The following is a 56,287-nucleotide window of genomic DNA, read 5'->3' as shown; positions in this document are numbered from 1 at the left end:
CTCGGGCTTCGCCGACCCCCAGTCGGGGTGGAACGACCACTCGGAGGCGCAGTACCGCCTCGCCCGCCGCACCTGCGGCTTCGCCGCGCGCAACTTCCTCGCCAACGGCATCTCCTGCATCCTCGACGACGCCGTCTTCCCCGACCGCCCGGTCGTCGGGCTCGGTGGCTGGAAACGGCATGTCGGGCCCGGCCTGCTTCCGGTCGTGCTGCTGCCGGGCCTCGACATCGTGCTGGAGCGCAACGCCGAACGCAGCGGCAACCGCCGCCTCACGGACGAGGAGGTCGCCCGCATCCACGGCCGTATGGCCGGCTGGTACGGCTCGGGCCTGCCGATCATCGACAACTCCCAGCTGGACGTCCCGGAGACGGCGAAGCTCCTGGACGACGTCCTGGCGAGGGCGATAGCGAGCCCGCCGCAGTGGTAGCCGAGGGAAGCGAACCGGCCTGAGGGGTACCCCCGTGCCGCCGTACCCCTTCGGCGCGCCGCCGTCCCCCTTCGGCCCCTCCCAACCGGCACAAAACGCCCACCGCTCCTACGCTCGTGTCATGTCAGAGGTGTACGCGACCCGCCGAGCCAGGCTGAGGGAACGCTGCAGTGTGGGCGGCAGCCCCTCCGCGCTGGTCACCCGTCCAGCCAACATCCGCTACCTGGCGGGCGCGTCCCCGCACGGCGCCGCACTGCTGCTGAGCAGGGACGACGACGTACTGGTGTGCGTGGGCCCGCTCGAGGACCGGCCCACCGAGGGCCGTCCCGACGAGGCCGTGCGCGTCCACACCCTGTCCGGTCCCGGCGGCGACGCCGCCGTCGCGGCGGCGGGCCTGGCGCAGGCCGCGGGCCTGGACTCGCTCGCCCTGGAGGAGCACCACCTCACCGTCGCCCGGCACCGGGCCATCCGCTCGGTGGCGCCCCGGCTGCGCCTGAGCGACCTGGGCGGCGCCGTGGAACAGCTCAGGGTGGTCAAGGACGAGGAGGAGATCTCCTGCCTGCGCATCGGCGCGGAGATCGCCGACCAGGCCCTCGGGGAGCTGCTGGAGTCCATCCTCGTCGGGCGCACCGAACGGCACCTCGCCCTCGAACTGGAGCGCCGCCTGGTGGACCACGGCGCCGACGGGCCCGCCTTCGCCACCTCCGTGGCCACCGGTCCGCACGCGGGGCGGCGCGGGCACCGGCCCACCGACCGCCGCGTCGAGGAGGGCGACTTCCTCTCCGTCTGCCTGGGCGCGACCTACCGCGGCTACCGCTGCGAGATCGGCCGCACCTTCGTCATCGGCACCTCGCCCGCCGACTGGCAGATCGAGCTGTACGACCTGGTCTTCGCCGCACAGCGGGCGGGCCGCGAGAGCCTGACGCCGGGCACCGCGTACCGGGACGTGGACCGCGCGGCGCGCCAGGTGCTGGACTCCGCGGGCCATTCCGAGCGCCTTCTGCCGCTCACCGGGCACGGTGTCGGACTCGAAATCCACGAGGACCCTCAATTGAGTCCCTCAGCCATGGGTAAACTGGACGCTTGCGTGCCGGTCACCGTCGAACCGGGGGTCCACCTCCCCGGCCGGGGCGGTGTCAGGATCGATGACACGCTCGTCGTCCGCCCCGAGGCGGACGGCGGACCCGAGCTACTCACCATCACGACCAAGGAGCTGCTCGCCCTCTAGGCAGGTGCGTGCCCCGGGGTCGTCCACGTCAGTCCAGGAGATTCCGCAACCGTGGCTTCCACGAACGACCTCAAGAACGGCATGGTGCTCAAGCTCGAAGGCGGCCAGCTCTGGTCCGTCGTCGAGTTCCAGCACGTCAAGCCCGGCAAGGGCCCGGCCTTCGTGCGCACCAAGCTCAAGAACGTGCTGTCCGGGAAGGTCGTCGACAAGACCTTCAACGCCGGCGTCAAGGTCGAGACGGCCACTGTCGACAAGCGCGACATGGAGTTCTCGTACATGGACGGCGAGTACTTCGTCTTCATGGACATGGAGACCTACGACCAGCTGATGGTCGACCGCAAGGCCGTCGGCGACGCGGCCAACTTCCTGATCGAGGGCTTCAAGGCCACCGTCGCGCAGCACGAGGGCGAGGTGCTCTTCGTCGAGCTGCCGGCCGCCGTCGAGCTGACCGTCCAGGAGACCGAGCCGGGCGTCCAGGGCGACCGCTCCACCGGTGGCACCAAGCCCGCCACCCTGGAGACCGGCCACCAGATCCAGGTCCCGCTCTTCATCACCACCGGTGAGAAGATCAAGGTCGACACCCGCACCAGCGACTACCTCGGCCGGGTGAACAGCTAACCGTGGCTGCCCGCAACACGGCCCGCAAGCGCGCCTTCCAGATCCTCTTCGAGGGCGACCAGCGCGACGCCGACGTCCTCACGGTCCTCGCGGACTGGGTCCGGCTCTCCCGCTCCGACACCCGGCAGCCGCCGGTGAGCGAGTACACGATGCAGCTGGTCGAGGGCTACGCCGAGCACGCGAAGCGCATCGACGAGCTGATCGCGCAGTACGCGGTGGGCTGGACGCTGGACCGGATGCCGGTCGTCGACCGCAACATCCTCCGTCTCGGCGCCTACGAGCTGATCTGGGTCGACGAGACCCCGGACGCCGTCGTCCTGGACGAGATGGTGCAGCTGGCGAAGGAGTTCTCCACCGACGAGTCGCCGTCGTTCGTCAACGGCCTGCTCGGCCGGCTGAAGGAGCTCAAGCCGTCCCTGCGCAGGGACCAGGCCTGACGCCCCCTGTTCGTGCCATGCCCAAGGGCCCGCGGATCCGTCCGCGGGCCCTTGGCGTTCACTGCGGCCGGGCGCGTCGTCGTAGCGCGCCCGGGAGCCGGTGCACCGTACGGCGGTCCTGGCGCAGCCGTACGGCGGCCCCGGGCGGTTCCTCCAGCTCGCAGGGCCTCGGCAGCGCCCGAGAGGGCGGTGAGGGGCCGGAGAACCACACAGGGGCGGAGCCGTGTGGCTCCGCCCCTGGTAGAGACGTTTCTGCTGAGGGCGCCGCGGGCGCTCAGCTCTCCTCGTGGGCGACCGCGCGACGCGCGTCCGCGTCCAGCACGCCCCAGCTGATCAGCTGCTCGGTGAGGACCGAGGGGGACTGGTCGTAGATGACGGCGAGTGTGCGCAGGTCGTCCTGGCGGATGGAGAGCACCTTGCCGTTGTAGTCACCGCGCTGCGACTGGATGGTGGCCGCGTAGCGCTGCAGCGGGCCCGCCTTCTCCACGGGGACGTGGGCCAGGCGCTCCAGGTCCAGGACCAGCTTCGGCGGGGGCTCGGCGGCACCGCCGGGGGTCGTGCCCGGGAGCAGCTCCTGCACCGGCACGCCGTAGAAGTCCGCCAGCTCGGCGAGGCGCTGCACGGTCACGGCACGGTCGCCGCGCTCGTAGGAACCGACCACGACCGCCTTCCAGCGGCCCTGGCTCTTCTCCTCGACACCGTGGAGGGAAAGGCCCTGCTGGGTGCGGATGGCCCGGAGCTTGGCCCCGAGCTGTTTGGCGTATTCGCTGGACATATAGCTCCCCGGCACTGTGTCGACGCGACTGGCTTCGTCCATGCCGCGCGGCTGGTAACTCACTGTGAGGTTACGCAGCGTGATTCTCCTGCGTCAAGCCGAATGGTCCACACCGACGCTTCCGTGGTAGTGGCGGCCGACTGCGCCAACCGGGTGGTGACAGGGGGCCGAGCGGGTGGTGCCCCGGCGTGTCGGGGGCCGTGCCGGGACGATCCCGTGGGTGTCGCCGCGGGCGGGGCGGGGGGTCGTCGCCCGGTGCTGTCGCGGCCTGCTACCGTGGATGGCGCAAACCCGACGTCCTTTAAGGTCCGTCCCGTGAGGCGGAGAAGGAGGTCCTTTTCGTATGGACACGCAAGCGTCCGATGCGAGGCCCGTTCTCGAAGGCCCCGACATCGCGCGGGTACTGACCCGCATCGCCCACGAGATCGTCGAGCGCGCCAAGGGCGCCGACGACGTGGTGCTCCTCGGCATCCCCACCCGGGGCGTCTTCCTCGCCCAGCGGCTCGCCGTCAAGCTCGAGCAGATCACCGAGCGCAAGATCCCGGTCGGCTCGCTGGACATCACCATGTACCGCGACGACCTGCGCATGCACCCGCCGCGGGCGCTGGCCCGCACCGAGATCCCCGGTGACGGCATCGACGGCAAGCTGGTCGTGCTCGTGGACGACGTGCTGTTCTCCGGCCGCACCATCCGCGCCGCCCTCGACGCCCTGAACGACATCGGGCGCCCCCGCGCGGTGCAGCTCGCGGTCCTCGTCGACCGCGGCCACCGGGAACTGCCGATCCGCGCCGACTACGTCGGCAAGAACCTCCCCACGTCGTTGCGGGAGACGGTCAAGGTCCTGCTCGCCGAGGAGGACGGTCGCGACACCGTGCTGCTCGGTGTGAAGGCCGACCAGTAGCACCTCGCGCGCCGGGCGGCTTCGGCATGCCCGCACACGCACCGAAGTGCGCACATCCTCCCGAATTGAACTGCCTTACGGAGCCTGACAGATGCAGCGTCATCTCATCTCGGCCGCCGACCTCACCCGCGACGACGCCGTCCTGATCCTCGACACCGCCGAGGAGATGGCCCGGGTCGCCGACCGGCCGATCAAGAAGCTGCCGACCCTGCGCGGCCGCACGATCGTCAACCTCTTCTTCGAGGACTCCACCCGCACCCGCATCTCCTTCGAGGCCGCCGAGAAGCGCCTGTCCGCGGACGTCATCAACTTCACCGCCAAGGGCTCCAGCGTGTCCAAGGGCGAGTCCCTGAAGGACACCGCGCAGACCCTGGAGGCCATGGGCGTCGACGCCGTCGTCATCCGGCACGGCGCCTCCGGGGCCCCGTACCGCCTCGCCAACTCCGGCTGGATCGACGCCGCCGTCATCAACGCCGGCGACGGCACCCACCAGCACCCCACCCAGGCCCTGCTGGACGCCTTCACCATGCGCCGCCGCCTGGTCGGCCGGGACGCCGGGCTCGGCCAGGACCTGGCCGGAAAGCGGATCACCGTCGTCGGCGACGTCCTGCACAGCCGGGTCGCCCGCTCCAACGTCGACCTGCTGCACACGCTCGGCGCCGAGGTCACCCTCGTCGCGCCGCCCACCCTGCTGCCGGTCGGCATCGAGACCTGGCCCTGCGAGGTCTCCTACGACCTCGACTCGACGCTGCCCAAGAGCGACGCGGTGATGATGCTGCGCGTCCAGCGCGAGCGGATGAACGCCGCCTTCTTCCCCACCGAGCGCGAGTACTCCCGCCGCTACGGCCTCGACGGCGACCGCATGGCCAAGCTGCCCGAGCACGCCATCGTGATGCACCCCGGCCCGATGGTGCGCGGCATGGAGATCACCGCCGAGGTCGCCGACTCCGGTCGCTGCACCGCCGTCGAGCAGGTCGCCAACGGCGTGTCCATCCGGATGGCCGTCCTCTACCTGCTGCTGGGCGGCAACGAGCCCGCCGTCACCCACACCCGCCCCACCGGTTCGGAGGAGAAGTAAGACCATGAGCAAGATCCTGATCCGTGGTGCGAAGGTGCTCGGCGGCGAGCCGCAGGACGTCCTGATCGACGGCGAGGTCATCGAGGCGGTCGGCCAGGGCCTGTCCGCCGAGGGCGCCGAGGTCGTCGAGGCGGCCGGCAAGGTGCTGCTCCCCGGCCTGGTCGACCTGCACACCCACCTGCGCGAGCCCGGCCGCGAGGACTCCGAGACCGTGCTCACCGGCACGCGCGCGGCGGCGAGCGGCGGCTACACCTCCGTGTTCGCCATGGCCAACACCTTCCCCGTCGCCGACACCGCCGGTGTCGTCGAGCAGGTCTGGCGGCTCGGCAAGGAGCACGGCTACTGCGACGTGCAGCCCATCGGCGCCGTCACGGTCGGCCTGGAGGGCAAGAAGCTCGCCGAGCTGGGCGCCATGCACGAGTCGGCCGCCGGCGTCACCGTCTTCTCCGACGACGGCAAGTGCGTCGACGACGCCGTGATCATGCGCCGCGCACTGGAGTACGTGAAGGCCTTCGACGGCGTCGTCGCCCAGCACGCGCAGGAGCCCCGCCTCACCGAGGGCGCCCAGATGAACGAGGGCGTCGTCTCCGCCGAGCTGGGCCTGGGCGGCTGGCCGGCCGTCGCCGAGGAGTCGATCATCGCGCGGGACGTGCTGCTCGCCGAGCACGTCGGCTCCCGGGTGCACATCTGCCACCTGTCGACCGCCGGCAGCGTCGAGATCGTCCGCTGGGCCAAGTCCCGCGGCATCCAGGTCACCGCCGAGGTCACCCCGCACCACCTGCTCCTCACCGACGAGCTGGTGCGCACCTACAACCCGGTCTACAAGGTCAACCCGCCGCTGCGCACCGAGCGTGACGTGAGGGCGCTGCGCGAGGCCCTCGCCGACGGCACGATCGACATCGTCGCCACCGACCACGCCCCGCACCCGCACGAGGACAAGGACTGCGAGTGGGCCGCCGCCGCCATGGGCATGGTGGGCCTGGAGACCGCGCTGTCGGTGGTCCAGGCCACCATGGTCGACACGGGCCTGCTCGACTGGGCCGGCGTCGCCGACCGGATGTCCGTCAAGCCCGCGCAGATCGGACAGGCCACCGGTCACGGCCGTCCCGTCTCGGCTGGTGAGCCCGCCAACCTCACCCTGGTCGACACGGAATACCGTGGCCAGGTGGACCCCGCGGGCTTCGCCTCGCGCAGCCGCAACACCCCCTACGAGGGGCGTGAGCTGCCGGGCCGTGTGACGCACACGTGGCTGCGGGGCAAGGCCACGGTCGTCGACGGGAAGCTCACGTGACACCTGCACCACTGCTCGCAGCCGCGGAGAAATCGGCACCGGTCACCGACTGGGCCGCCCGCCTCGGCTGGGTGATCGGCCTCCTCCTCTTCGTCGCGCTCGTCTACTGGCTGATGCGCGAGGGCTGGAAGTGGCGCGGCACCCTCCAGGGCGACCTGCCCGAGCTGCCCAGCGCGCCCGCGGAGCCGGGCGAGGCGAAACTGACCATGAGCGGCCGCTACCACGGCTCCACCACGGCCGGACAGTGGCTCGACCGCATCGTGGCGCACGGCCTGGGCACCCGCAGCCGGGCCGAGCTCACCCTGACGGACGCGGGACTGGACGTCGTACGCCCCGGCGCGCGCGACTTCTTCGTCCCGGCCGCGCAGCTGCGCGGGGCCCGGCTGGACAAGGGCATCGCCGGCAAGGTCCTCACCGAGGGCGGACTGCTCGTGGTGACCTGGGCCCACGGCGACAAACTGATCGACTCCGGTTTCCGCTCGGACCACGCGGCCGAGCACACCACCTGGGTCGACACCCTGAACGACATGATCAACAAGACGGAAGGCGCACGATGACGACCTCCACAAGGGGAACCACGAAGGTTCCCGCCGTACTCGTCCTGGAGGACGGCCGGATCTTCCGCGGCCGCGCCTACGGGGCCGTGGGGGAGACCTTCGGCGAGGCCGTGTTCTCCACCGGCATGACCGGCTACCAGGAGACCCTCACCGACCCGTCGTACGACCGGCAGATCGTCGTCGCGACCGCCCCGCAGATCGGCAACACCGGCTGGAACGACGAGGACGACGAGTCGAAGCGGATCTGGGTCTCCGGCTACGTCGTGCGCGACCCCGCGCGTGTGCCGTCCAACTGGCGCGCCAAGCGCTCCCTGGACGAGGAGCTGGTGAACCAGGGCGTCGTCGGCATCTCCGGCATCGACACCCGCGCCCTCACCCGCCACCTGCGCGAGCGCGGCTCCATGCGCGCCGGCATCTTCTCCGGCGAGGCGGTGAAGTCCGACGACGAGCTGCTCGCCCTGGTGCAGGCCCAGCCCCACATGAAGGGCGCGAGCCTGTACGAGGAGGTCGCCACCAAGGAGGCCTACGTCGTCCCCGCGGTCGGCGAGAAGAAGTTCACCGTCGCGGCCATCGACCTCGGCATCAAGGGCATGACCCCGCACCGCATGGCCGAGCGCGGCATCGAGGTGCACGTCCTGCCCGCCACCGCCACCGCCGACGACGTCTACGCCGTCGGCCCCGACGGGGTTTTCTTCTCCAACGGCCCCGGCGACCCCGCCACCGCCGACGGACCGGTCGCCCTGATGCAGGCCGTGCTGGAGCGCAGGACCCCGCTGTTCGGCATCTGCTTCGGCAACCAGATCCTCGGCCGCGCCCTCGGCTTCGGCACCTACAAGCTGAAGTACGGCCACCGCGGCATCAACCAGCCGGTCCAGGACCGCACCACCGGCAAGGTCGAGGTCACCGCGCACAACCACGGCTTCGCCGTGGACGCGCCGCTCGACAAGGTCAGCGAGACCCCCTTCGGCCGCGCCGAGGTCTCCCACGTCTGCCTGAACGACAACGTCGTGGAGGGGCTGCAGCTGCTCGACCAGCCGGCCTTCTCCGTGCAGTACCACCCCGAAGCGGCCGCCGGTCCGCACGACGCCGCCTACCTGTTCGACCGCTTCGTTTCCCTGATGGAGGGCCAGCGTGCCTAAGCGCACCGATATCCAGTCCGTCCTGGTCATCGGCTCCGGCCCGATCGTCATCGGCCAGGCCGCCGAGTTCGACTACTCCGGCACGCAGGCGTGCCGGGTGCTGAAGGCCGAGGGCCTTCGGGTGATCCTCGTCAACTCCAACCCGGCGACGATCATGACCGACCCGGAGATCGCCGACGCCACCTACGTCGAGCCGATCACCCCGGAGTTCGTCGAGAAGATCATCACCAAGGAGCGCCCCGACGCGCTGCTGCCCACCCTGGGCGGCCAGACGGCGCTCAACACGGCGATCTCGCTGCACGAGAACGGCGTCCTGGAGAAGTACGGCGTCGAGCTGATCGGCGCCAAGCCCGAGGCGATCCACAAGGGCGAGGACCGCGACCTGTTCAAGGACGTCGTGGAGGAGGTCCGCAAGAAGATCGGGCACGGCGAGTCCGCCCGCTCGGTCATCTGCCACTCCATGGACGACGTCCTCCAGGGCGTCGAGACCCTCGGCGGCTACCCCGTCGTCGTGCGCCCCTCCTTCACCATGGGCGGCGCCGGCTCCGGCTTCGCCCACGACGAGGAGGAGCTGCGCCGCATCGCCGGCCAGGGCCTCACGCTCTCCCCGACCACCGAGGTCCTCCTGGAGGAGTCCATCCTCGGCTGGAAGGAGTACGAGCTGGAGCTGATGCGCGACAAGCACGACAACGTCGTGGTCGTCTGCTCCATCGAGAACTTCGACCCGATGGGCGTGCACACCGGCGACTCGATCACCGTCGCCCCGGCGATGACGCTGACCGACCGCGAGTACCAGGTGCTGCGCGACGTCGGTATCGCGATCATCCGCGAGGTCGGCGTCGACACCGGCGGCTGCAACATCCAGTTCGCGGTGAACCCCGAGGACGGCCGCGTGATCGTCATCGAGATGAACCCGCGCGTGTCCCGCTCCTCGGCCCTCGCCTCCAAGGCCACCGGCTTCCCGATCGCCAAGATCGCCGCCAAGCTGGCCGTCGGCTACACGCTGGACGAGATCCCCAACGACATCACCGCCGAGACCCCGGCCTCCTTCGAGCCGACCCTCGACTACGTCGTCGTCAAGGCCCCGCGATTCGCCTTCGAGAAGTTCCCGCAGGCCGACTCCACGCTGACCACCACCATGAAGTCGGTCGGCGAGGCCATGGCCATCGGCCGCAACTTCCCCGAGGCCTTCCAGAAGGCGCTGCGCTCGCTGGAGAAGAAGGGCAGCCAGTTCACCTTCGTCGGTGACCCCGGCGACAAGACCGCCCTGCTCGAAGAGGCCGTGCGCCCCACCGACGGCCGGATCAACACGGTCATGCAGGCCATCCGCGCCGGCGCCACGCCCGAGGAGATCTTCGACTACACGAAGATCGACCCCTGGTTCGTCGACCAGCTCTTCCTGATCAAGGAGATCGCGGACGAGCTGGCCGAGGCCCCCGAGCTGACCGGCGAGCTGCTCGCCGAGGCCAAGCGGCACGGCTTCTCCGACCAGCAGATCGCCGAGATCCGCGGCCTGCGCGAGGACGTCGTCCGCGAGGTCCGGCACGCCCTCGGCATCCGCCCGGTCTACAAGACCGTCGACACCTGCGCCGCCGAGTTCGCCGCGAAGACGCCGTACTTCTACTCCTCCTACGACGAGGAGACCGAGGTCGCGCGGCGCGAGAAGCCCGCGGTGATCATCCTGGGCTCCGGCCCGAACCGCATCGGCCAGGGCATCGAGTTCGACTACTCCTGTGTCCACGCCTCCTTCGCGCTGAGCGACGCGGGCTACGAGACGGTGATGGTCAACTGCAACCCGGAGACCGTCTCCACCGACTACGACACCTCCGACCGCCTGTACTTCGAGCCGCTGACGCTCGAGGACGTGCTGGAGATCGTCCACGCCGAGTCCCTCGCCGGCCCGATCGCGGGCGTCATCGTCCAGCTCGGCGGCCAGACCCCGCTGGGCCTCGCGCAGGCCCTGAAGGACAACGGCGTGCCGGTCGTCGGCACCTCGCCCGAGGCCATCCACGCGGCCGAGGACCGGGGCGCCTTCGGACGGGTGCTGAAGGAGGCCGGCCTGCCCGCCCCCAAGCACGGCACCGCCACCACCTTCGACGAGGCCAAGGCCATCGCCGACGAGATCGGCTACCCGGTCCTGGTCCGCCCGTCGTACGTGCTCGGCGGCCGCGGCATGGAGATCGTCTACGACGAGACCCGCCTGGCCTCCTACATCGCCGAGTCCACCGAGATCAGCCCGACCCGTCCGGTGCTGGTCGACCGGTTCCTCGACGACGCGATCGAGATCGACGTCGACGCGCTCTACGACGGCGAGGAGCTCTACCTCGGCGGCGTCATGGAGCACATCGAGGAGGCCGGCATCCACTCCGGCGACTCGGCCTGCGCGCTGCCCCCGATCACGCTGGGCGGCTTCGACATCAAGCGCCTGCGCGCCTCCACCGAGGCGATCGCCAAGGGCGTCGGCGTGCGCGGCCTGATCAACATCCAGTTCGCCATGGCCGGTGACATCCTCTACGTCCTGGAGGCCAACCCCCGCGCCTCCCGGACCGTGCCGTTCACCTCCAAGGCGACCGCGGTGCCGCTCGCCAAGGCCGCCGCCCGCATCTCCATGGGCGCGACCGTCGCCGAACTGCGCGCCGAGGGCCTGCTGCCGAAGACCGGCGACGGCGGCGAGCTGCCGCTGGACGCGCCGATCTCCGTCAAGGAGGCCGTGATGCCGTGGAGCCGCTTCCGTGACACCTCCGGCCGCGGCGTGGACACCGTCCTCGGCCCGGAGATGCGCTCCACCGGCGAGGTCATGGGCATCGACTCGGTCTTCGGCACGGCGTACGCCAAGTCGCAGGCCGGCGCCTACGGCCCGCTGCCCACCAAGGGCCGCGCGTTCATCTCGGTCGCCAACCGCGACAAGCGCTCGATGATCTTCCCGGCCCGCGAGCTGGTCGCCCACGGCTTCGAGCTGCTGGCCACCTCCGGCACCGCCGAGGTCCTCAAGCGCAACGGCATCAACGCCACGGTCGTGCGCAAGCAGTCCGAGGGCACCGGCCCGAACGGCGAGAAGACCATCGTCCAGCTCATCCACGACGGCGAGGTCGACCTCATCGTCAACACCCCGTACGGCACCGGCGGCCGCCTCGACGGCTACGAGATCCGTACGGCGGCGGTGGCACGCTCCGTGCCCTGCCTGACGACGGTCCAGGCCCTGGCGGCCGCCGTCCAGGGCATCGACGCCCTCAACCACGGCGACGTGGGCGTGCGCTCCCTCCAGGAACACGCCGAACACCTGACCGCGGCCCGCGACTAGCAGCCGGCGAGGGGGACACCGGATCACGGTGTCCCCCTCTTCGTGAGGACACCCAGTCGAGGACACCCATGTCTTCGTGAGGACACGCATGTACAAGATCTTCTTCACGCTCTTCTTCGCGCGCATGGATCCCGAGCAGGCCCACTACCTGGCCTTCCGCTGGATCCGCCGGGCCGTGCGCATCCCGGTCCTGCGCACCTTCGTCGCCGCCGCCCTCGCCCCCCGCCACAAGGAGCTGCGCACCGAGGCCCTGGGCCTGCGCATGCACGGCCCCTTCGGGCTCGCCGCCGGCTTCGACAAGAACGCCGTCGCGATCGACGGGATGGCGATGCTCGGCTTCGACCACGTCGAGATCGGCACCGTCACCGGCGAGCCGCAGCCCGGCAACCCCAAGAAGCGGCTGTTCCGCCTGGTCGAGGACCGGGCGCTGATCAACCGCATGGGCTTCAACAACGACGGCTCGCTGGCCGTCGCGGCCCGCCTGGCCTCCCGCAACCCCGTCTTCAAGACCGTCGTCGGCGTCAACATCGGCAAGACCAAGGTCGTCCCCGAGGAGGAGGCGGTCGCCGACTACGTGAAGTCGGCCGAACGGCTCGCGCCGTACGCCGACTACCTGGTCGTCAACGTCTCCTCGCCCAACACGCCCGGACTGCGCAACCTCCAGGCCACCGAGGCGCTGCGCCCGCTGCTGACCGCCGTGCGCGAGGCGGCCGACCGTGCGGTCGGCGCGCGCCGCGTCCCGCTCCTGGTCAAGATCGCGCCCGACCTGGCCGACGAGGACATCGACGCCGTCGCCGACCTGGCCGTGGAGCTGGGCCTGGACGGCATCATCGCCACCAACACCACCATCGCCCGCGAGAGCCTGGGCCTGCGCTCCGCGCCGGCCCTGGTCGAGGAGACCGGCGGTCTGTCCGGCGCCCCGCTCAAGGAGCGCTCCCTGACGGTCCTGCGCCGCCTGTACGCGCGCGTGGGCGACCGCATCACCCTGGTGGGCGTCGGCGGCATCGAGAACGCCGAGGACGCCTGGCAGCGCATCCTGGCCGGCGCCACGCTCGTCCAGGGCTACAGCGCCTTCATCTACGAGGGGCCGCTCTGGATGCGCGCGATCCACAAGGGACTCGCCGCACGCCTGCGCACCAGCCCCTACGCCACCCTCGCCGACGCGGTCGGCGCCGACGTGAGGAAGTCCGCATGACCTCGCACGAGCCCTTCGGCGCCCGCCTGCGCCGCGCCATGGACGAGCGCGGCCCGCTGTGCGTCGGCATCGACCCGCACGCCTCCCTGCTCGCCGAGTGGGGCCTGAACGACGACGTGGCCGGTCTGGAGCGGTTCAGCCGCACGGTGGTCGAGGCCGTGGCGGACCGGGTGGCCGTGCTCAAGCCGCAGGCCGCGTTCTTCGAGCGGTTCGGCTCGCGCGGCGTGGCCGTCCTGGAGAAGGCGGTACAGGAGGCGCGGGAGGCCGGCGCGCTGGTCGTCATGGACGCCAAGCGCGGCGACATCGGCTCCACCATGGCCGCGTACGCGGAGGCGTTCCTGCACAAGGACTCCCCGCTGTTCTCCGACGCCCTGACCGTCTCGCCCTACCTCGGCTACGGCTCGCTCAGCCCGGCGGTCGTGCTCGCCCGGGAGAGCGGGGCCGGCCTGTTCGTCCTGGCGCTCACGTCGAACCCGGAGGGCGGCGAGGTGCAGCACGCGGTGCGCGCCGACGGCCGCAGCGTGGCGGCGACCATGCTGGCGCACCTGGCGGCCGAGAACGCCGGGGAGGAGCCCCTGGGGTCCTTCGGCGCGGTCGTCGGCGCCACGCTCGGTGACCTGTCGTCGTACGACCTGGACATCAACGGGCCGCTCCTCGCGCCCGGCATCGGCGCGCAGGGGGCGACCCCGGCGGACCTTCCGCGGGTCTTCGGCGCCGTGGTGCGCAACGTGGTGCCGAACGTCAGCCGCGGGGTGCTGTGCCACGGCCCCGATGTCGTCGCTCTGCGTGACGCGGCGCAACGCTTCGCAGACGACGTCCGCGCCGCGGTGACCGCCCCCTGAGCCCCGGATGTCCTCGCCGGACGGCTCCGGCGAGGACATCCGGGGTGCCGGGAGTCTGGATACAGCCTCAAATCCGGGGCAATATGTCCTAAATGTCCGTCCTGGCGGAGGCTGACCAGGACTTTTCCGCTGTTCTCGCTGACTCTGGCGGACTTGACCGCTAGTCTCCGACGTGTGGGGGCACCACCCACGCCCCCAAGGCTGTGGGGGAGAACGGGCGAGCGTGTTGCTCGTGGCTCCCCAGGTGTGGGGCGTACTAGGTTCCTCACCGGTCCGTATCCGACAGTTCGACATCCGAGGTGACGTAGGCGTGGCTCTTCCGCCCCTTACCCCCGAACAGCGCGCAGCCGCGCTCGAAAAGGCCGCCGCGGCTCGCCGGGAGCGGGCCGAGGTCAAGAATCGACTGAAGCACTCCGGCGCCTCCCTGCACGAGGTCATCAAGCAGGGTCAGGAGAACGACGTCATCGGCAAGATGAAGGTCTCCGCTCTGCTGGAGTCCCTGCCGGGCGTGGGCAAGGTCCGCGCCAAGCAGATCATGGAGCGACTCGGTATCTCCGAGAGCCGTCGCGTGCGCGGCCTCGGCTCGAACCAGATCGCCTCCCTGGAGCGTGAGTTCGGCAGCACGGGTTCCTGAACCGGGTCCTGCCGGACAGGGAGTCCCGGGCACTCCGGGATTACTGGAATAATCGCTGCATGGCTGTAACACCCCGGGGGACGACCCCCGAGCCCCCGGACGTCCGTCCGCGGCTGACCGTGCTCTCCGGCCCCTCCGGGGTCGGCAAGAGCACGGTCGTCGCTCATATGCGCAAGGAACACCCCGAGGTCTGGCTCTCGGTGTCGGCGACGACCCGCAAGCCCCGCCCCGGCGAGCAGCATGGAGTCCACTACTTCTTCGTCACCGACGAGGAGATGGACAAGCTGATCGCCAACGGCGAGCTGCTGGAGTGGGCCGAGTTCGCCGGCAACCGGTACGGCACGCCCCGCGCGGCCGTGCTGGAGCGGCTGGAGAACGGCGAGCCCGTCCTGCTGGAGATCGACCTCCAGGGCGCACGCCAGGTCAGGGAGTCGATGTCCGACGCCCAGCTGGTGTTCCTGGCCCCTCCCTCCTGGGAGGAGCTCGTGCGCAGGCTCACCGGCCGCGGCACCGAGCCGCCCGAGGTCATCGAACGCCGCCTCGGGGTGGCCCGGACCGAGCTGGCGGCCGAGCCGGAGTTCGATACGACCCTGGTCAACACCTCCGTCGAGGACGTGGCGCGCGAGCTGCTAGCCTTGATGGACGTTGTGTGATCAAAACTGGTCACCTCGGTGTGATCAGAACTGAGCGTGATCAGAACTGGTCACCCTGACTGTTTTTTCCCATCCATCGGAAGGTAGAGCGTGTCCTCTTCCATCTCCGCGCCCGAGGGCATCATCAACCCGCCGATCGACGAGCTCCTCGAGGCCACCGACTCGAAGTACAGCCTCGTGATCTACGCGGCCAAGCGGGCCCGCCAGATCAACGCGTACTACTCGCAGCTCGGCGAGGGTCTCCTCGAGTACGTCGGTCCCCTCGTGGACACGCACGTCCACGAGAAGCCGCTCTCGATCGCCCTGCGTGAGATCAACGCGGGTCTGCTGACCTCCGAGGCCGTCGAGGGCCCGGGCCAGTAAGTCATATCTGCACACCGCAGTGGGTTTTTCCACAGGCCCGGCAGTCATGCTGCCGGGCCTGTGGTGTCTCATGGGGGGCAGACGTTATCCGAGGTCCGGGGAGTGACGGTGGACAAGCCGAAGGTCGTTCTGGGGGTCAGCGGCGGCATCGCCGCCTACAAGGCGTGCGAGCTGCTGCGCCGGTTCACCGAGTCGGGACACGACGTCCGCGTCGTCCCCACCGCCTCCGCACTGCACTTCGTCGGCGCGGCCACCTGGTCGGCGCTGTCCGGCAACCCCGTCTCCACCGAGGTCTGGGACGCCGTCCACGAGGTCCCGCACGTGCGCATCGGCCAGCGGGCCGACCTGGTGGTCGTCGCCCCCGCCACGGCCGACATGCTCGCCAAGGCGGCCCACGGCCTCGCCGACGACCTGCTGACCAACACCCTGCTCACCGCACGCTGCCCCGTCGTCTTCGCGCCCGCCATGCACACCGAGATGTGGGAGCACCCCGCCACCCAGGAGAACGTGGCCACGCTGCGCCGGCGCGGCGCCGTCGTCATCGAACCCGCCGTCGGCCGGCTCACCGGCGTCGACACCGGCAAGGGCCGGCTGCCCGACCCGGCCGAGATCTTCGAGGTGTGCCGCCGCGTCCTGGCCCGCGGGGTGCGCGAGCCCGACCTCGCCGGACGGCACGTCGTGATCAGCGCCGGCGGCACCCGCGAGCCCCTCGACCCGGTCCGCTTCCTCGGCAACCGCTCCTCCGGCAAGCAGGGCTACGCCCTCGCCCGCACCGCCGCCGCGCGCGGCGCCCGGGTCACCCTGGTCGCCGCCAACACCGGCGCGCTGCCCGACCCGGCCGGCGTGGACGTCGTCCCCGTCGGCACCGCCGTCCAGCTGCGCGAGGCCGTGCTCAAGGCCGCCGCGGACGCCGACGCCGTCGTGATGGCCGCCGCCGTGGCCGACTTCCGGCCGGCCACCTACGCCGCCGGGAAGATCAAGAAGAAGGACGGCCAGGAGCCCGAGCCGATCGTCCTGGTGCGCAATCCCGACATCCTCGCGGAGATCTCCGCCGACCGCGCCCGGCCCGGCCAGGTGGTCGTCGGCTTCGCCGCCGAGACCGACGACGTCCTGGCCAACGGCCGCACCAAGCTGCGCCGCAAGGGCTGTGACCTGCTCGTGGTGAACGAGGTGGGTGAGCGCAAGACGTTCGGCTCCGAGGAGAACGAGGCGGTCGTGCTCGGCGCCGACGGCAGCGAGACGCCCGTCCCGTACGGCCCCAAGGAGGCACTCGCCGACACCGTGTGGGACCTCGTGGCCGAGCGCCTCGACTGACCCGCGTTCGGCCAGTTGGCGTCCGCGACCCACCCCATCGGGTACGGAGCCACCCTGGTCAAGCCCGCTCGGCATTCGGCAGAATGCCCGTGCCGCAGGTCACACGGCTCCCGAGTGGCGAGACACGTGACCCGGTGACCGAGCCTGACCGATAAACTGTTCACGGACGACGCCGGGCGCAGCCCCCGGCCCGTCCGCCACCGATCAGCCAGCAGCCGCTGCAACCCCAGGGAGCGTTGTGTCCCGTCGCCTGTTCACCTCGGAGTCCGTGACCGAGGGTCACCCCGACAAGATCGCTGACCAGATCAGCGACACCATTCTCGATGCGCTCCTGCGCGAGGACCCGTCCTCCCGTGTCGCCGTCGAGACGCTGATCACCACCGGCCTGGTCCACGTGGCCGGAGAGGTCACCACCAAGGCCTACGCGGACATCGCCACCCTGGTCCGCAACAAGATCCTCGAGATCGGCTACGACTCCTCCAAGAAGGGCTTCGACGGCGCCTCCTGCGGTGTGTCGGTGTCCATCGGCGCCCAGTCCCCGGACATCGCACAGGGCGTGGACACGGCCTACGAGACCCGGGTCGAGGGCGACGAGGACGAGCTGGACCGGCAGGGCGCGGGCGACCAGGGCCTGATGTTCGGCTACGCGTCCGACGAGACGCCGACCCTGATGCCGCTGCCGATCTTCCTGGCGCACCGCCTGTCCAAGCGCCTCTCGGACGTGCGCAAGAACGGCACGATCCCCTACCTGCGCCCGGACGGCAAGACGCAGGTCACCATCGAGTACGACGGCGAGAAGGCGGTCCGCCTCGACACCGTCGTGGTCTCCTCGCAGCACGCCTCCGACATCGACCTCGAGTCGCTGCTCGCCCCCGACATCCGCGAGTTCGTCGTGGAGCCGGAGCTGAAGGCCCTGCTGGACGAGGGCATCAAGCTGGACACCGAGGGCTACCGCCTGCTGGTCAACCCCACCGGCCGCTTCGAGATCGGCGGCCCGATGGGCGACGCGGGCCTCACCGGCCGCAAGATCATCATCGACACCTACGGCGGCATGGCCCGCCACGGCGGCGGCGCCTTCTCCGGCAAGGACCCGTCCAAGGTCGACCGCTCGGCGGCGTACGCGATGCGCTGGGTCGCGAAGAACGTCGTCGCCGCGGGTCTCGCGTCCCGCTGCGAGGTGCAGGTCGCGTACGCGATCGGCAAGGCCGAGCCGGTGGGTCTGTTCGTGGAGACCTTCGGCACCGAGAAGGTCGACGTCGAGAAGATCGAGCAGGCCATCGACGAGGTCTTCGACCTGCGTCCGGCCGCGATCATCCGCGACCTGGACCTGCTGCGCCCGATCTACGCCCAGACGGCCGCGTACGGTCACTTCGGCCGTGAGCTGGCCGACTTCACGTGGGAGCGCACCGACCGCGTGGACGCGCTGCGCAAGGCCGCCGGCCTGTAAGCGGCGTCCGGCGTCACCGAGGCCCGGTTCCCCGTGGGGGAGCCGGGCCTCCGGCGTGTCCCCGGGCCGCCCGCCGGCGGATCCTGCTGGTGTCCTCGGGGCTGCGCCGGGCGTGCACCGGTCCGCGCCCCGGGCGGTCGGGACGCGGTTGCCGTGCGTCGCTCTGCGCCTGGGGTGGCCGGGATGTGCTTGCCGTGGCTCGCTCTGGGCCCGGGGCCTGGGCGCCGGGCCTTCGGGCGGTGCGGAGCTGTCCGGGGCGGGGGTGCGGGCTGGCGCCCGGTGGGGTGGGGGCGGGGACCGGTTGGTGCTGGGAGGGGGCGCGGGCGGCCGGTGCCGGGAGGGGGAGGGTGCGGGTGGGCGTCGCTGTCAGTGGGGTTTGGTAAGAATGCAAGCGTGAGCAGCGAGAACGGGACGGGTGGCGGGGGCGCCGAGGGGGCGCCGCCGGAGCAGCTCGCGCTCATTCGGGAGGGCGTGCGCAAGGCCAAGGAGCCGCGGGCCAAGCCGCGGACCTGGCGGGGCGCCGCACTCGCGCCCACGCTGCCGGTCGCGCGGGTCCTCGTCGACAAGGGCGTGCTCCACCTCGACCGGTACTTCGACTACGCCGTGCCCGCCGAGCTGGACGCCGAAGCGCAGCCCGGCGTGCGGGTGCGCGTCCGCTTCGGGGCCGGGCGGCACCGGGTGCGCGAGGGGAGGCGCGAGGGCGGCGGACTGATCGACGGCTTCCTCATCGAACGGCTCCCCGAGTCCGACTACTCCGGACCCCTCGCCGCGCTCGCCCAGGTCGTCTCACCCGAACCCGTGCTCGGCGCCGAGCTGCTCTCCCTCGCCAGGGCCGTCGCCGACCGGTACGCGGGCAGCCTCGCCGACGTCCTGCAGCTCGCCGTACCGCCGCGCAGCGCGCGGGCCGAGCAGCGGCCCTCGCCCGAGCCGCTGCCCCCGCCACCGGCCCCCGAGCCGGGCTCCTGGGTCCGATACGAGCGGGGGGCCGCCTTCCTGGAGGCGCTCGCCGCGGGGAACGCGCCGCGCGCGGTGTGGAACGCGCTGCCGGGACCGCAGTGGAGCGACGAGCTGGTCCGCGCCGTCGCCGCCACGCTGGCCTCCGGACGCGGTGCCCTCGTCGTCCTGCCGGACGGCCGTGCCGTGGCCCGCGTCGACGCCGCCCTGACCGCCCTGCTCGGCGAGGGACGGCACGCGGTCCTCACCGCCGACGCCGGGCCGGAGAAGCGGTACCGGGAGTGGCTCGCCGTGCGCCGCGGGTCCGTGCGAGCCGTGCTCGGCACCCGTGCCGCCATGTTCGCGCCGGTACGGGACCTGGGCCTGGTCGCCCTCTGGGACGACGGCGACGACAGCCACAGCGAACAGCACGCCCCGCAGCCGCACGCCCGCGAGGTACTGCTGCTGCGCGCCGCCCAGGACAAGTGCGCCTTCCTGCTCGGCGGCTGGAGCTGCACCGTGGAGGCCGCGCAGCTCGTGGAGAGCGGCTGGGCCCGGCCGGTCGTCGCCCTGCGCGAGCAGGTGCGGACCGCCGCGCCGCTCGTACGGACCGTCGGCGACAGCGACCTCGCCCGGGACGAGGCCGCCCGCGCGGCCCGGCTGCCGACGCTCGCCTGGCAGGTGGCCCGTGAGGGACTGCGGCACGGTCCGGTGCTGGTGCAGGTGCCCCGCCGCGGTTACGTGCCCCGGATGGCCTGCGCGCAGTGCCGTGAGCCCGCGCGCTGCAGGCACTGCGCGGGCCCGCTGGAGGCGCGGGACGGAGCGGGCGGCGGCGGGTCGCTGTGGTGCGGCTGGTGCGGGCGCGAGGAGACGCGCTGGCACTGCCCCGAGTGCGGCTCCTTCCGGCTGCGCGCCCAGGTCGTCGGAGCACGGCGTACGGCCGAGGAGCTGGGCCGGGCGTTCCCGGCCGTCCCGGTGCGCACCTCGGGCCGCGAGCATGTCCTGGACACCGTGCCGGCCGCGCCCGCGCTGGTGGTGAGCACGCCCGGTGCGGAACCCGTCGCCGAGGGCGGCTACGCGGCGGCGCTGCTGCTGGACGGCTGGGCGATGCTCGGCCGGCCCGATCTGCGTGCGGAGGAGGACGCGCTGCGGCGCTGGATCGCGGCGGCCGCGCTGGTGCGGCCGCAGAGCGCCGGCGGGACCGTCGCCGTCGTCGCGGAGGCCACCGCGCGGCCGGTGCAGGCGCTGGTGCGCTGGGACCCCGTCGGGCACGCGGTGCGCGAACTCGCCGAGCGGGCCGAACTGGGCTTCCCGCCGGTGTCGCGCATGGCGGCGGTGTCGGGACCGGTGGCGGCGCTGACGGACTTCCTCGGCGCGGTGGACCTGCCCAAGGCGGCGGAGGTGCTGGGACCGGTCCCCGTTCCGGTCACCGCACCGGGGCGGCAGCGGCGGCCCGGTGCGCCGCCACCGGGAGAGCACTGGGAGCGGGCGCTGATCCGTGTGCCCCCGGGCAGCGGGGCGGCACTGGCCGCCGCGCTGAAGGCCGCGCAGGCGGCGCGCATGGCGCGAGGGGGCGGCGAGCCGGTCTGGGTACGGATCGACCCGCCGGACATCGGGTGACCCTCCGGGGAACCGGTCCGCCGCGCATCGGGTGAGTGGCCGGGCGCGCACCGCCCCGCCCGGCATCGGACAGCCGTCTGCCCTCCCGGAGACTCCGGAAGGGCAGTTGACGGTGTTGGTCCGTGCCACAGCACGCGGGCGCCGCGCGGGCGTCAGCCGTTGCGCGGGGCGGGGAACGCTGTCGTCGGCCTGGCGTCGTCCCGAAGGGAGGTGCTGCCCGCCGTCGGCTGGGTCGGCATGGAGCGGGCGGCCGGGACCGTGGGCACGACCGGGATGCCCGTGCCCACGTTCACCGTGCGGCTGCCCGCCGACTCCGGGGCGCGCTCGGCCTCGGTCGCGGTCTGCGCGGGGGCGCGGCGCGAGCCGTAACGCCGGTGGACGGCCTGCTTGGTGACGCCGAGCGCGGAGCCCACCGCGTCCCACGAGAAACCGAGTGAGCGGTCGAAGTCGACCGCGGCCGTCACGAGGGTCTCGACGCTGTCCCGCAGTTCCTGGGCGAGGCGGACCGTCGGGGCGGGAGCGCGTCCGTAGACGACGAACCCCGTGGAGGGGCCGGAGCGGCGCGGGCGGTAGACGTTGCCCAGCTGAGCGGTGAGCGTGCGCAGGGCGTCCACCTGCCGGCGGACCCGCTCGATGTCCCGCACCAGCAAGTGCAGGCTGGCCCGGGCCTGGGCGTCGTGGGTTGCGTGGTCGGCCATGAACAAGCCTCTCGAACCGGCGATGAAGAGAAGGGGGTCAACTCCTTCTTGACCAACGCGGGATCGCTCCGGGGGTCACGCAGTGGGGGCGTGCGGGCATATGACTGCGCCCCTGGAGGGCGGCCCTGCCGCCCACGGCCGACCGGCGAAGCCCGGAACGATGGCCACGGTGCCCGGCGAAGCCCTGAACGATGGCCATGGTGCTCGGCGAAGCCCTGAACGATGGCCATGGTGCTCGGCGACGCCCGGAACGATGGCCACGGCGCTCGGCGAGCCCCTGAAACGATCGGCCCTGGCGACCGGCAAGGCCCCCGGAACGATCGGCCACGCGACCGGCGAAGCCCCGGTGACGATCGGCCGCGGCGCTCGACGGCGGCCCTCGGACGATGGGCCACGGCGGCTGACCCGGCATGGTCATAGACTGGTGCGCTGCCCGTCGCACGTCTGTCGTCCGAGAGGTTCGAACCCGCCCATGAAGCTCGTCTTCGCCGGTACCCCCGAGGTCGCCGTTCCCGCTCTGGACGCTCTGCTCGCCTCCGGGCGCCACGAGGTGGCCGCCGTCGTCACACGGCCCGACGCGCCGGCCGGGCGGGGCCGCAGGCTGGTGGCGTCACCCGTGGCGGAGCGGGCGGAGGAGGCCGGGATCGAGGTGCTGAAGCCCGTCAAGCCGCGCGATCCGGAGTTCCTGGAGCGGCTGAAGCAGATCGCCCCCGACTGCTGCCCCGTCGTCGCCTATGGCGCCCTGCTGCCCCGGGCCGCGCTCGACATCCCCGCGCACGGCTGGGTCAACCTGCACTTCTCGCTGCTGCCCGCCTGGCGCGGCGCCGCCCCCGTGCAGCACTCCCTCATGGCCGGCGACCAGATCACGGGCGCGTCCACCTTCCTCATCGAGGAGGGACTCGACTCCGGTCCCGTCTACGGCACCGTCACCGAGGAGATCCGGCCCACCGACACCAGCGGCGACCTGCTCACCCGGCTCGCCTTCGCCGGCGCCGGGCTGCTCGCCGCGACCATGGACGGCATCGAGGACGGCACGCTGAAGGCCGTACCGCAGCCCGCCGAGGGCGTCACCCTGGCCCCGAAGATCACCGTCGAGGACGCCCGTGTCGACTGGGCCGCGCCCGCCCTGCGCGTCGACCGGATCGTGCGCGGCTGCACCCCGGCCCCCGGCGCCTGGACGACCTTCCGCGGCGAGCGGCTGAAGCTCATTCAGGTCGCGCTGCTGACCGACCGCACCGACCTCGCCCCCGGCGCCCTCGACATCGGCAAGAACCACGTCCACGTCGGTACCGGTTCGCACGCCGTGGAGCTGCTGTGGGTGCAGGCCCAGGGCAAGAAGCCGATGCGCGCGGCGGACTGGGCGCGCGGTGTGCGGATCGGCGCGGGGGAGACCCTCGGCGCGTAACGCGGCGACCTGCGGGACGTAGGCTGGACGGACAGCCCGTTCTGACATCCGGAGCACCTTTTTCGTGAGCGACACCCCCGGCACCTCCCGCAGGCCGCGCAAGCCCGCCAAGCCCTACCGCCGTCCTCAGAGGGACCCCGTGCGCATCCTCGCCTTCGAGGCGCTGCGCGCGGTGGACGAGCGCGACGCCTACGCCAACCTCGTGCTGCCCCCGCTGCTGCGCAAGGCGCGGGAGCAGGAGGGACCCGAGAAGTTCGACGCGCGGGACGCGGCCCTGGCCACCGAGCTGGTCTACGGCACGCTGCGCCGTCAGGGCACGTACGACGCCGTCATCGCGGCCTGCGTCGACCGGCCGCTGCGCGAGGTGGACCCGCCGGTGCTGGACGTGCTGAGCCTCGGCGCGCACCAGCTGCTCGGCACCCGCATCCCGACGCACGCCGCCGTGTCCTCGACGGTGGAGCTCGCCCGGGTGGTGCTCGGCGACGGCCGGGCCAAGTTCGTCAACGCCGTCCTGCGCAAGGTGGCCCAGCGCGACTTCGACGCCTGGCTCGCCGAGGTCGCCCCGCCCTACGACGACGACCCCGAGGACCACCTCGCCGTCGTGCACGCGCACCCGCGCTGGGTCGTCTCCGCGCTCTGGGACTCCCTCGGCGGCGGCCGTGAGGGCATCGAGCGGCTGCTGGCGGCCGACAACGAGCGGCCCGAGGTCACCCTGGTCGCCCGGCCCGGCCGGGCCACCGCCGAAGAGCTGCTGCGCGAGGAGGCCGCGGTGGCGGGCCGCTGGTCGCCGTACGCCGTGCGGCTCACCGAGGGCGGCGAGCCGGGGGCCGTGGAAGCCGTGCGCGAGGGACGCGCGGGCGTACAGGACGAAGGCAGCCAGCTGGTCGCGCTGGCGCTCGCGAACGCGCCCGTCGAGGGCCGCGACCGGCTCTGGCTGGACGGCTGCGCGGGCCCCGGCGGCAAGGCCGCCCTCCTCGGCGCCCTCGCGGCCGAGCGCGACGCCCTGCTGCTGGCCTCGGAGAAGCAGCCCCACCGCGCCGGCCTGGTGGCCAAGGCGCTCGCCGGCAACCCGGGGCCGTACCAGGTCATCGCCGCGGACGGCACTCGGCCGGCCTGGCGCCCCGGCAGCTTCGACCGGGTGCTCGTGGACGTGCCCTGCACCGGCCTCGGCGCCCTGCGCCGGCGCCCCGAGGCCCGCTGGCGCCGCCGCCCCGAGGACCTCGACGCCTTCGCACCCCTCCAGCGCGGCCTGCTGCGCACGGCCCTGGAGTCGGTACGCGTCGGAGGCGTCGTCGGCTACGCCACCTGCTCCCCGCACCTGGCCGAGACGAGGGCCGTCGTGTCCGACGTGCTCAAGCAGTTCCCGGACACCCAGCTGCTCGACGCCCGCCCCCTCCTCCCGGACGTGCCGGACCTCGGCGACGGCCCGGACATCCAGCTCTGGCCCCACCTCCACGGCACGGACGCCATGTATCTGGCGCTCATCCGCCGGACCGGCTGACCTCGGTCTGTCTCGGTACGGGCGTACCGTCGCGGTCTGCCAGGCGGTGCGGCCACCACACCTTCCTGCCCACGTCCAGGAGGAGTGAGGTGACCAGCACCGACCGGACCACCAGGGTGTCCAGCAGGACGCCGAGGGCGACCGCGAAGCCGATCTCCGCGAAGCCCACCATGGGCAGGGTGCCCAGCGCCGCGAAGGTGCCCGCGAGGACCAGGCCCGCCGAGGTGATCACGGCACCGGTGGCGGCGAGGGCCGTCACCACGCCCGGCCGGGTGCCCTGGCGGATCGCCTCCTCGCGGACGCGGGTGGTCAGGAAGATGTTGTAGTCGATGCCGAGGGCCACCAGGAACACGAAGACGAACAGCGGGAAGGACACGTCCTCGCCCGCGTAGTGGAAGACGTGCCGGAACGCCAGCGCGCTCAGGCCCAGTGCGGAGGCCAGCGACAGCACCACCGTGCCGACCAGCAGCAGCGGGGCCACCAGCGCGCGCAGCAGGACACCGAGCACGAGCAGCACGACGGTCAGGACGAGCGGGATGACCAGGTAGTTGTCGTGGGTCTGGGCGTTGTCCATGTCCAGCAGGGCCGCCGTGCCGCCGCCCACCCGCGCGTCGGCTCCGGGCACGGCGTGCACGGCGTCACGGACCCGCTGCACGGTCGCCTTCGCGGCGGAGCTGTCGGCCGGGTCCCGCATGGTGGCCTCGAACAGCACCTTGCCGTCGTGCACCGGCGCGGCACCCGGCGGCACGCCGATGCTGGTCGGTACGACCGCCGGGTCCGCCGCGACCGTGCGGCCCACCCGCTCGGCCTGCGCCGCGTCGGAGACGACGACGAGGGGATCGCCGGTGCCCGCCGGGAAGTAGCGGGCCGACACCTGCTGGCCGACGATCGAGTCCGGTTTGTTGGTGAAGGCGTCCGCGTTCGGGATGCCCGACGCCCGCAGCTGCAGCAGTCCGAGCGACAGGACCGCCAGCACCACCGCCGTCACGCTCCACACCAGGCGCGGACGCCGGGCGATCCGCCGGCCCATGCGGGCCCACACACCCCGCTCGGTCGGATCGGCCGAGCCGAAGCGCGGGATCACCGGCCAGAAGATCCAGTGGCCCAGGCACACCAGCAGGGCCGGGAACAGCGTCAGCATCGTCAGAAGGGCGACCAGCACACCGATCGCGGCCACCGGGCCCAGGCCGCGCGTCGAGTTCATCTCGGCCACCAGCAGCACGAGCATGCTCAGGACGACCGTGGCGCCCGAGGCCAGGACCGCCGGGCCCGCCCGGTTCAGGGCGCGGCGCATCGCCACGTGCCGGTCCTCGGCCCGGCGCAGCTCCTCTCTGTAACGGGCGACGAGCAGCAGCGCGTAGTCCGTGCCGGCGCCGAAGACGAGCACGGTCAGGATGCCCGCGCTCTGCCCGTTCACGGTCAGGCCGGCGTGCCGGGCCAGCAGGTAGATCAGCGCCTGGGCGGTGAACAGGGCGACCACCACGCTGATCAGCGGCACGAAGAGCAGGACGGGGCTGCGATAGGTCAGCAGCAGCATCACGATGACCACGGCCATCGCCGAGAACAGCAGCGTGGAGTCGATGCCCTCGAAGGCTTTGGCGAAGTCGGCCGACGTCCCCCCGGGCCCGGTGATGTGCACGGCGAGTCCGGCGCCGCCGTCGCCCACCCGGTCGCGGATCGAGTCGACCGCCGGCGAGATGCGCTGCCAGCCGGAGGCGTCCATCGTGATCGGCACGTAGATCTGGGCGGCCCGCGGTGCGGTGGGCCGGTCGAAGAGGGGGCCGCGGGTCTCGAGCCCGCGCACGCCGTGGTCGTGCAGGGTGCGCAGCTGGGCCACGTCCTGGGTGATCTGCTGCCGGTCGCGCACGGTGAGGCCGCCGTCGCGGGCGTAGACGACGACGGCGGGGATCTGCTCCGGGCGGAAGTCCTCGGAGAGGTTCAGCACCTGGGTCGACTCCGCCGAGCCGGGCAGCCACGACTGGGCGTCGTTGTCCTGGGCGTCCGTGAGCTTCTGCGCGAGGGGCGCCACCACGAAGAGCACGAGCAGCCACAGCGCGACGACGACCCACTTCGCTTTCCGGCCGCAGACGAGATGGGCGATGTTCCGCTTCGTTGTCATGCCGACTCCCCAGGTGCGCGCCTGCGAGAGGAGCTGCGGGAACCGCGCGACCGGCCGCGAACGGTCCGCGGGTTACAAACCACCCTCGCCGCCGCCACCGGTGCTCGCAACCGACACGGGGCATGGCAGGCTTAGGCCATGGCCGTGCAGATCAACCCCAGCATCCTGTCCGCCGACTTCGCCCGCCTCGCGGACGAGGCGAAGGCGGTGGAGGGAGCCGACTGGCTCCACGTCGACGTCATGGACAACCATTTCGTCCCCAATCTCACGCTCGGCGTGCCGATCGTGGAGTCCCTGGCCCGTGCGACGGACACCCCGCTGGACTGCCACCTGATGATCGAGGACCCCGACCGCTGGGCGCCCCAGTACGTCGAGGCCGGTGCCGGGTCCGTGACCTTCCACGTCGAGGCGGCCGCCGCGCCGGTGCGGCTCGCCCGGGAGATCCGCGCCAAGGGCGCCCGCGCCTCCATGGCGCTGAAGCCGGCGACGCCGATCGAGCCGTACGAGGATCTGCTGCCCGAACTGGACATGCTGCTGATCATGACGGTCGAGCCGGGCTTCGGCGGGCAGGCCTTCCTGGACATCATGCTGCCCAAGATCCGCCGCACCCGTGAGCTGATCGGCAAGCACGGCCTCCAGCTCTGGCTCCAGGTCGACGGCGGAGTCTCGGCGTCCACCATCGAGCGGTGCGCCGACGCCGGCGCCGACGTCTTCGTCGCCGGGTCCGCCGTCTACGGGGCGCAGGACCCCGCCGACGCGGTCCGTGCCCTGCGCCGCCGGGCGGAGTCGGCCACCGCCGAGGCGAGCTGGGCATGCGACCACTGACCGACGGATACGTGAACGACCGCCATCAGGGCTGATCGACCGCGCCGGATCTGCAAGGATGAACGGCGAATCCAGAGTGTGAACAGCAGTGAGGAGAACGCCGTGTCGGGTATGTCGGCGGGCCGGTCAGCCATGCGGATGGGACCCGCTGAGCTGGTGCAGGCGGCGGCCATGGCCCGCCGCTTCTACCTCGAGGGCAAGTCCAAGATCCAGATCGCGGAGGAGTTCGGCGTCAGCCGCTTCAAGGTGGCCCGGGTCCTGGAGACGGCCCTCGAACGCGACCTCGTACGCATCGAGATCCGCGTGCCGGCCGAACTGGACGCCGAGCGCTCCGACGCGCTCCGCGCCCGCTACGGCCTCCGGCACGCCGTCGTGGTCGAGTCCCCGCCCGAGTCGGAGGAGACCCCCGACCCGGAGAACCTGGGCGAGGTCGCCGCCGACCTGCTCGGCGAGCTGGTGAACGAGGGGGACGTCCTGGGCCTGGCCTGGGGCCGGTCCACCATCCACATGGCCGCGGCCCTCGACCGGCTGCCGCCCTGCACGGTCGTGCAGCTGACCGGCGTGTACGACGCCGGGACCGCCGAGCGCGGCTCGGTGGAGGCCGTGCGCCGCGCCGCACAGGTCTCCGGCGGTGACGCCCACCCCATCTACGCGCCGATGCTGCTGCCGGACGCGGCCACCGCGGCGGCGCTGCGCAACCAGACCGGGATCGCCCGGGCCTTCGAGTACTTCGACAAGGTCACGGTCGCCTGCGTCTCCATCGGTTCCTGGGAGCCGGGCATCTCCACCGTGCACGACATGCTCTCCGAGGAGGAGCGCGCCCACTACGCCTCGCTCGGCGTGGCCGCCGAGATGTCCGCGCACCTCTTCGACGCCGAGGGCCGCCGCGTCGGGCGGGACCTGGGGGAGCGGTGCATCACGGTCAAGGCCGACCAGCTGCGCCGTATCCCGGAGGTCGTGGCGATCGCGGGCGGGCAGCGCAAGGCGTCGGCGATCGACGCGGTGCTGCGGTCCGGACTCGTCACCAGCCTGGTGACGGACACCTCCGCCGCCGACTATCTGATGACCGCGGGCCCCACGCCGAAGCCGGCGCTCAACCGCGCGGACCCCGACGGGGTCTGACGACGCGTCGGACGGGGCCGGCCGTGGCAGCATCAGGGGCATGCTGCTGCGGTGTGTCCCCCGGGTGCTGCTGTGCGTCCTCGCCCTGCTGGTCGGGTGCTCCCCGGCCCAGGGCACCTCGACCGGCCCGCCCTGGGCGAAGGGCATGGCCACCGTCAAGGCGGCCGAGCTGCCGGCCGAGGCCCGGCGCACGCTCGTCCTCATCGACCGGGGCGGCCCCTTCCCGTACACCAGGGACGGGGTCGTCTTCGGCAACGTCGAGGGGCGGCTGCCGCGGCAACCGCGCGGCTACTACCACGAGTACACCGTCCCGACGCCGGGCTCGCGCGACCGCGGGGCCCGGCGCCTCGTCACCGGACAGGGCGGCGAGACGTACTACACCGACGACCACTACGACTCGTTCAGGGCGGTACTGAGATGACGCAGGCCCTGGTCACCCTGGACCTCGGCGGGGTCACGGACAAGGCGGCCCTGATGGACCGCTGCGCCCGGGACCTGCGGCTGCCCGACTGGTTCGGCCGCAACTGGGACGCCCTCGCCGACGTGCTCTCCGACCCCGGGCTGTGGCCCGGGGACGCCGAGCCGCTGGTCGTCGTGCGGAACTGGCGGCCGTACGCGCAGGCGCGCCCCGACGAGTGGGACACGGCGCGGGAGGTGTTCTCACAGGCCACTGCCGTCACGGTGGCACTCGTCCTCGGATGATCCTCCAAAGGCGCCCCTGACCAGCCTGGACGAACCGACTGTGCCCCGGGGTCCGGCCGGCGTGGGAGAATGAAGTACGTGCTCTTTCCCCTTGGCACACCTGCCAGGGGGTCACCTCTGAACGACTGGGATGTGCAGCACGTGCGTTTCCTCAACGACATCCAGCCCCCGTACGACCTGACGTACGACGACGTCTTCATGGTGCCGAGCCGCTCCGCGGTCGGCTCGCGTCAGGGCGTGGACCTCAGCTCCCCGGACGGCACGGGCACCACCATCCCGCTCGTCGTCGCCAACATGACCGCCATCGCCGGCCGCCGCATGGCCGAGACGGTGGCCCGCCGCGGCGGCCTCGTGGTGATCCCGCAGGACATCCCGATCGAGGTCGTCACCGAGGTCGTCTCCTGGGTCAAGAGCCGCCACGTCGTGCTGGACACCCCGATCGTGCTGGCCCCCCACCAGACCGTCGCCGACGCCCTCGCCCTGCTGCCCAAGCGGTCGCACAACGCCGGGGTCGTCGTCGACGAGGAGCAGCGGCCCATCGGTGTCGTCACCGACGCCGACCTGTCCGGCGTGGACCGCTTCACGCAGCTCGAGGTCGTCATGTCCAAGGACCTGCTGCTGCTCGACGCGGACATCGACCCGCGCGAGGCCTTCAACACCCTCGACCACCACAACCGGCGCTACGCCCCGGCCGTGGACCAGGACGGCCGCCTCGCCGGCATCCTCACCCGCAAGGGCGCCCTGCGCGCCACCCTGTACACCCCGGCCGTGGACGCGAAGGGCAAGCTGCGCATCGCCGCCGCCGTCGGCATCAACGGTGACGTCGCGGGCAAGGCCAAGCAGCTGCTGGACGCGGGCGTCGACACCCTCGTCATCGACACCGCGCACGGCCACCAGGAGTCGATGATCAGCGCCGTCAGGCTGGTGCGCGCGCTCGACCCGCAGGTGCCGATCGTGGCGGGCAACATCGTCGCCGCCGAGGGCGTCAAGGACCTCATCGACGCCGGCGCGGACATCATCAAGGTCGGTGTCGGCCCCGGCGCCATGTGCACCACCCGCATGATGACCGGTGTGGGCCGGCCGCAGTTCTCCGCCGTCCTGGAGTGCGCCGCCGAGGCGAAGAAGTACGGCAAGCACGTGTGGGCCGACGGCGGCGTCCGCCACCCCCGCGACGTGGCCATGGCCCTCGCGGCCGGGGCGTCCAACGTCATGATCGGCTCCTGGTTCGCCGGCACCTACGAGTCCCCGGGCGACCTCCAGCACGACGCCCAGGGCCGTGCCTACAAGGAGTCCTTCGGCATGGCCTCCGCGCGCGCCGTGCGCAACCGCACGTCCGAGGAGTCGGCCTACGACCGCGCCCGCAAGGCGCTGTTCGAGGAGGGCATCTCCACCTCCCGCATGTTCCTCGACCCGGCCCGCCCGGGCGTCGAGGACCTGATCGACTCGGTCATCGCGGGCGTCCGCTCCTCCTGCACCTACGCCGGCGCCAACAACCTGGAGGAGTTCGCCGACCGCGCGATCGTCGGCATCCAGAGCGCCGCCGGCTACGCCGAGGGCAAGCCGCTGCACGCCAGCTGGAGCTGACCCGCCAACTCCGGCAGTCTCGGCCCCCGTTGAAAAACGGGGGCCGTTCGCGTCCCCGGGCCGTACCGTCGTCGTATGGAGATCACCGTCTGCAGGGCCGCCGACGTGGCCCTCCTCGACCAGCACATCGGATCCCCGGGCGCGTCCTCGTCCCACGCCGTGCGCTACGCCCGCCAGCAGGCCGGGCAGGGCACCTATCTCGTCGCCTGGCTCGAGGGACGGCCCGTCGGGCACGCGGAGATGCGCTGGATCGGCTGCGGCGCCCCCGAGGTGCGCCGGGCGGCGCCGGGCTGCCCGGAACTCAACGGGCTGGCCGTCTGGCCGGAACACCTGCGCTCCCGGGGCATCGGCAGCGCCCTGATCCGGGCGGCCGAGGACCTCGCCCGCGAGCGCGGCGTGCCACGCACCGGCATGGGCGTCGCCCGGAACAACCGGCGCGCATCCGCGCTGTACGCGCGGCTCGGTTACCGCCCGCTGACCGACTACCTCGACCGCTGGACGTATCAGGACGACGACGGCGAGACCCGTGCGCGCGTCGACCCGTGCACCTTCCTCGTCAAGCGGCTCGCGACCTGCTGAAACGGGTGCATGTGCAATGGTCGAAACCCCTGGCGCAACGAAAACCCGTCCGACCCGGAGCAACGCAACGATCATGCGGATGCACGCAAGGTTGCTGCATTACAGCGGCAACGTCCGGCCTCATAGAGTGTCGCGCTGAACGTGGTGTGGCGGGGACCCCGCTCGGTGGTTCCCGTGGGATGGGGTGCCGCCGGTCTCCGCCCCCTGAACGGCAGCGATAAGGAGCCGCGCGTGCTCGACCAAGGCGCACCCCCGCAGAACAGCACCACCCGGACCGCCCCCGTCTCCCCGCTGGGCGGCCTCATGCGCCGCAAGCCCGTGGAGCGCCTGGTCGCCGAGGGCGGCCACGGAGAGGGAGGCAGCCTCCGCCGCTCCCTCGGGCTGTGGCAGCTGACCATGATCAGCATCGGTGCCACCCTCGGCACCGGCATCTTCGTCGTCCTCGGCGAGGCCGTCCCCAAGGCGGGCCCGGCCGTCACCCTGTCGTTCGTCATAGCCGGCCTCACCGCCCTCTTCTCGGCCCTGTCGTACGCCGAGCTGGCGGGCACCATCCCGGTCGCCGGCTCCTCCTACTCGTACGCCTACGCCACCATGGGCGAGCTGATCGCCTGGGTCTGCGGCTGGTGCCTGCTGCTGGAGTACGGCGTCTCGGTCGCCGCCGTGGCCGTCGGCTGGGGCGAGTACCTGAACGAGCTGCTGGACGGCACCATCGGCGTGACCATCCCGGCCGCCTTCGCCAACCCGCCCGGCGTCGACGGCGGCATCTTCAACCTGCCGGCCCTCATCGTCGTCGTCCTCGCCATGGTGTTCCTGCTCGGCGGCGCCAAGGAGTCCGCACGGGCCAACACCATCATGGTGTGCGTGAAGATCGCCGCGCTGATCCTGTTCTGCGCCATCGGCTTCATGGGCTTCAAGTCCGGCAACTACTCCCACTTCATGCCGCTCGGCATGGCCGGCGTCAGCGCGGCCGGCGCCACGCTGTTCTTCTCCTACATCGGCTTCGACGCCGCCTCCACCGCGGGCGAGGAGGCCAAGAACGCCCAGCGCGACCTGCCCCGAGCGATCATCCTCTCCCTGGTCATCGTGACCGCCCTGTACGTGCTGGTCGCCGCCGTCGCCGTCGGCGCGAAGCCGTGGCGGAAGTTCAACGACTCCGAGGCCGCGCTCGCCCAGATCATGACGGACGTCACCGGCCAGAGCTTCTGGGGCACCCTGCTGGCGTTCTGCGCGGTGATCGCCATCGCCAGCGTCGTCCTGACCGTGCTCTACGGCCAGACCCGCATCCTGTTCGCCATGTCCCGCGACGGGCTGGTGCCCAAGATCTTCGCCAAGGTCAACCCGAAGACCGGCGCGCCGCGCGCCAACACGGTGATCGTCTCCCTGTTCTGCGGTGTCCTCGCCGCGGCGATCCCGCTCGGCCAGCTCGCCGACGCCACCAGCATCGGCACGCTCTTCGCCTTCGCGCTGGTCAACGTCGCCGTAGTGATCCTGCGCCGCACCCGCCCCGAGATGAACCGCACCTTCCGCGTGCCGCTGTCCCCGGTCCTGCCCGCCCTGGGCTTCGCCTTCTGCGTCTGGATGATGGGCAGCCTCTCCACCGTCACCTGGGTGGTCTTCGGTGTCTGGATGGCCGTCGGGCTCGTGTTCTACTTCAGTTACGGCTACCGCCGCTCCCGACTCGCCGTGCCTGACCAGAAGTGAAGTGAACAACCGCCCGTGCTGAACGATCTCGACGAACGCATCGTGCACGCCCTCGCCGAGGACGCCCGCCGCTCCTACGCGGACATCGGGCAGCTCGTCGGCCTGTCCGCGCCCGCCGTCAAGCGGCGCGTGGACAGGCTGCGGGCCACCGGAGCCATCACCGGCTTCACCGTCCGCGTCGACCCGGCGGCCCTCGGCTGGGAGACCGAGGGGTTCGTCGAGATCTACTGCCGCCGCAACACCTCACCGGACACCATCAAGCGGGGCCTGGAGCGGTACCAGGAGGTCGTGGCCGCGTCGACCGTCACCGGCGACGCGGACGCCGTCGCCCAGGTCTTCGCCTCCGACATGCGCCACTTCGAGCGCGTCCTGGAGCGCATCGCGGGAGAGCCGTTCGTGGAACGCACGAAGTCGGTCCTCGTCCTCTCCCCGCTGCTGCGCCGCTTCTCGTCGGGCTCCCCGACGTGACGCTCCGCCGGTGACGCCGGGCTCGTGTCGTCGGTCGTCCGCGGCTACGTCGTGGCCGGTCGCGCAGTTCCCCGCGCCCCTTTCGGGGCGCGTTCGCCCACCGCCGACAGCATGCGCCGCACGACCAGCGCGTGCGCGCCCGAGCCGATGACGAGCCGGCGGTAGACGGACCCCGCCGGCCCGGGGAACCGGGCCCGGGTGACGGCCCGCACCCTCGTGTGACCGGAAGCCACCGCCTCCAGCCGGAAGATCAGCGCGTACGACGCGAACCGGTGCCGCCCCACCAAGGTCAACTCCCGCCCCGGGTCCGCGACGGCCACCCGGAAGCCGCGCAGCGTCGCCCCCTGGGCCGGCGGCCGGGGCCCGGACGCCGCACGGTCGGCGCACCCCAGCAGCCGCACCACGCGCCCCCAGCGGCCCCCGGAGCCCTCCAGTACCTCACCCAGCCCGCGCCAGACGGCGTCCGGCTCCGCCGCCACGAGCACCGAGTGCTCGTCGACGAACGGCAGGGCGAGAATCTCGGCGTCCTTCATCACAGGGCCCCTTCGCACGGCAGTCGGCTCCTCCCCGGCAGTCTCCCGCGAGGCCGCCACGTGCCACCTCCTCCACCGGACCGACCCCTTCCCCCGTACGGCGGAGACGCGGGCCCGGCGCCTCCTCCCCGGGAACCACCTGTACGCCCGCGCCCGCCGGGCCTACCATCGCTGCCATGACCTGGCGACATTGATCCTCCCGCCGCGCCTCCCGAGGGCCGCCTCGGACGCCGCACGTCCGGCGTCCGATCGGTCCCTGCGGGAAGGCCTCATGACTCACTCACGCGCGCAACGGCTCGCGCTCACCCTGTACGCGTACGCGTTCCTGGACGACTGCGTCCTGCTCTACCCCGTGTACGCGCTGCTCTTCACCGACACCGGCCTGTCGGTCGGCCAGATCTCCTCCCTGTTCGCGCTCTGGTCGGCGACCGGCGTCCTGCTGGAGGTCCCCTCCGGCGCCTGGGCCGACGCGGTCTCCCGCCGGCTGCTGCTGTGGCTCGGCCCGCTGCTGACGGCGGCCGGCTTCACCCTGTGGGTGCTGCACCCGGCGTACTGGTCCTTCGCCCTCGGCTTCGTCCTGTGGGGCACCCGCGGTGCCCTGGCCTCCGGTGCCCTGGAGGCCCTGATCCACGACGAGCTCGACCGGCTCGGCGCGGCCGACCGCTATCCCCGGCTGATGGGGCGCGCCCGGGCGGCCGGACTGCTCGGTGTGATGACCGCGACGGCTCTGGCCGGACCCGTGCTGCGGGCCGGCGGCTACCCGGCGGTCGGCGCGGCCAGCGTCCTGGCCTGCCTGCTGACGACCGCCGTCGCCACGGGCTTCCCGGAACACCGGCACACGGCCGCGGGGCCTTCGGAAGGCTGGTCGGCGATCCTGCGCTCCGGCCTGGCGACGGTCCGCGCGAACCGCCGGGTCCGGGCGGCGGTGCTGCTGGTCCCTGCGGTGTCGGCGATCTGGGGCGCGCTCGACGAGTACACACCGCTGCTGGTCCGCGAGACGGGGGTGCCGGAGGTGTCGGTCCCCTTCTTCCTCCTCCTCATCTGGGCCGGCGCCACGGCGGGCGGCCTGCTCACCGGCCCGTGCGCCCGCCTGGGCTCACGCGGCCTGGCGACGGTGCTCGCAGCGGGAGCGCTGGCCCTGTCCACGGGCGCGCTGGCCCGGGCCCCGGCCGGGCTGCCCCTGATCGCCCTCTCCTTCGGCGCCTTCCAACTGGCGACGGTCCTGGCCGACGCCCGTCTCCAGCGACGCCTGGACGACACCACCCGCGCGACGGTGACGTCCCTGGCGGGCCTCGGCACCGACCTGACCACGATCGCGGTCTACGGCACCTACGCGGCCCTGACGACCCAGTCCAGCCACGCGGTGACCTTCGCGGCACTGGCGGCGCCGTACCTCCTCACATCAGCGCTGCTGCTGCGGGGGCAGGCACCCGCAGCGACGACTGCCGGCAGCCGCGTACGGCGGTGAGGGGACGGGGTGGGGGGTGTCCGCCCGCAGCGGCCGGCACCGGCACAGGGCACCCCTGTCGGAAACGGCCGGCCGGACCGAGGACGGACACCCCCCACCCCGGCCCCGACCCACAACGAACCGCAGGTGCGACACCAGCCCACCACGCACCGCGACGGGCCGCCGCAGGCACAAAAGGGGCGCGGGGAACGGCGCGACCAGCCACAACAAACCCGCACAGGCCGCCGCAGGCAACGGCGACAAGCCACAACGAAGCCGCAGGCAACGGCGACAAGCCACAACGAAGCCGCAGGCAACGGCGACAAGCCACAACGAAGCCGCAGTCCACGGCGACGAGCCACAACGAACCCGCAGTCGACGGCGACCAGCCACAACGAACCCACAGACGACAACGCACCGCCGGATGGCACCGCGCAACGATTCGCCGCCCACCCCCCACCCCACGCAACATTCCGCTCACCGCCGCGCAACGGCGACGCCTTGTCCCGCCCGCGCAGCCGACCGTACCGTCTAGAAGGCCCCCGACCCCCTCCGTACCGGTGAGGAACACGCATGCGCACAGCCCTGCTCCAGAGCTCCGGCCGCCCCGGATCCGTCGCCGAGAACCTCAAGGTGCTCGACGACGCCGCGGGCCGCGCCGCCGCCGCCGGAGCCGCGCTGCTGACCGCACCGGAGATGTTCCTGACCGGCTACGCGATCGGCGACGACATCGCCCGCCTCGCCGAGCCCGCCGACGGCGACTCCGCCGACGCGATCGCGGAGATCGCCACCCGGCACGGCGTGGCCATCGTCTACGGCTACCCGGAGCGCGACGGCGAGACCGTCCACAACTCCGCCCAGCTGATCGACGCCACCGGCACCCGCCGCGCGAACTACCGCAAGACCCACCTCTTCGGCTGCTACGAGCGGGACCACTTCACCCCCGGCGACGACCAGCTCGTCCAGGTCGAGCTGAACGGCCTCACCGTCGGCCTGCTGATCTGCTACGACGTCGAGTTCCCGGAGAACGTCCGCGCCCACGCCCTCGCCGGCACCGACCTCCTCCTCGTGCCGACGGCGCAGATGCACCCCTTCCAGTTCGTCGCCGAGTCGATGATCCCGGTGCGGGCCTTCGAGAACCAGATGTACGTCGCGTACGTCAACCGGGTCGGCCAGGAGGACGAGTTCGAGTTCGTCGGCCTCTCCACCCTCGCCGGCCCCGACGGAGTCGCCCGCGCCCGCGCCGGCCGCACCGAGCAGCTGGTGTTCGCCGACGCCGACCCGGCGTTCCTGGCCGCCTCCCGCGAGAACAACCCGTACCTGAAGGACCGCCGCCCGGACCTGTACGGGTCCCTCGTCTGAACCACCCGGGAAACCCCGAGCCCTCCCCGAAACACCCCGCGCAAGGAGTCCGTACCCCATGACGTCCACGGTGCCCAACGCCGTCGAGCACACCGACGAGCAGCAGCCGCCGATCACCATGTTCGGCCCGGACTTCCCCTACGCCTACGACGACTTCCTGGCCCACCCGGCGGGCCTCGGCCAGGTCCCGGCGACCGAGCACGGCACCGAGGTCGCGATCATCGGCGGCGGTCTGTCCGGCATCGTCGCGGCGTACGAGCTGATGAAGATGGGCCTCAAGCCCGTCGTCTACGAGGCCGACCAGCTCGGCGGCCGGCTGCGCACCGTCGGCTTCGACGGCTGCGACGAGTCGCTGAACTGCGAGCTGGGCGCGATGCGCTTCCCGCCGTCCTCCACCGCCCTGCAGCACTACATCGACCTGGTGGGCCTGGAGACGAAGCCGTTCCCGAACCCGCTCGCCGAGGCCACCCCCTCCACCGTGGTCGACCTCAAGGGCGAGTCGCACTACGCGGAGACCGTCGACGACCTTCCCCAGGTGTACCGGGACGTCGCCGAGGCCTGGAACAAGTGCCTCGAAGAGGGCGCCGACTTCTCCGACATGAACCGCGCGATGCGCGAGCGGGACGTCCCGCGCATCCGTGAGATCTGGGCCCAGCTCGTCGAGAAGCTCGACAACCAGACCTTCTACGGCTTCCTCTGCGACTCCGAGGCGTTCAAGTCCTTCCGACACCGCGAGATATTCGGCCAGGTCGGCTTCGGCACCGGCGGCTGGGACACCGACTTCCCGAACTCCATCCTGGAGATCCTGCGCGTCGTCTACACCGAGGCCGACGACCACCACCGCGGCATCGTCGGCGGCTCCCAGCAGCTGCCGCTGCGCCTGTGGGAGCGCGAGCCGGAGAAGATCGTCCACTGGCCGTACGGCACCTCGCTGAAGTCGCTGCACGCGGACGGCGAGCCGAAGCCCGCCGTGACCCGGCTGCACCGCACCGCGGGCAACCAGATCACCGTCACCGACGCGAACGGCGACATCCGCACCTACAAGGCGGCCGTCTTCACCGCCCAGTCCTGGATGCTGCTGTCGAAGATCGCCTGCGACGACTCGCTGTTCCCGATCGACCACTGGACGGCGATCGAGCGCACCCACTACATGGAGTCCAGCAAGCTCTTCGTCCCCGTGGACCGGCCGTTCTGGCTGGACAAGGACGAGGACACCGGCCGGGACGTCATGTCGATGACGCTGACCGACCGCATGACCCGCGGCACCTACCTGCTGGACAACGGCCCGGACCGGCCCGCCGTGATCTGCCTGTCCTACACCTGGTGCGACGACAGCCTGAAGTGGCTGCCGCTGTCCGCGAACGAGCGGATGGAGGTCATGCTGAAGTCGCTCGGCGAGATCTACCCGAAGGTCGACATCAGGAAGCACATCATCGGCAACCCGGTGACGGTCTCCTGGGAGAACGAGCCCTACTTCATGGGCGCGTTCAAGGCCAACCTGCCCGGCCACTACCGCTACCAGCGGCGCCTGTTCACGCACTTCATGCAGGACCGGCTGCCCGAGGACAAGCGCGGCATCTTCCTCGCGGGCGACGACATCTCCTGGACGGCCGGCTGGGCCGAGGGCGCGATCCAGACCGCGCTGAACGCGGTCTGGGGCGTCATGCACCACTTCGGCGGCGAGACCGACGCGACGAACCCCGGCCCGGGTGACGTCTACGACGAGATCGCGCCCGTCGAACTGCCCGAGGACTGACCGAAGTTCGCGGCCGGCCTCACAACCCGGCCGCCCGGGCCTTCTCGTAGACCTCCGCGGCGACGTCCTTCAGCTCCCGGGCGTCGCGCGGCGTGGTCTGCAGGTCGATCAGGACCTCGTCCATGCCGACCTCGGCGAACGCCGCGAGGTCCGTCACGATCTGGTCGGCGTCGCCCTGGAAGGGGCGGCGGTCGTCGCCGTCGTACGGCTTGGCGCTGTACATGGCGTTCACCCGGGGCACCCGCAGGATCGGCTGGCTGCGGCCCCGCTCGGAGGCGATGTCCTGGAGCTGGTTCCAGCCCGTGGCGTAGGCGTCCACGCCCATGGCGACCGGGAGCCAGCCGTCGGCGCGGTCCACGACGCGCGTCAGCGCCTTCGTGCCGGCCGCGCCCACCAGGATCGGGATCGGCCGGGCGGGCTTCGGGCCGACCACGGCCGCGTCGAGCTTCGTGACCCGGCCGTCGTAGCTCACCGGGTCCGGGCCCCACACCGCCCGGCACACGTCGATCGCCTCGTCCAGCACCCGGCCGCGCTCCGCGTAGGGCCGTACGCCCGCGGCGGCGAACTCGTCGGTCGACCAGCCGGAGCCCAGGCCGGCGATCACCCGGCCGCCGCTCGCCGCGTCCAGCGTCGCGAGGGCCTTGGCGAGCTGGAACGGCCCGTGCAGCGGCGCGACGAGGATGCCCGAGCCCAGCCCGACCCGTTCGGTGACCGCCGCGGCCAGCGTCAGCGTGACCAGCGGGTGCGCCATGCCGCGGTAGAAGTCGGGCCAGGGCAGGCCGGGGACGCCGTACAGGCCCTGGGTGGGGTTCTCCGGGACCAGCGCCCGCTCGTACACCCACAGGCTGTCGTATCCGATCTGCTCGGCGGCGCGCGCCACGTCGGTGACGTCCTTGGCGAGGTCGTACTGCCGGTGCTGGGGAAGACCGAGTCCCAGACGGATGGCCATGGCTGATTGCTCCTTCGCGGTCGGAGTGCCCCATCGGCCAACGTACAGCGGCCCACGGGAGCACACCTGTCGGTCCACGTGCTCGGCGGGGCGGCCGGGCCCGGGGGCCGGGCCGCGCCCGGCCGCGCGGCCCGCGCACCCGTCGGGTGACGCTCAGGCGGGCAGCGGGGTGAGCATCATGCGGCCCGCGAAGCCCACGGCCGCGTCGAGGCGCTCGGCGAACTCCCCGGCCAGTTCGGGCAGCAGCCGCAGCGCCCACAGCGCACGCGCCGCCGACCACGAGGCGTCCCGGGCCCGCTCCAGGCTCCAGGAGCCGAGCAGATGGGTGAGCGGGTCGGCGATCTGCAACAGGTCCGGCCCCGGCATCAGCTCTTCGCGGATGCGTTCCTCCAGCGACACGAGGACATCACCCACCCGGTCGTACTCGTCCTCCAGCTCGGCCGGAGCGCAGCCGAGGCTACGGCAGGCGTCCACCACGGCGAGCGCCAGGTCGTGGCCGATGTGCGCGTTGATGCCCGCGAGGGCGAACTGCAGCGGCCGTACCCCGGGATGGCGGCGCAGCTGCAGCAGGGGGCGCCAGCACGCCGGTGCCCGGCGGCCCTCCCCGTCCGCCTCGACCGCCGTCAGATACCGCTCGGCGAACAGCACGTCCAGCGTGATCGCGGCCCGCCGGTCCGGGAAGGCGCCGGTGCCGATGCGCCGCCCGACCTCCTCGGTGACGGCGAGATAGACACGGTTGAACACGCCCACGCCGTCCCACACGGGCAGAGCCGCGTCCAGCGCGCGCATGCGGGAGACGACCGCGTCGACGGGAGTGGTGAACTGTTCCAACTGCGCCATGCAGGCAGGGTCCCAGTCCTAGGCTGGCCGCAGTGCCGGCGGGCCCGCTGCTTCCCCAGAACGGGGGAACGGGCCCACCGCGCCCGGCGCGCCTGCCGTGGGGGAGCGGCCGCAGCGAGGGGGGAGTGGGAGCGTGTCCGGCTTACGTGCGCAGCGGCTCGCCGCGCGACGGGCCCGGCGCCGGCGAGCCGCCCGGCGCCATGTCATGGTGGCGGCGGCGTCCGTGGTGGTCGCCGTCGGCACCGTCACCGGGACGATGTCGGCGCTGGAGGACGGACGGGGCGCCGACGCGGCCCGGCCGCGGGCGACCCGGGCGACCCGGGCCGACGTCCGTCCGGCACCGGCCCCGCCACCGCCGGCCTCGGCGGCGCCCTCCTCGGCGGTGCCCGCCCCGCAGGTGTCCGCCGGGGCATCCGGGAAGCCGTCCCCCGGTCCGACCGGGACGAGGACGCGACGGGCCGCACCCGCGCTCCCCACCCGCCTCTACCGGCACCCCGGCTCGCAGGTCCTGGACTGGGTCCGCGCCCACCCCGGCGACCCGCGCACCGAGGTCATCGCCTCCCGCATCGCCGACCAGCCGGCCGCGGTCTGGTTCACCGACCACGACCCGGGCACCATCGCCTCCCGAGTGCGCGCGGTCACCGCGGGCGCCGCCGCGCAGGACCGGGTCCCGGTCGTCGTGGCGTACGCGATCCCGGGCCGCGACTGCGGCGGCGCGTCCGAGGGCGGGGCACCCGGCCTGCCCGCCTACGGCGGCTGGATCGACCGCTTCGCCGCGGGGCTGGGCTCCGGCGAGGTGATCGTCGTCCTGGAACCGGACGCGATCGCCCAGTCCGACTGCCTGTCCGCCGCCGACCGGGCCGCCCGCTTCGCCTCGCTGGCCCGCGCGGGCCGCGTGCTCAAGGCCGCGAACCCGCGGGCCCGGGTCTATTACGACGCCGGGCACTCCGGCTGGCGCGCCCCGGCCGAGCAGGCGGCACTGCTGCGGCAGGCGGGCGCCGCCTCTCCCGCCTCCTCCGACGGTGTCTTCAGCAACGTGTCCAACTTCCACCGCACGGCCGACGAGATCGTCTACGACCGGCAGGTGCTGGACGCCCTCGGCGGTCCGGCGGATCTGGGCGCCGTCATCGACACCAGCCGCAACGGCAACGGCGCCCCCGCGGACGGCGCGTGGTGCGACCCGGCAGGCCGCAAGCTGGGCCGGACGCCCACCCTGCGTACGGGCGAGGCGCGGATCGACGCCTACCTGTGGGTGAAGCTGCCGGGGGAGTCGGACGGCTGCGCGGGCGCGCCGGGCGCGTTCACGCCGTCGTACGCCTACGACCTGGCGCGCTGAGAGCCGCCGTCACGGGGCCGGCCGGGAGCCGTCGCCGTCCTCGGTGCCGTACGAGCTGGTGCCCTCGTCGAGCAGTGGTTCCTGCGTCTTGAGGTGGGCGGGGGCGAAGGCGCGCAGGGCGTGGTAGCCGGTGATGACGACCAGGGTGCCGAGGGCGATGCCGCTGAGCGAGAAGGTGTCGGTGAACTTCATGGTCACGTTGCCGACGCCGATGATGATGCCGGCGGCGGCCGGCACCAGGTTGAGCGGGTTGCGCAGGTCGACCCCGGCGTTGAGCCAGATCTGCGCGCCGAGCAGGCCGATCATGCCGTACAGGATGACGGTGATGCCGCCGAGCACGCCGCCCGGGATGGCGGCGACGATCGCGCCGAACTTCGGGCACAGACCGAACAGCAGGGCGAAGCCGGCGGCGGCCCAGTAGGCGGCGGTGGAGTAGACGCGGGTGGCGGCCATCACGCCGATGTTCTCGGAGTAGGTGGTGTTGGGCGGGCCGCCGACCGCGGTGGACAGCATCGAGCCGATGCCGTCGGCGGAGATGGCGGTGCCGAGCTTGTCGTCGAGCGGGTCGCCGGTCATCTCGCCGACCGCCTTGACGTGTCCGGCGTTCTCCGCGACCAGCGCGATGACGACGGGCAGCGCGACCAGGATCGCCGACCACTGGAAGGTGGGGCCGTGGAAGGACGGCAGACCGACCCAGTCGGCCTTGTGCACGCCCGAGAGGTCCAGGCGCCAGTGGTCGGTGAGCTTGCCGCTCGCGTCGACGGAGTGGATCCTGCCGAAGACCCGGTCGAAGAGCCAGGAGATGCCGTAGCCGAAGACCAGGCCGAGGAAGATCGCGATGCGGGACCAGAAACCGCGCAGGCACACCACGGCCAGTCCGGTGAACAGCATCACCAGCAGGGCGGTCCACTGGTCCTGCGGCCAGTAGGTCGAGGCGGTGACCGGGGCGAGGTTGAAGCCGATCAGCATCACGACGGCGCCGGTCACGATCGGCGGCATCGCCGCGTGGATGATCCGGGCGCCGAACTTCTGCACGGCGAGCCCGACCAGGAACAGCACCACGCCGACCACGAACACCGCGCCGGTGACCGTGGCGCTGGTGCCGCCCTGGGCGCGGATGACGGCGGCGACGCCGACGAACGACAGCGAGCAGCCCAGGTAGCTGGGCACCCGGCCGCGGGTGGCGAGCAGGAACACCACGGTCGCGATGCCCGACATCATGATCGCCAGGTTCGGGTCGAGCCCCATCAGCACGGGCGCCACGAAGGACGCGCCGAACATCGCCACCACGTGCTGGGCGCCGAGGCCGATCGTGCGCGGCCAGGAGAGCCGTTCGTCGGGCCGGACCACCGCTCCGGGGGCCGGGGTGCGTCCGTCGCCGTGCAGTTTCCAGCGGACGCCGAGATCCATGGTGGGTTTCGCTTTCGTCGTGCGGGTGGGCCGCCGACCATTGTCCCCGTTCAGGCGGGGGCCCGGCCGCCGGGCGGCGTCCCGCCCGGAGCGCGGACTGAGCGTCCGCTTAGGATGGGTTGGTTGAATCGTCCACCACAGGAGACCCACCCGTGACCGCCGAAGCCCCGATCGCCCCCGCCCTGTCGTACGGCCGGCTGATCCCCGTCACCGTCCACTTCGACGACCTGGACGCGCTCGGCCTGCTGCACAACGCCCGATACCCGCTGATGGTCGAGCGGGCCTGGGCGCAGCTGTGGCAGGAGCACGGCCTGGTCTTCGAGGGCGACTGGGCGGCGGCCGGCGACGCCTGCAACGCCGTGAAGGAACTGCGGATCACCTACGACGCCCCGGTCACCCGCCCCGGCGTGTACGCCGTCCACCTGTGGCTGGAGCGGCTCGGCACCACCGGCCTCACCTACGGCTTCCGCTTCTGCTCGGCCGACGGGGCGACGACGTACGCGCGCGGCAGCCGGGTGCTGGTCCGGCTCGACGCGGACACACTGCGCCCGGCGCCGTGGAGCGAGACGTTCAGGGCCGCGGGTCGGGAACTGCTGCGTCCGACGGACGGCTGACGGTCGGCCGGCCTCGGTCACCCGCCCGAAGGACGCCGGCGAAGACCGCGAGACCGCAGGCCAGCAGGGTCACCAGACCGAACGACACCACCAGGCTGGTCGCCTGGGCCAGCCCGCCGATGGCGCCCGGCGCGACCAGTCCCGAGGTGTAGGTGATGGTCGCGACGCCCGCGATGGCCTGGCTGGGGTTGGGGCCGCTGCGGCCCGCCGCGGCGAAGCACAGCGGGACGACGACCGCGATGCCGAGGCCCATCAGCGCGAACCCGGCCATCGCCGAGGCGGGCTGGCGGGAGACGACGATGAGCAGCCCGCCGAGCACGGCGAGAACGCCGCCCGCGCGGACCGTGCGCACCGAGCCGTAGCGGTCGACGACCTTGTCGCCGGCGATCCGGGCCACCGCCATGGTCAGGGTGAAGCCCGTGGTGCAGGCCGCCGCGAGCCCCGCCGAACTCTCCAGCCGGTCCCGCAGATAGACCGCCGACCAGTCCAGGCTCGCGCCCTCGGCGAACACCGCGCAGAACCCGATGGCGCCGATGAGCAGCGCGGACTTCGGCGGCAGCGCGAACCGCGGCGGCGGCTCCTCGTCCTCGGCGGGCTGCAGGTCCAGCACCCAGGTGCAGGCCCCGATCCCGAGCACGGTCAGCGCGGCGGCCGCCAGTGCGTGGTGCACCCGGGCGTCGGCGCCCAGATGCGCGGCCAGCGTCCCCGCGGCCGAGCCGGCCAGGGCGCCCGCGCTCCACATGCCGTGCAGGCCCGACATGATCGAGCGCCCGAGCCGGTTCTCCACCTCGACGCCGAGCGCGTTCATCGCCACGTCGGCCATGCCCGCGGTCGCGCCGTAGACGAACAGCGCCAGGCACAGGGTGAGCAGGTTCGGGGCGAGGGACGGCAGGGTGAGCGACAGCGTCCACAGGGCGATCAGCCCGCGCAGGGCGTTGCGGGCGCCGAAGGTGTGGCTGATGCGGCCCGCGAGCGGCATCGCCAGGGACGCGCCGAGCGCCGGAAAGGCGAGGGCGAGGCCCAGCTGCCCCGCGCTCACCGCCGCGTGCTCCTGGATCCACGGCACGCGCGTGGCGAACGAGCCGGTCACCGCGCCGTGCACGGCGAACACGGCGGCCACGGCGTACCGGGCCCGCCGCACAGCGCGCTGGTCGTAGGACACAGCCTTCATACTCCCGCCCCTCCCGGACATCTGCGTCGCCCCGCTGGGCGCCGGCGGTGCCGCCACCGCGCCGCAGCAAACTATCAGGAACCCTGCCTGATAGATAGCGGATACCATGCGGCCATGCCCGCATCACCGCGCACCGCCCGGGCCATCAACGACCGGCTCGCCCTGCGGCTGCTCCAGCAGGAGGGCCCGCTGACGGCCGCCCGGCTCAAAGAGCTGACCGGCCTGTCCCGGCCCACGGTCGCCGACCTCGTCGAGCGCCTCACCGTCTCCGGCCTGATCACCGTCGTCGGCGAGGCCGGGGAACAGCGCCGCGGCCCCAACGCCAAGGTGTACGGCATCGTCGCCCACCGCGCCCACCTCGCCGCGCTCGACGTGCGCACTGAGGGCGTCACCGTCCTCGTCGCCGACCTGGTCGGCCGCGTCCTCGCCGAGGCGTCCGCGCCGATCGCCGGCGAGAGCGGGACGGGACCGGCGGTGGAGCAGGCGGTCGCCCTGGTCGAGCGCACGGTGAAGGAGGCGGGCGCCGACCGGCTGCACACCGTCGGCATCGGCGCGCCCGGCCTCATCGACCCCGCCACCGGCGAACTCCGCGACTCCAGCGGCCTGCCCGCCTGGCACCGCCGCCTGGTCGCGGCCCTGCAGGAGCGCCTGCCCGACGCCCGCGTCAGCGTCGAGAACGAGACCAACCTCGCCGCCCTGGCCGAACAGCGCGACGGCGCCGCCCACGACCGGGACACCTTCGTCCTGCTCTGGCTCGGCCACGGCACCGGCGCCGCCGTCGTCCTCGACGGGACGCTGCGCCGGGGCGCCTCGGGCGGCACCGGGGAGATCGGGTTCCTGCCGGTGCCCGGCACGGCGGGACTGCCGTCGGCGACGGGCTGCGAGGGGGGTTTCCACTCCCTGGCGGGCGCGGCGGCGGTCGCCGCGCTGGCCGCGGAGTACGGGCTGAGCGGCACCGCGCGGGAGGGCGAACCGGTGGGCGCGGCGATCGTGCGGGCCGCGCTGGCGGCCTCCCGGCAGGCGGCGGGCCCCGGCGCCGCCGACCGTTTCCTCGACGAGCTCGCCGGACGGATCGCCGTCGGCGCCGCCTCCGTCGTGGCCGTCCTCGACCCCGGCTGCCTGGTCCTCGGCGGCGAACTCGGGCAGGCCGGGGGAGAGACCCTGGCGCGACGCGTGCAGGAACGCCTCGACGCGATGTCGCCGCTGCCCACCCAGGTCCGGGCGAGCACGCTCGGCGGCGGCGCCGTCCTGCGCGGCGCTCTGCTGACGGCCCGGGAACGCACGCAGGACGAGCTGTTCGCCGGTCCGCAGGGGTAGCGGGCGGCCGTCCCGCTCGGCCCGGGAGGACCGCCGGTCCGCCTCAGCGCGCCGCCGCGTCGCCGTAGCGCTTCGCCAGGTACTCCTCGAACGTGCCCTTGCCGACGGCCTGGTGCGGCGCGAGGTGACCGCCTGCCCTGAAGGCCCGGTACGCGGCGCCCCACAGGCGTACCGGCACGACGGGGCGCCGCCGCCCCGTCGCCCTCAGCCACGCGCGGGCCAGCGACTGAAGGGTGCGCACCTCGGGGCCGCCCATGTCGGGGACCCGGCCCGCGGGTGCGCCGAGGGCCAGCTCGGTCAGCCGGCCGGCGACCTCCGCCACCTCGATCGGCTGGTCACTCAGAGCGGCCGGCACGGGCATCACCGGGGACTTCGCCAGCGTCCCGAGCACCTGCACCACCAGATCGTGGAACTGCGTCGTCCGCAGGAGCGTCCAGCCGAGGCCGGACTCCTCCACCAGCTTCTCCACCGCGAACTTGGAGCGGTAGTAGCCGAACGGCACCCGGTCCACGCCGACGATCGAGATGTACACCAGATGCCCCACCCCGGTCCGCCGCGCCGCCGCGATCAGGTTCGCGGCCGCGCGCTCGTCGCCGCGCGGGCTGCTCGCGCAGTGCACGATCGTGTCCACGCCCGCCACGGCCGCGTCCAGTGCGGGACCGCCCTCGCGCAGATCGGCGGCGTACGGCTGCGTGTGCCGGCTGAGCACGCGCACATCGTGGCCGCCCGCGAGCAGCCGCTCGGTGACGAGCCGGCCGAGGGTGCCGGTGCCGCCGGTCACCAGGATCGTGGTCATGCTGTTCAGCTCCTTCACGGCGCCGGGCACTCCCGGACGGAGCGCCCTTCACCGGCTGGGACCGGACAGCCCGCGAGAATGTGACAGGTTTCTACGGCCGGTCGAGCTGACGGCGTACGAACTCCAGCTTGTCCGGGTTCATCACCGCCCACGCCTCGGTGATCAGACCGTCGCGGTACTCGAAGGCGACCACGCCGTACAGCGTGTCGCCGCTGCGCAGGAGCACCGCGTCCGCGCCGTTGACCTCCGCGACCGCGAAGTCCATGTCCGCGCCGTACTTGAGCGAGACGCCCAGCAGGAAACGCAGGACCTTCTCCCGGCCCCGGACGGGCCGCAGGGCCGCGCTGACCTTCCCGCCTCCGTCGCTCCACCAGGTCACGTCGTCGGCGAGCAGCTTCTCCAGCCGGGCGAGGTCGCCGTCCCGGGCGGCGGAGAGGAACGAGGCGACCAGCTCGCGCTGACGGTCGGGCGTCGGCCGGAACCGGCTCTCGGCCGACTCCAGCCGTTTGAGCGCCCGCCGGTGCAGCTGGCGGCAGTTGGCCTCGCCGAGGTCCAGGACGTCCGCGATCTCGCGGTGGCCGTAGCCGAACGCCTCGCGCAGCACGTACACCGCCCGCTCGGTCGGGGTGAGCCGCTCCAGCAGGACCAGCAGCGCCACGGTCACCGCCTCGCGCTGCTCGGCGGACTCCTGGGGGCCGAGCGTGCCGTCCCCGGTGGCGACGGGCTCCGGCAGCCAGGCGCCGACGTAGCTCTCGCGCCGGGCCCGGGCGGACGTCAGGCGGTTGAGGCACAGGTTGGTGACGACCTTGGCGAGCCAGGCCCCTGGATGGGCGATCTCGGCGCGCTCGGCGCCGCTGAACCGCAGATAGGCGTCCTGGACGGCGTCCTCGGCCTCCTGGGCGGAGCCCAGCATGCGGTAGGCGAGACCGAACAGACGGGGGCGGTGGGCCTCGAACTCCTCGGCGAGCGCGGTCGTCATGTCCTCACCCTGTCAGACGGGGTGACGCCCGGGCAGGGGAGGACCGGCGCCCGGACCTGGGAGGACCCGGCGGCGGGCAAGGGCCGTCGTCACCGCCGCCGGGCCCGTCTGCGCGGGCGGCCCGGCAGGCCCCGTACGCGGGGCGGCCCGCTCCCGCCGACGGCAACACGGCCTGTCCGCTGGGAAGTTGCGCCGACCATAGGGAGGACTAGACCAATGTGTCAACAGGTACGGACCAAGGGACCGCATGATCGACCTGTGAGCCACTCCACATGCATCACCCCTATGGACGAGTACCGGCCGTGGCACACTGGCCCTGTACCTAAAGCAGCGCACTCCGGGGTCGGTGAAAGTCCGAACCGGCGGTTACAGTCCGCGACCCGGTCACCTCCAGTGACCGGTTGACCAGGTGAAATTCCTGGACCGACGGTTAAAGTCCGGATGGGAGGCAGTGCGCGGCGGGCGGGCATCCATGCGCGCCGCCGTATTCGCTCGTCCTGGTGGACGGGTCTGTCCGGCGTCGCCCCCGGTGTTCCTGCCCGTGATCTCTGTCGTCATCGACAGCCCCGGAGTCCGTGCCCCCATGAGGCAGGAGGACCCGGGAAGTGTTCACCGGAATCGTCGAAGAGCTGGGCGAGATCACCGCCGTCGAGACCCTCGACGACGCCTGTCGCTTCCGGCTGCGCGGGCCCGTCGTCACCGAGGGCGCGAAGCACGGGGACTCCATCGCCGTCAACGGCGTCTGCCTCACCGTCGTCGAGCACGAGGGTGACGAGTTCACCGCCGACGTCATGGCGGAGACCCTCAGCCGCTCCAGCCTGGGGGCCCTCACCGTCGGCTCCCGGGTCAACCTCGAACGCCCCATGGCCGTCGGCGACCGCCTCGGCGGTCACATCGTGCAGGGCCATGTGGACGGCACCGGCGAGATCCTCGACCGCAAGCCGTCGGAGCACTGGGAGATCGTGAAGATCTCCCTGCCCGCCGACCTCTCCCGCTACGTCGTCGAGAAGGGCTCCATCACCGTCGACGGCATCAGCCTCACCGTCGTCGACGCGGGCCCGGACTTCTTCACCGTGAGCCTCATCCCGACCACCCTCGCCCTGACCACGCTCGGCCTCAAGCAGCCCGGCGACCCGGTCAACCTCGAGGTGGACGTCGTCGCCAAGTACGTCGAGCGGATGCTCGGCGACCGCCTGCCGGGGGCCGGCCGATGAACTGGATGAACTCCGAGGCGTTCAGCCTCTTCGGCCAGCACATCATCTGGTCCGACATGGTCGGCAACATCCTCGGCCTGATCACCCTCGCCCTCGGCTGGCGCCGCCATGTGTGGACCTGGCCGGTGCAGTTCCTGTCCGGACTGGTCCTCTTCGGCGCCTTCTACGGCCACCTCACCGGCAGCGCCGGCAAGCAGGTCGTCGTCATGGTCGTCGCCCTGTACGGCTGGTGGCAGTGGCAGCGCGGCCGGGGCAAGGCCGAGGACGGCCGCATCACCGTCCGCTTCGCGACCTGGCCCGAGCGCGGCGCGATGGTCGGCGCGGCCGCCGTCGGCACCGTCGCCGTCGCCCTGCTCTTCACCGCCTACCCGAAGCTCTCCTGGGACCCCTGGCCCGACGCCTACATCTTCGTCGGCACCGTCGTCGCCATGTACGCCCAGGCCAAGGGCATGGTCGAGTTCTGGTTCGCCTGGCTGCTGGTCGACCTCGTCGGCGTCCCCCTGAACTTCGCCAACGGCTACGCCTTCTCCGGATTCGTCTACGTCATCTACGGCGCGCTCGTCCTGTGGGGCATGCGCGACTGGTGGCTGCGCTCCCGCCGGAGCGCGCAGCCCGCCCTGGAAGGAGCGCCGGCATGAGCACCGCACCGATCCTGTACTCCACCGACGGCGTCGAGGACTTCTCCCTCGACCCCATCGAACAGGCCATCGCCGACATCGCCGCCGGCCGCCCCGTCGTGGTCGTGGACGACGAGGACCGCGAGAACGAGGGCGACCTCGTCATCGCCGCCGAGAAGGCGACCGAGGAGATCGTCGCCTTCATGATGAGCGAGTGCCGCGGCCTGATCTGCGCCCCGATGGAGGGCGACGAACTGGACCGGCTCGAACTGCCGCAGATGGTCCAGGACAACACCGAGTCCATGAAGACCGCCTTCACGGTCTCCGTCGACGCCTCCGGCGCCCACGGCGTCACCACCGGCATCTCGGCGTCCGACCGTGCCACCACGCTCCAGCTGCTGGCGAGCGGCGCCGCCGAGCCCGCCGACCTGGTGCGTCCCGGCCATGTCTTCCCGCTGCGCGCCCGCTCCGGCGGTGTGCTGGTCCGCAACGGCCACACCGAGGCCGCCGTCGACCTCGCCCGCCTCGCGGGTCTGCGCCCGGCCGGCGCCATCGTCGAGATCGCCGGCGAGGACGGCCGTATGCTGCGCCTGCCCGAGCTGATCCCCTTCGCCCGCAAGCACGGCCTGACGATCATCTCCATCGAGGACCTGATCGCCTACCGCCGCGGCAGCGAGCCCACCGTGCGCCGCGAGGCCGAGGTCCGCCTGCCGACCGCGCACGGCACCTTCACCGCCTACGGCTACCGCTCCACCGTCGACGGCGTCGAGCACGTCGCCCTCGTCCACGGCGAGATCGGCGACGGCACCGACGTCCTGGTGCGCGTCCACTCCGAATGCCTCACCGGCGACGTCTTCGGCTCACAGCGCTGCGACTGCGGCCCCCAGCTCGACGCCTCCCTGGAGCGGATCCACGCCGAGGGGCGCGGTGTCGTCGTCTACCTGCGCGGACACGAGGGCCGCGGCATCGGCCTGATGTCCAAGCTGCGCGCCTACGAACTCCAGGAACGCGGCCGCGACACCCTGGACGCCAACCTGGAACTCGGGCTGCCCGCCGACGCCCGCGACTACGCGGCCGGCGCGCAGATCCTGACCGACCTGGGTGTGCGCAGCGTCCGCCTGATGACCAACAACCCCGACAAGACCGACGCGCTGCAGCGGTACGGCATCGAGGTCACCGGCCGGGTCCCGATGGCCGTGACGGCCGGCGAGCACAATCTGCGCTATCTGCGAACCAAGCGGGACCGGATGGGGCACGACCTGCCCTGGCTGGACACGGCACCCGTCACCACCTGCGGCGACCAGTAACCACAGGCACCGCGACCACCAGCGGCAACAGGCAAGAACGGCACTGAGGAGAGACGTGAGCGGCAAGGGCGCACCGGAGCTGTCCGTACGCAATGTGGGTGACCTGCGGGTCGCCGTCATCGCGGCGCAGTGGCACGAGAAGGTGATGGACGGCCTGGTGGACGGCGCCCTGCGCGCCCTGCACGAGATGGGCATCGACGAGCCGACCCTGCTCAGGGTCCCCGGCAGCTGGGAGCTTCCGGTGGCGGCCAAGGTCATGGCCGAGCGCGGCTACGACGCGGTCGTCGCCCTCGGCGTCGTCATCCGCGGCGGCACCCCCCACTTCGACTACGTCTGCCAGGGCGTCACCCAGGGCCTGACCCAGGTGTCGGTCACCACCGGCGTCCCCGTCGGCTTCGGCGTGCTCACCTGCGACAACGACGAGCAGGCCCTCGACCGGGCCGGCCTGGAGAGCTCCAGCGAGGACAAGGGCCACGAGGCGGTCACGGCGGCGGTCGCCACCGCGGCCACGCTGCGCTCAGTATCTGAACCGTGGCACTAGGCCGTGCGGCACACCGCGTAGAGTGGGCGGCACCATGTCCAAGAAGACGTTCGAGGAGCTCTTCACCGAGCTCCAGCACAAGGCCGCCCAGGGCGATCCCGCCACCTCCCGCACCGCCGAGCTGGTGAGCAAGGGCGTCCATGCCATCGGCAAGAAGGTCGTCGAAGAGGCCGCCGAGGTCTGGATGGCCGCCGAGTACGAGGGCAAGGAGGCGGCGGCCGAGGAGATCTCCCAGCTGCTGTACCACCTCCAGGTGATGATGGTCGCCCGCGGGATCTCCCTCGACGACGTCTACGCGCACCTGTAAGCCGCACGCCCTCACCCGCCCTACCCCACCCCTTCACGCAAAGGAAGCCGACCTCATGCTGCGCATCGCCGTCCCCAACAAGGGTTCACTGTCCGGCCCTGCGGCGGAGATGCTGCATGAGGCCGGCTACCAGCAGCGCCGCGAGTCCAAAGAGCTGCGCATCGTCGACCCGGTCAACGACGTCGAGTTCTTCTACCTCCGGCCCCGCGACATCGCCATCTACGTCTCCTCCGGCATGCTCGACATCGGCATCACCGGCCGTGATCTGCTGATCGACTCCAGCGCCGACGCCGAGGAGATCCTGCCGCTCGGCTTCGCCCGCTCCACGTTCCGCTTCGCCGCCAAGCCGGGCGCGGTGGCGAGCCTCGAGGACCTCAAGGGCAAGACCGTCGCCACCTCCTACGAGGGCATCGTCTCCCAGTACCTGACCGACCAGGGCGTCGACGCCGCCGTCGTGCACCTCGACGGCGCCGTCGAGACCGCCATCGAGCTGGGTGTGGCCGAGGCCATCGCCGACGTCGTCGAGACCGGCACCTCGCTGCGCAACGCCGGCCTCGAGGTGTTCGGCGAGCCGATCATGAAGTCCGAGGCGGTCGTCATCCGCCGTACCGGCGCCGACGCCGACGAGCCCAAGGTGCAGCAGTTCCTGCGCCGCCTCCAGGGCGTCCTGGTGGCCCGCACCTACGTGATGATGGACTACGACATCCGCGCCGAGCACCTCGAGGAGGCCGTCGCCGTCACGCCCGGCCTGGAGGGCCCGACCGTCTCCCCGCTGCACAACGAGGGCTGGGTCGCCGTCCGCGCCATGGTGCCGACCAAGGAGGCCCAGCGGATCATGGACGACCTGTACGCCATCGGAGCGCGGGCCATCCTGACCACGGCCATCCACGCCTGCCGGCTCTGAGCGGCGACCGCCCGTCGCCTGTGTGGGATCTTCCTGACATGTCCGATCTGCCTTCCCTCCCCGTCACCTTCCGGCCGGCCCGCACCCGGGTCGTCCTGCTCACCGCCGGTGTCGTGATCTTCGTCGTGATCTCCACGGTCGCCCTGCTGCTGGAGCAGCTCAGCCCCGGGGAGAAGCTCAGCTTCGTGGTCACCGGGGCGCTGCTCTTCGGCGTCCTGCTCTGGCTGTCGCGGCCCAAGGTCGTCGCCGACGAGTCCGGCGTGACCGTGGTCAACTTCGCCAGCGCCCGGCGGCTGGAGTGGGCGGAGATCCTCAAGGTGAACCTGCGCACCGGCGACCCCTGGGTGTTCCTCAACCTCAGCGACGGCACCAGCCTGCCCGCCCTCGGCATCCAGCCCGGCATCAACAAGCAGCGCGCCCTCGCCGACGCGAACACCCTGCGGGCGCTGGTCGAGGCCCGGTCCATCGCCGACCCCGACGCCTCCGGCGGCCCCGGCGGGCGGTCCTGAGCCCGCGCGCGGAACCGTTCGGGCGAAGATCAGGGGCCAACTCGGGGTCGTCCACCCTGCCGTAGTGCCCCACCTCTTGATTAATCTGGGGGCGGAGGCGTTTTCGCTGCGCCCCGCCCCTGCGCGCCGCCCGGCGCCCGGGGCCCCTGCTATCCGAGGAGTGACCCTCTCCGGCGATGGACGGATCGTCCTGTAGTACCTGCGCCGCCCCCTGCCGACATACCGCGGCCCCGCGCCACGGACACCCGCAGGCGGCGGCATCATGACCATCCCCCTGCTGCTCCTGGCAGCCGCGTTCCTGCTCATCCTCGCCAACGGCTTCTTCGTGGCCGCCGAGTTCGGCCTGGTCACCGTGGAGCGTCCGGAGGCCGAGAAGGCCGCCGCCGACGGCGACAAGCGCGCCCGTACGGTCGTCGACTCCCTGAAGGAACTGTCCTTCCAGCTGTCCGGCACCCAGCTCGGCATCACCATCACCTCCCTCGTCGTCGGCATGCTCGCCGAACCGGCGCTGGCCCGGCTGCTGCGCGGCCCCTTCACCGCGATCGGCATCCCCGAGGGCGCCGTCTCCGGGATCGCGGTGGTCGTCGGCATGCTGCTCGCCTCCGCCGTGCAGATGGTGATCGGCGAGCTGGTGCCGAAGAACTGGGCCGTCTCGCGCCCGCTGCAGGTCGCCCGGTTCGTCGCCGGCCCGCAGCACGTGTTCTCGCGCCTGTTCCGGCCGGTGATCGCCGCCCTGAACACCGTCGCCAACCGGCTCGTACGGGCCCTGGGCGTCGAGCCGGCCGAGGAACTGGCCTCCGCCCGCACGCCCGGTGAGCTGGTCTCCCTGGCCCGGCACTCCGCCCAGGCCGGAGCGCTGGAGCAGGACACGGCCGACCTGTTCGTACGGACGCTCTCCCTCGGCGAGCTGACCGCGCAGCACGTGATGACGCCGCGGGTGAAGGTGAGCGCGCTGCAGGCGTCGGCCACCGCGGAGGACGTGGTGAACCTGACCCGGGCGACCGGGCTGTCACGGTTCCCCGTCTACCGGGAGAAGATCGACGAGATCGTCGGCATGGCCCATCTGAAGGACGCGCTGGCCGTGCCCGTGCACGACCGGCTGCGCACCCCGGTCAGCCGGATCGCCCGGCCCGCGCTGCTGGTGCCGGAGACCCTGCCGGTGCAGCCGCTGCTGACCCGGCTGCGCAGCGAACAGCCGATCGCCGTCGTCGTCGACGAGTACGGCGGTACGGCCGGGGTGGTCACCCTGGAGGACATCGTGGAGGAGCTCGTCGGCGAGGTGCGCGACGAGCACGACGTGCACGATCTTCCCGAGCTGGCGCCCGCGCCGCCGGAGGACGGACGGCCCGCCTGGGACGTCGACGGCAGCTGCCGGGTCGACGTGCTGCAGCGGGTCGGCTTCGACGCGCCCGAGGGGCCGTACGAGACCGTCGCCGGGCTGGTCGCCGATCTGCTCGGGCGGATTCCCGCGCCGGGGGACAAGGCGGAGCTGCCGGGCTGGCGGCTGTCCGTGCGGCAGGTGGGGCACTACCGGGCCGAGCGGGTGCGCCTGGTGCGGACGGCGCCGGCCGTGAACGTGATGGAGGCCGTGCGATGAGCGTCCTCCAACTGCTGCTCGCGGCGCTGCTCGTGCTGACCAACGGGTTCTTCGTCGGAGCCGAGTTCGCGCTGGTGTCCGTGCGGCGCAGTCAGATCGAACCGCTCGGGACCGCCCGGGCGCGGCAGGTGCTCTACGGGCTCGAGCATCTGCCGCAGATGATGGCCGCGGCGCAGTTCGGGATCACGGTGTGCTCGCTGACGCTGGGTGCGGTGGCCGAGCCGACGGTCGCGCATCTGCTGGAGCCGGTGTTCGCGTGGGTGCGGATGCCGGAGGGTGTCATCCATCCGCTCGGGTATGTGATCGCGCTGGCGGCGGTGGTCTTCTTCCACCTGGTGATCGGCGAGATGGTCCCGAAGAACCTCGCCATGGCCGCGCCCGAGAAGGCCGCGCTGTGGCTGAGCCCCGGGCTGGTGGCGTTCGCGCGGCTGTGCAAGCCGATCACCGTGGCGCTGGGAGCCTGTGCGAAGGGCATCCTGCGGTTGTTCCGGGTGGAGCCCAAGGACGAGGTCGAGGCCGTGTTCACCAGTGAGCAGCTCAACCGGCTCGTCGAGGACTCCGGGCAGGCCGGCCTGCTCGATCCGGAGGAGCAGGAGCGGCTGGAGGACGCGCTGGAGCTGGGGTCCCGGCCGGTGACCGATGTGCTGCTGAAGCGGGAGTCGCTGGTGACGGTGCCGCCGTCGGTGACGCCGGGGCAGATCGTGGAGCTGACGGCTCGCACGGGGTACTCGCGGTTCCCGGTGGCGGCGGAGCGGGGGTCGGCGTTCATGGGGTATGTGCACGTCAAGGACGTGCTCGACCTCGAGGACTCCGACCGGGCGGTGCCGCAGCAGGTGTGGCGGCCGATGACGACGCTGCGGGCGGAGCTGCCGCTGGACGACGCGCTGACCGTGATGCGGCGGGCGGCCACGCATCTGGCGCAGGTCGCGGACGGGTCGGGGCGTGTGCTGGGCGTGGTTGCGCTGGAGGATGTGCTGGAGCTGCTGGTGGGGGAGGTACGGGATCCGGCGCATCGGGCTGCGGCGGCGGAGCAGGTTTTGGCGTCGTAGGGGGTCGCCGTTGCCTGCGGCGCTGGGTGCGTTGTCGTCTGCGGGTTTCGTTGTGGCTGGTCGCCGTTGCCTGCGGCGCCCGGTCGTGTTTCGTCTGCGGGTGCGTCGGGGCTGGTCGCGCCGTTCCCCGCGCCCCTTTTTTGCCTGCGGCGGCCCGTCACCGTCCGGTGGGTGGTTGCGGTCGCGCCTGCGGTTCGTTGTGGGTCGGGGCCGGGGTGGGGGGTGTCCGTCCTCGGTCCGGCCGCCCGTCACTCGATACGGCGCCCTCCGCCGGT

General features: G+C 72.3%; 53 protein-coding genes and 1 riboswitch (1 of these 54 cut by a window edge). Of the genes, 43 read left to right on the top strand and 10 right to left on the bottom strand.

Annotated features, from left to right (window positions below):
• The 4 genes from AB0E88_RS26275 to nusB form a co-directional block, all read left to right on the top strand.
• A protein-coding gene (locus AB0E88_RS26275) for a Pro-rich N-terminal domain-containing protein (protein WP_361635083.1) crosses the window boundary here: on the top strand, window positions 1-427 show its final stretch. 467 nt of this gene lie to the left of the window's left edge; only the last 427 of its 894 coding nucleotides appear in the window; its start codon lies off the left edge, out of view; its stop codon occupies window positions 425-427.
• A 121-nt stretch (window positions 428-548) separates the two neighbouring features.
• Window positions 549-1,655, top strand: coding sequence for an aminopeptidase P family protein (locus tag AB0E88_RS26270; RefSeq protein ID WP_361635080.1), 1,107 nt, complete (start codon window positions 549-551; stop codon window positions 1,653-1,655).
• A gap of 51 nt (window positions 1,656-1,706) precedes the next feature.
• A complete protein-coding gene (gene efp, locus AB0E88_RS26265) occupies window positions 1,707-2,273 on the top strand; it encodes an elongation factor P (RefSeq protein WP_361635077.1) in 567 nt (188 codons plus the stop codon).
• A 2-nt stretch (window positions 2,274-2,275) separates the two neighbouring features.
• The gene (gene nusB, locus AB0E88_RS26260; protein ID WP_361635074.1) at window positions 2,276-2,710 is read left to right on the top strand and encodes a transcription antitermination factor NusB; all 435 of its coding nucleotides are present in this window, start codon (window positions 2,276-2,278) and stop codon (window positions 2,708-2,710) included.
• Window positions 2,711-2,984: 274 nt separating this feature from the next.
• Here the strand turns inward: nusB and bldD are convergent, their stop codons facing one another.
• Window positions 2,985-3,485, bottom strand: a complete 501-nt coding sequence (gene bldD, locus AB0E88_RS26255) for a transcriptional regulator BldD (RefSeq protein WP_110626898.1) — start codon at window positions 3,483-3,485, stop codon at window positions 2,985-2,987.
• Window positions 3,486-3,828: 343 nt separating this feature from the next.
• On the opposite strand from bldD, the gene pyrR reads away from it, so the two are divergent.
• The 14 genes from pyrR (at window position 3,829) to AB0E88_RS26185 (ending at window position 20,753) form a co-directional block, all read left to right on the top strand.
• Window positions 3,829-4,386: a bifunctional pyr operon transcriptional regulator/uracil phosphoribosyltransferase PyrR gene (pyrR, locus tag AB0E88_RS26250; protein WP_361635071.1), complete on the top strand. Its 558-nt coding sequence runs from the start codon at window positions 3,829-3,831 to the stop codon at window positions 4,384-4,386.
• Between the two features lie 91 nt (window positions 4,387-4,477).
• A complete protein-coding gene (locus AB0E88_RS26245; RefSeq protein ID WP_361635068.1) occupies window positions 4,478-5,464 on the top strand; it encodes an aspartate carbamoyltransferase catalytic subunit in 987 nt (328 codons plus the stop codon).
• Window positions 5,465-5,468: 4 nt separating this feature from the next.
• A complete protein-coding gene (locus tag AB0E88_RS26240) occupies window positions 5,469-6,755 on the top strand; it encodes a dihydroorotase (protein WP_361635066.1) in 1,287 nt (428 codons plus the stop codon).
• On the top strand, window positions 6,752-7,312 hold the full coding sequence (locus AB0E88_RS26235; protein WP_361635063.1) for a hypothetical protein: 561 nt from the start codon (window positions 6,752-6,754) through the stop codon (window positions 7,310-7,312). The genes AB0E88_RS26240 and AB0E88_RS26235 overlap by 4 nt, the downstream gene beginning before the upstream one ends.
• Window positions 7,309-8,451, top strand: coding sequence for a glutamine-hydrolyzing carbamoyl-phosphate synthase small subunit (gene carA, locus AB0E88_RS26230; protein WP_361635060.1), 1,143 nt, complete (start codon window positions 7,309-7,311; stop codon window positions 8,449-8,451). Before AB0E88_RS26235 ends, carA begins: the two co-directional genes overlap by 4 nt.
• Window positions 8,444-11,752, top strand: a complete 3,309-nt coding sequence (carB, locus tag AB0E88_RS26225) for a carbamoyl-phosphate synthase large subunit (RefSeq protein ID WP_361635057.1) — start codon at window positions 8,444-8,446, stop codon at window positions 11,750-11,752. Before carA ends, carB begins: the two co-directional genes overlap by 8 nt.
• Before the next feature lie 88 nt (window positions 11,753-11,840).
• A complete protein-coding gene (locus AB0E88_RS26220) occupies window positions 11,841-12,947 on the top strand; it encodes a quinone-dependent dihydroorotate dehydrogenase (protein ID WP_361635161.1) in 1,107 nt (368 codons plus the stop codon).
• Window positions 12,944-13,789 (top strand): orotidine-5'-phosphate decarboxylase, encoded by an 846-nt coding sequence (gene pyrF, locus AB0E88_RS26215; RefSeq protein ID WP_361635054.1) that lies wholly within the window; start codon window positions 12,944-12,946, stop codon window positions 13,787-13,789. The genes AB0E88_RS26220 and pyrF overlap by 4 nt, the downstream gene beginning before the upstream one ends.
• A gap of 310 nt (window positions 13,790-14,099) precedes the next feature.
• Entirely contained in the window at window positions 14,100-14,423 is a 324-nt protein-coding gene (locus tag AB0E88_RS26210; RefSeq protein WP_003977346.1) for an integration host factor, read from the top strand.
• Window positions 14,424-14,482: 59 nt separating this feature from the next.
• On the top strand, window positions 14,483-15,076 hold the full coding sequence (gene gmk, locus AB0E88_RS26205; RefSeq protein WP_361635051.1) for a guanylate kinase: 594 nt from the start codon (window positions 14,483-14,485) through the stop codon (window positions 15,074-15,076).
• Between the two features lie 90 nt (window positions 15,077-15,166).
• Window positions 15,167-15,439, top strand: a complete 273-nt coding sequence (gene rpoZ, locus AB0E88_RS26200) for a DNA-directed RNA polymerase subunit omega (protein WP_004933985.1) — start codon at window positions 15,167-15,169, stop codon at window positions 15,437-15,439.
• Window positions 15,440-15,547: 108 nt separating this feature from the next.
• A complete protein-coding gene (gene coaBC, locus AB0E88_RS26195; protein WP_361635048.1) occupies window positions 15,548-16,753 on the top strand; it encodes a bifunctional phosphopantothenoylcysteine decarboxylase/phosphopantothenate--cysteine ligase CoaBC in 1,206 nt (401 codons plus the stop codon).
• 238 nt (window positions 16,754-16,991) lie between these two features.
• Window positions 16,992-18,200 (top strand): methionine adenosyltransferase, encoded by a 1,209-nt coding sequence (gene metK / locus AB0E88_RS26190; protein ID WP_361635045.1) that lies wholly within the window; start codon window positions 16,992-16,994, stop codon window positions 18,198-18,200.
• A 393-nt stretch (window positions 18,201-18,593) separates the two neighbouring features.
• On the top strand, window positions 18,594-20,753 hold the full coding sequence (locus tag AB0E88_RS26185; protein WP_361635042.1) for a primosomal protein N': 2,160 nt from the start codon (window positions 18,594-18,596) through the stop codon (window positions 20,751-20,753).
• Between the two features lie 152 nt (window positions 20,754-20,905).
• Here the strand turns inward: AB0E88_RS26185 and AB0E88_RS26180 are convergent, their stop codons facing one another.
• Window positions 20,906-21,451 carry a hypothetical protein gene (locus AB0E88_RS26180; protein ID WP_361635040.1) on the bottom strand — a complete coding sequence of 182 codons (546 nt, stop codon included), beginning with the start codon at window positions 21,449-21,451 and terminating at the stop codon, window positions 20,906-20,908.
• 472 nt (window positions 21,452-21,923) lie between these two features.
• Between AB0E88_RS26180 and fmt the strand changes: the two genes are divergently transcribed.
• Window positions 21,924-22,856, top strand: coding sequence for a methionyl-tRNA formyltransferase (gene fmt, locus AB0E88_RS26175; protein ID WP_361635037.1), 933 nt, complete (start codon window positions 21,924-21,926; stop codon window positions 22,854-22,856).
• Between the two features lie 64 nt (window positions 22,857-22,920).
• On the top strand, window positions 22,921-24,357 hold the full coding sequence (locus AB0E88_RS26170) for a transcription antitermination factor NusB (protein WP_361635034.1): 1,437 nt from the start codon (window positions 22,921-22,923) through the stop codon (window positions 24,355-24,357).
• On the opposite strand, the gene AB0E88_RS26165 is transcribed toward AB0E88_RS26170, so the two are convergent.
• The gene (locus AB0E88_RS26165) at window positions 24,338-26,476 is read right to left on the bottom strand and encodes an MMPL family transporter (RefSeq protein ID WP_361635031.1); all 2,139 of its coding nucleotides are present in this window, start codon (window positions 26,474-26,476) and stop codon (window positions 24,338-24,340) included. The two genes, AB0E88_RS26170 and AB0E88_RS26165, sit on opposite strands and share 20 nt — an antisense overlap.
• Window positions 26,477-26,614: 138 nt before the next feature.
• On the opposite strand from AB0E88_RS26165, the gene rpe reads away from it, so the two are divergent.
• From rpe to AB0E88_RS26125, 8 genes are all read left to right on the top strand, one after another.
• Complete coding sequence (gene rpe, locus AB0E88_RS26160) at window positions 26,615-27,301, top strand: ribulose-phosphate 3-epimerase (protein ID WP_361635028.1); 687 nt, start codon at window positions 26,615-26,617, stop codon at window positions 27,299-27,301.
• Window positions 27,302-27,379: 78 nt separating this feature from the next.
• Window positions 27,380-28,423: a sugar-binding domain-containing protein gene (locus AB0E88_RS26155; protein WP_361635025.1), complete on the top strand. Its 1,044-nt coding sequence runs from the start codon at window positions 27,380-27,382 to the stop codon at window positions 28,421-28,423.
• Between the two features lie 40 nt (window positions 28,424-28,463).
• Window positions 28,464-28,844: a ribonuclease domain-containing protein gene (locus AB0E88_RS26150; RefSeq protein WP_361635022.1), complete on the top strand. Its 381-nt coding sequence runs from the start codon at window positions 28,464-28,466 to the stop codon at window positions 28,842-28,844.
• Window positions 28,841-29,125: a barstar family protein gene (locus AB0E88_RS26145; protein ID WP_361635020.1), complete on the top strand. Its 285-nt coding sequence runs from the start codon at window positions 28,841-28,843 to the stop codon at window positions 29,123-29,125. The genes AB0E88_RS26150 and AB0E88_RS26145 overlap by 4 nt, the downstream gene beginning before the upstream one ends.
• 141 nt (window positions 29,126-29,266) lie before the next feature.
• The gene (locus tag AB0E88_RS26140; RefSeq protein WP_361635158.1) at window positions 29,267-30,709 is read left to right on the top strand and encodes a GuaB1 family IMP dehydrogenase-related protein; all 1,443 of its coding nucleotides are present in this window, start codon (window positions 29,267-29,269) and stop codon (window positions 30,707-30,709) included.
• Between the two features lie 75 nt (window positions 30,710-30,784).
• Window positions 30,785-31,288, top strand: coding sequence for a GNAT family N-acetyltransferase (locus tag AB0E88_RS26135; RefSeq protein WP_361635017.1), 504 nt, complete (start codon window positions 30,785-30,787; stop codon window positions 31,286-31,288).
• Window positions 31,289-31,519: 231 nt separating this feature from the next.
• On the top strand, window positions 31,520-32,989 hold the full coding sequence (locus tag AB0E88_RS26130; RefSeq protein WP_361635014.1) for an amino acid permease: 1,470 nt from the start codon (window positions 31,520-31,522) through the stop codon (window positions 32,987-32,989).
• 15 nt (window positions 32,990-33,004) lie between these two features.
• Window positions 33,005-33,457 carry an Lrp/AsnC family transcriptional regulator gene (locus tag AB0E88_RS26125; protein ID WP_361635011.1) on the top strand — a complete coding sequence of 151 codons (453 nt, stop codon included), beginning with the start codon at window positions 33,005-33,007 and terminating at the stop codon, window positions 33,455-33,457.
• Window positions 33,458-33,501: 44 nt separating this feature from the next.
• On the opposite strand, the gene AB0E88_RS26120 is transcribed toward AB0E88_RS26125, so the two are convergent.
• Window positions 33,502-33,990: a hypothetical protein gene (locus tag AB0E88_RS26120; protein ID WP_361635008.1), complete on the bottom strand. Its 489-nt coding sequence runs from the start codon at window positions 33,988-33,990 to the stop codon at window positions 33,502-33,504.
• A 271-nt stretch (window positions 33,991-34,261) separates the two neighbouring features.
• Between AB0E88_RS26120 and AB0E88_RS26115 the strand changes: the two genes are divergently transcribed.
• From AB0E88_RS26115 to AB0E88_RS26105, 3 genes are all read left to right on the top strand, one after another.
• Entirely contained in the window at window positions 34,262-35,458 is a 1,197-nt protein-coding gene (locus tag AB0E88_RS26115; protein ID WP_361635005.1) for an MFS transporter, read from the top strand.
• A 552-nt stretch (window positions 35,459-36,010) separates the two neighbouring features.
• Window positions 36,011-36,799: a carbon-nitrogen hydrolase family protein gene (locus AB0E88_RS26110; protein ID WP_361635002.1), complete on the top strand. Its 789-nt coding sequence runs from the start codon at window positions 36,011-36,013 to the stop codon at window positions 36,797-36,799.
• Window positions 36,800-36,857: 58 nt separating this feature from the next.
• A complete protein-coding gene (locus AB0E88_RS26105; protein ID WP_361634999.1) occupies window positions 36,858-38,555 on the top strand; it encodes an NAD(P)/FAD-dependent oxidoreductase in 1,698 nt (565 codons plus the stop codon).
• Between the two features lie 19 nt (window positions 38,556-38,574).
• Here the strand turns inward: AB0E88_RS26105 and AB0E88_RS26100 are convergent, their stop codons facing one another.
• Window positions 38,575-39,504: an LLM class F420-dependent oxidoreductase gene (locus AB0E88_RS26100; protein ID WP_361634997.1), complete on the bottom strand. Its 930-nt coding sequence runs from the start codon at window positions 39,502-39,504 to the stop codon at window positions 38,575-38,577.
• A gap of 153 nt (window positions 39,505-39,657) precedes the next feature.
• Window positions 39,658-40,344, bottom strand: a complete 687-nt coding sequence (locus AB0E88_RS26095; protein WP_361634994.1) for a DUF5995 family protein — start codon at window positions 40,342-40,344, stop codon at window positions 39,658-39,660.
• A gap of 205 nt (window positions 40,345-40,549) precedes the next feature.
• On the opposite strand from AB0E88_RS26095, the gene AB0E88_RS26090 reads away from it, so the two are divergent.
• Entirely contained in the window at window positions 40,550-41,680 is a 1,131-nt protein-coding gene (locus AB0E88_RS26090; protein WP_361635155.1) for a glycoside hydrolase family 6 protein, read from the top strand.
• A gap of 9 nt (window positions 41,681-41,689) precedes the next feature.
• Here the strand turns inward: AB0E88_RS26090 and AB0E88_RS26085 are convergent, their stop codons facing one another.
• The gene (locus tag AB0E88_RS26085; RefSeq protein WP_361634991.1) at window positions 41,690-43,090 is read right to left on the bottom strand and encodes a solute carrier family 23 protein; all 1,401 of its coding nucleotides are present in this window, start codon (window positions 43,088-43,090) and stop codon (window positions 41,690-41,692) included.
• 152 nt (window positions 43,091-43,242) lie between these two features.
• Here AB0E88_RS26085 and AB0E88_RS26080 point away from each other — a divergent pair, with 152 nt between their 5' ends.
• Entirely contained in the window at window positions 43,243-43,704 is a 462-nt protein-coding gene (locus AB0E88_RS26080) for an acyl-CoA thioesterase (RefSeq protein WP_361634988.1), read from the top strand.
• Here AB0E88_RS26080 and AB0E88_RS26075 read toward each other — a convergent pair.
• Window positions 43,661-44,875, bottom strand: coding sequence for an MFS transporter (locus tag AB0E88_RS26075; RefSeq protein WP_361634985.1), 1,215 nt, complete (start codon window positions 44,873-44,875; stop codon window positions 43,661-43,663). The genes AB0E88_RS26080 and AB0E88_RS26075 overlap by 44 nt on opposite strands.
• A 114-nt stretch (window positions 44,876-44,989) precedes the next feature.
• Here AB0E88_RS26075 and AB0E88_RS26070 point away from each other — a divergent pair, with 114 nt between their 5' ends.
• Window positions 44,990-46,192 carry an ROK family transcriptional regulator gene (locus tag AB0E88_RS26070; RefSeq protein ID WP_361634982.1) on the top strand — a complete coding sequence of 401 codons (1,203 nt, stop codon included), beginning with the start codon at window positions 44,990-44,992 and terminating at the stop codon, window positions 46,190-46,192.
• Between the two features lie 43 nt (window positions 46,193-46,235).
• Here AB0E88_RS26070 and AB0E88_RS26065 read toward each other — a convergent pair whose 3' ends face one another.
• Together AB0E88_RS26065 and AB0E88_RS26060 are read right to left on the bottom strand one after the other, a co-directional pair.
• Complete coding sequence (locus AB0E88_RS26065) at window positions 46,236-46,988, bottom strand: SDR family oxidoreductase (protein WP_361634979.1); 753 nt, start codon at window positions 46,986-46,988, stop codon at window positions 46,236-46,238.
• A gap of 91 nt (window positions 46,989-47,079) precedes the next feature.
• Window positions 47,080-47,967: an RNA polymerase sigma-70 factor gene (locus AB0E88_RS26060; protein WP_361634976.1), complete on the bottom strand. Its 888-nt coding sequence runs from the start codon at window positions 47,965-47,967 to the stop codon at window positions 47,080-47,082.
• Between the two features lie 328 nt (window positions 47,968-48,295).
• Window positions 48,296-48,426, top strand: a riboswitch (FMN riboswitch).
• A gap of 146 nt (window positions 48,427-48,572) precedes the next feature.
• Here AB0E88_RS26060 and AB0E88_RS26055 point away from each other — a divergent pair.
• The 9 genes from AB0E88_RS26055 (at window position 48,573) to AB0E88_RS26015 (ending at window position 56,012) form a co-directional block, all read left to right on the top strand.
• Window positions 48,573-49,181, top strand: a complete 609-nt coding sequence (locus AB0E88_RS26055) for a riboflavin synthase (RefSeq protein ID WP_361634973.1) — start codon at window positions 48,573-48,575, stop codon at window positions 49,179-49,181.
• On the top strand, window positions 49,178-49,819 hold the full coding sequence (locus tag AB0E88_RS26050) for a nicotinamide mononucleotide transporter family protein (protein WP_361634970.1): 642 nt from the start codon (window positions 49,178-49,180) through the stop codon (window positions 49,817-49,819). The genes AB0E88_RS26055 and AB0E88_RS26050 overlap by 4 nt, the downstream gene beginning before the upstream one ends.
• Complete coding sequence (locus AB0E88_RS26045) at window positions 49,816-51,105, top strand: bifunctional 3,4-dihydroxy-2-butanone-4-phosphate synthase/GTP cyclohydrolase II (RefSeq protein WP_361634967.1); 1,290 nt, start codon at window positions 49,816-49,818, stop codon at window positions 51,103-51,105. The genes AB0E88_RS26050 and AB0E88_RS26045 overlap by 4 nt, the downstream gene beginning before the upstream one ends.
• Window positions 51,106-51,160: 55 nt before the next feature.
• Window positions 51,161-51,646 (top strand): 6,7-dimethyl-8-ribityllumazine synthase, encoded by a 486-nt coding sequence (gene ribH, locus AB0E88_RS26040; protein ID WP_361634965.1) that lies wholly within the window; start codon window positions 51,161-51,163, stop codon window positions 51,644-51,646.
• A gap of 34 nt (window positions 51,647-51,680) precedes the next feature.
• Complete coding sequence (locus AB0E88_RS26035; protein ID WP_361634963.1) at window positions 51,681-51,953, top strand: phosphoribosyl-ATP diphosphatase; 273 nt, start codon at window positions 51,681-51,683, stop codon at window positions 51,951-51,953.
• 55 nt (window positions 51,954-52,008) lie between these two features.
• Complete coding sequence (hisG, locus tag AB0E88_RS26030) at window positions 52,009-52,857, top strand: ATP phosphoribosyltransferase (protein WP_361634961.1); 849 nt, start codon at window positions 52,009-52,011, stop codon at window positions 52,855-52,857.
• Between the two features lie 38 nt (window positions 52,858-52,895).
• Window positions 52,896-53,366 (top strand): PH domain-containing protein, encoded by a 471-nt coding sequence (locus tag AB0E88_RS26025; protein ID WP_361634958.1) that lies wholly within the window; start codon window positions 52,896-52,898, stop codon window positions 53,364-53,366.
• A 262-nt stretch (window positions 53,367-53,628) separates the two neighbouring features.
• The gene (locus tag AB0E88_RS26020) at window positions 53,629-54,963 is read left to right on the top strand and encodes a hemolysin family protein (protein ID WP_361634955.1); all 1,335 of its coding nucleotides are present in this window, start codon (window positions 53,629-53,631) and stop codon (window positions 54,961-54,963) included.
• Window positions 54,960-56,012, top strand: coding sequence for a hemolysin family protein (locus AB0E88_RS26015; RefSeq protein ID WP_361634952.1), 1,053 nt, complete (start codon window positions 54,960-54,962; stop codon window positions 56,010-56,012). Before AB0E88_RS26020 ends, AB0E88_RS26015 begins: the two co-directional genes overlap by 4 nt.
• Window positions 56,013-56,287: the final 275 nt, after the last annotated feature.

Origin of the sequence: Streptomyces sp. NPDC028635, assembly GCF_040637635.1 — a bacterium.
GTDB lineage: Bacteria > Actinomycetota > Actinomycetes > Streptomycetales > Streptomycetaceae > Streptomyces.
Note: the sequence above shows the minus strand (reverse complement) of the source record. Positions and strands in the feature narration are given on the sequence as shown.

What these genes read in the sequence shown, in the direction of transcription:
- AB0E88_RS26270 (WP_361635080.1), top strand. Translation starts at nt 549, where the DNA reads ATGTCAGAGGTGTACGCGACCCGCCGAGCCAGGCTGAGGGAACGCTGC.
- bldD (WP_110626898.1), bottom strand. Translation starts at nt 3,485, where the DNA reads ATGTCCAGCGAATACGCCAAACAGCTCGGGGCCAAGCTCCGGGCCATC.
- pyrR (WP_361635071.1), top strand. Translation starts at nt 3,829, where the DNA reads ATGGACACGCAAGCGTCCGATGCGAGGCCCGTTCTCGAAGGCCCCGAC.
- AB0E88_RS26245 (WP_361635068.1), top strand. Translation starts at nt 4,478, where the DNA reads ATGCAGCGTCATCTCATCTCGGCCGCCGACCTCACCCGCGACGACGCC.
- AB0E88_RS26240 (WP_361635066.1), top strand. Translation starts at nt 5,469, where the DNA reads ATGAGCAAGATCCTGATCCGTGGTGCGAAGGTGCTCGGCGGCGAGCCG.
- carA (WP_361635060.1), top strand. Translation starts at nt 7,309, where the DNA reads ATGACGACCTCCACAAGGGGAACCACGAAGGTTCCCGCCGTACTCGTC.
- AB0E88_RS26220 (WP_361635161.1), top strand. Translation starts at nt 11,841, where the DNA reads ATGTACAAGATCTTCTTCACGCTCTTCTTCGCGCGCATGGATCCCGAG.
- pyrF (WP_361635054.1), top strand. Translation starts at nt 12,944, where the DNA reads ATGACCTCGCACGAGCCCTTCGGCGCCCGCCTGCGCCGCGCCATGGAC.
- gmk (WP_361635051.1), top strand. Translation starts at nt 14,483, where the DNA reads ATGGCTGTAACACCCCGGGGGACGACCCCCGAGCCCCCGGACGTCCGT.
- AB0E88_RS26180 (WP_361635040.1), bottom strand. Translation starts at nt 21,451, where the DNA reads ATGGCCGACCACGCAACCCACGACGCCCAGGCCCGGGCCAGCCTGCAC.
- fmt (WP_361635037.1), top strand. Translation starts at nt 21,924, where the DNA reads ATGAAGCTCGTCTTCGCCGGTACCCCCGAGGTCGCCGTTCCCGCTCTG.
- AB0E88_RS26165 (WP_361635031.1), bottom strand. Translation starts at nt 26,476, where the DNA reads ATGACAACGAAGCGGAACATCGCCCATCTCGTCTGCGGCCGGAAAGCG.
- rpe (WP_361635028.1), top strand. Translation starts at nt 26,615, where the DNA reads ATGGCCGTGCAGATCAACCCCAGCATCCTGTCCGCCGACTTCGCCCGC.
- AB0E88_RS26150 (WP_361635022.1), top strand. Translation starts at nt 28,464, where the DNA reads ATGCTGCTGCGGTGTGTCCCCCGGGTGCTGCTGTGCGTCCTCGCCCTG.
- AB0E88_RS26145 (WP_361635020.1), top strand. Translation starts at nt 28,841, where the DNA reads ATGACGCAGGCCCTGGTCACCCTGGACCTCGGCGGGGTCACGGACAAG.
- AB0E88_RS26135 (WP_361635017.1), top strand. Translation starts at nt 30,785, where the DNA reads ATGGAGATCACCGTCTGCAGGGCCGCCGACGTGGCCCTCCTCGACCAG.
- AB0E88_RS26120 (WP_361635008.1), bottom strand. Translation starts at nt 33,990, where the DNA reads ATGAAGGACGCCGAGATTCTCGCCCTGCCGTTCGTCGACGAGCACTCG.
- AB0E88_RS26115 (WP_361635005.1), top strand. Translation starts at nt 34,262, where the DNA reads ATGACTCACTCACGCGCGCAACGGCTCGCGCTCACCCTGTACGCGTAC.
- AB0E88_RS26110 (WP_361635002.1), top strand. Translation starts at nt 36,011, where the DNA reads ATGCGCACAGCCCTGCTCCAGAGCTCCGGCCGCCCCGGATCCGTCGCC.
- AB0E88_RS26105 (WP_361634999.1), top strand. Translation starts at nt 36,858, where the DNA reads ATGACGTCCACGGTGCCCAACGCCGTCGAGCACACCGACGAGCAGCAG.
- AB0E88_RS26100 (WP_361634997.1), bottom strand. Translation starts at nt 39,504, where the DNA reads ATGGCCATCCGTCTGGGACTCGGTCTTCCCCAGCACCGGCAGTACGAC.
- AB0E88_RS26095 (WP_361634994.1), bottom strand. Translation starts at nt 40,344, where the DNA reads ATGGCGCAGTTGGAACAGTTCACCACTCCCGTCGACGCGGTCGTCTCC.
- AB0E88_RS26090 (WP_361635155.1), top strand. Translation starts at nt 40,550, where the DNA reads ATGGTGGCGGCGGCGTCCGTGGTGGTCGCCGTCGGCACCGTCACCGGG.
- AB0E88_RS26085 (WP_361634991.1), bottom strand. Translation starts at nt 43,090, where the DNA reads ATGGATCTCGGCGTCCGCTGGAAACTGCACGGCGACGGACGCACCCCG.
- AB0E88_RS26075 (WP_361634985.1), bottom strand. Translation starts at nt 44,875, where the DNA reads ATGAAGGCTGTGTCCTACGACCAGCGCGCTGTGCGGCGGGCCCGGTAC.
- AB0E88_RS26070 (WP_361634982.1), top strand. Translation starts at nt 44,990, where the DNA reads ATGCCCGCATCACCGCGCACCGCCCGGGCCATCAACGACCGGCTCGCC.
- AB0E88_RS26065 (WP_361634979.1), bottom strand. Translation starts at nt 46,988, where the DNA reads ATGACCACGATCCTGGTGACCGGCGGCACCGGCACCCTCGGCCGGCTC.
- AB0E88_RS26060 (WP_361634976.1), bottom strand. Translation starts at nt 47,967, where the DNA reads ATGACGACCGCGCTCGCCGAGGAGTTCGAGGCCCACCGCCCCCGTCTG.
- AB0E88_RS26050 (WP_361634970.1), top strand. Translation starts at nt 49,178, where the DNA reads ATGAACTGGATGAACTCCGAGGCGTTCAGCCTCTTCGGCCAGCACATC.
- AB0E88_RS26045 (WP_361634967.1), top strand. Translation starts at nt 49,816, where the DNA reads ATGAGCACCGCACCGATCCTGTACTCCACCGACGGCGTCGAGGACTTC.
- AB0E88_RS26035 (WP_361634963.1), top strand. Translation starts at nt 51,681, where the DNA reads ATGTCCAAGAAGACGTTCGAGGAGCTCTTCACCGAGCTCCAGCACAAG.
- hisG (WP_361634961.1), top strand. Translation starts at nt 52,009, where the DNA reads ATGCTGCGCATCGCCGTCCCCAACAAGGGTTCACTGTCCGGCCCTGCG.
- AB0E88_RS26025 (WP_361634958.1), top strand. Translation starts at nt 52,896, where the DNA reads ATGTCCGATCTGCCTTCCCTCCCCGTCACCTTCCGGCCGGCCCGCACC.
- AB0E88_RS26020 (WP_361634955.1), top strand. Translation starts at nt 53,629, where the DNA reads ATGACCATCCCCCTGCTGCTCCTGGCAGCCGCGTTCCTGCTCATCCTC.
- AB0E88_RS26015 (WP_361634952.1), top strand. Translation starts at nt 54,960, where the DNA reads ATGAGCGTCCTCCAACTGCTGCTCGCGGCGCTGCTCGTGCTGACCAAC.